Here is a 57671-nt window from a genome sequence, read left to right as displayed (position 1 = left end):
AACTGCTCGGCCGACTGCCAGTGCGTGGTGGCCGTGCGCCCGTCGAGAAGGCCGGCCGCGGCCAGCACGAACGCGCCCGTGCAGATCGACGCGATCCGGGTGCCCGGCCGGATGCGGGCGAGCGCCGCAGCCAGCGCGTCTCCGAGCCTGCCCTCGGTCTCCGTCTCGTCCGGCTCGTGGGTCGCGGGCAGTACCACGGTGCCCGCCCCGTCCAGCACCTCCGGCCCGTGCGCGACGTGGATGGGGAAGTCGGCGTCGGTGCGCACCAGCCCGGCTTCGAGCGCGCACGTGACCACCTCGTAGAGCGGTTCGCCGCGGGCCGAGCGCGCGGCCCCGAACAGCTGGTGCACCAGGCCCAGCTCCAGCGGCATCACGCCGTGCCGGACCAGCACGGCGACGCGGTGACGCGTCATGGCCCGATTCTTGCACATGTTGGCCATCGGGCCACTCGTCGCGACCGTCCCACCCGCCGACCATCGAGGACATGAACGTTTTGTGGGTTGTGGCTCATCCGGACCAGCGCTCGCTGACCGTCGCGCTCAAGGACGAGGGCGTGCGCGGGCTCACCGGCCTCGGCCACGAGGTATCCGTCTCCGACCTCTACGCCATGAAATGGGACCCGGTGGTGGGCGCGGGCGACTTCGGCGACGACACCGGCGAGCGGCTGCTCGTCGGGGAGGCCGCCCAGCGCGCCTACACCGGCGGGACGCTCAGCGCCGACATCGCCGCCGAGCAGGAGAAGCTGCGCTGGGCCGACGCGCTCGTCGTGCAGTTCCCCCTGTGGTGGATGGGCATGCCCGCCATCCTCAAGGGCTGGTTCGACCGGGTCTTCCTCAACGGCTTCGCCTTCGGCGTGAAGGACCCCGTGACCGGCCGGACCCTGCGCTACGGCGACGGCGGGCTGCGCGGCAAGCGGGCGCTGCTGGTCACCACGATCGGTGCGCGGGAGGCGTCGTTCGGCCCGCGCGGCATCCACGGCGAGCTGAACGACGTGCTGTTTCCCATCCAGCACGGCATCTTCTGGTACACGGGCATGGAGGTGCTGCCTCCGCTCGCCGTGTACGGCGCCGACCGCGCCACGCCCGCCGACTTCGCCGTCGCCGCCGAGCGCCTGCGGGCCAGGCTCGCCGGGCTGCCCACCGCAGAGCCGGTGCCGTTCCGCTATCAGGACGGCGGGGACTACGACGACGACCTCGTGCTGCGGCCGAGGTTCGCGCCCGGCCGGGGCGGCATCGGCGTTCACTACGCCTGAACCCCCGCCCGCCCGCGGTGAAGGTGGCCTTCACTGCGGGCGGGAACGCTGCGGACCGGGTCGGTAGGCTGGGGCGCATGGCTCGGCCGAACGACGAGGTCGAAGACCTGTTCCAGGAGTACGCCGACCTCCTCTCCATCACCGGCGGCGACGCGTTCAAGGTGCGTTCGTACGAGAAGGCCGCGCGCGCGATCGGCGGGCACCACGAGGACGTGTCGACGCTCGACGTGAAGGCGCTGCGGGCCATCCCCGGGGTCGGCAGGTCCATCGCCGACAAGGTCGCCGAGTACTTCGCCACCGGCAGCGTGCGCGCCGTCGAGGAGGTGAGGGCGAAGATCCCCGACGGCGTGCGCAGGCTCGTCGCCATCCCCACGCTCGGCCCGAAGAAGGCCGCCGCGCTCTACCACGACCTCGGGATCGCCTCGGTCGACGAGCTCGTCGCCGCGATCCACGCCGAGCGGCTGCGCGGGCTCAAGGGGTTCGGGCCGCGCACCGAGGAGAACATCCTGCGCGGCGTGGAGCTGCTGCGGCAGTCGGGCGGCCGGGTGCTGCTCGACGCCGCGCTCGCGGTCGCCGACGAGATCGTCGCCGTGCTCTCGGCCGTGCCGGGCTGCGAGCGGTGCGAGCACGCCGGGTCGCTGCGCCGGTTCCGGGAGACCATCGGCGACGTCGACATCCTCGCCGCCGCCGCCGACTCGGCGCCCCTGATGCGCGCGTTCCGGGAGCTGCCGCTGGTGGCCGAGGTGATCGTGGCGGGGGAGAAGAAGACCTCCATCCGCACCGCCGAGGGCCTGCAGGTCGACCTGCGCGTGGTGCCGCCGGGCGCCTGGGGCGCGGCACTGCAGTACTTCACCGGTTCGCAGGCGCACAACGTGCGCACCCGCGTGCTGGCTGTGCACGCCGGGCTCAAGCTCTCCGAGTACGGCCTCTTCGACGCCGCCTCCGGCGAGCTGATCGTGTCGGAGACCGAGGACGAGGTCTACGACCGGCTCGGCCTGCCGTGGATCCCGCCCACGCTGCGCGAGGACCGGGGCGAGATCGAGGCCGCCCAGCGCGGCGAGCTGCCGGAGCTGGTGACCGAGGCGCACCTGCTCGGCGACCTGCACACCCACACCGACCTCACCGACGGCGTCGCCTCGCTGGAGGACATGGTGCGGGCGGCAGCCGCGCGCGGCTACGCCTACTACGCGATCACCGACCACGCGCCGGACATGGCCATGCAGCGCATGTCGGACGAGAAGATCCTCGCCCAGCGCGAGCGGGTGCGGGAGCTCGACGGCACGGTCGCGGGGATGCGCCTGCTGCACGGCACCGAGCTGAACATCGGTCCCGACGGCGAGGTGGACTGGCCGGAGTCGTTCCTGCGCGGCTTCGACGTCTGCGTGGCCTCGATCCACTCCCACTTCACGCAGGACCGCGCGACGGTCACGCGGCGGCTGGTGCGGGCGGCCGAGAACCCGTGCGTGCACGTCATCGGCCACCCCACCACGCGCCTCATCGGCAGGCGCGGGCCCGTCGACGTCGACCTCGCCGAGGTGTTCCGGGCGTGCGCCCGCACCGGCACCGCGCTGGAGATCAACTCGGCGCCCGACCGGCTCGACCTGCGGGACGAGGACATCCTCCTCGCCAAGCGGTTCGGGGTGCGGTTCGCGATCAACAGCGACGCTCACGCGGTGCACCACCTCGGGTTCGTGCGCTACGGCGCCGGCACCGCGCAGCGCGGCTGGCTGACGAGGGACGACGTGATCAACACCTGGCCGCTGGAGCGGCTCCGGGCGTTCCTCGGCTCAGCGCAGGCGCAGCAGTAGCTCCTCCAGGGTGCGTTTCTCGGCCGCGTCGAGGTCCGCGAGCAGCTCGTCGTCCACGCCGCGGGCGAGCTTCCGTGTCTCCGCGAGCGTCCGGGCGCCCTCGTCGGTGACCACGACGAGGCGGGTGCGCCGGTCCTCCGGGTGCGGGTCGCGCCGCACGAGTCCCTCCCGCTGCAGGTCGTCGACGAGCGCGACCACCGCGCTCGGGTCGACCCCGAGCACCAACCCCAGCTCGCGCTGGGAGAGGCCGCCGTGCTCGGCCGAGGCCGACAGCACCGTGTAGTGCCTGCTCCGCAGGCCATACGGCTCCAACGCGCGGTTGAGGTTGCGGATCGCCCGGCCGCCCGCGCGCGCGAGCAGGTAGCCGACCCGGCCCGACGGGACGGGCGGAGGTTCCTGCGTCATCTCCTGCTCCCGATCAGTTGACAAAGACAACCGTTGACAACTGTAACGGTTGATGAGTACATCTTTATATCAGGAAACCTGACATCAAGGAGGCGTCAACGATGGACCTGACCGGGAAGGTCGCGATCGTGACCGGCAGTGGTCGCGGGCTCGGTCTCGCCTACGCCAAGGAGCTCGCCACGTCGGGCGCGCGCGTCGTGGTCAACGACGTGGACGCGGCGACCGCCGAGGCCGCCGTCAAGGAGATCACCGAGGCGGGCGGCACGGCCGTGGCCGAGGTCGCCGCCGTCGGCGGCACCGAGGCCGCCGAGGCGCTGGTGTCGCGCGCGGTCTCGGAGTTCGGCAGGCTGGACGTCCTCGTCACGAACGCGGGCGTGCTGCGGGACAAGGTGCTCTGGAAGATGTCGGACGACGACTTCGACACGGTGATCGACGTCCACCTGCGCGGCACCTTCACGTGCGCGCGGGCGGCCGTGCGGCGCATGCGCGAGCAGGGCGAGGGCGGGCGGCTGGTGCTCGTCGGCTCGCCCGCGGGCCAGCGCGGCAACTTCGGCCAGACCAACTACTCCGCCGCCAAGGCCGGCATCGCCGCGTTCGCCAGGACGTGGTCGATGGAACTCGCGCGCGCCGGGATCACCGTCAACGCGGTCATCCCCGTCGCCGCCACCGCCATGACCGAGACGATCCCCGCGCTCAAGGGCTACGTCGACGCGATGCGCGCCGGGGAGCCGATGCCGCGCTTCGCCCGGCAGGCGCTCGCCTTCGGCAGCCCTGAGGACGCCGCGGGGCTCGTCGCGTTCCTCGCCTCCGACGCGGCGAAGGACGTCACCGGCCAGTGCATCGGTATCGGCGGCGACCGGCTCTCGTTGTGGTCACATCCGCAGCAGGTGACCTCGGCCTACGCCGAGGGCGGCTGGAGCGCCGACGCGATCGCGCTGGCGTGGCCCACCACGGTCGGCGCCGAACCGCAGAGCGTCGGCGAGAAACTGCCCGAACCGCCCCAGGAGTGAGCAGGGTGAGCAGCATGGACCACACGAAACTCGACGCGATCGACGTCCACGTGCACGTGGAGACCGACGTGCACGGGCACCTCTCCCTGCCGGACGACTTCCTGGAGGCCTCGGCCAAGTACTTCTCGGCCGACCACCGGGCGCCGACCCTGCCGGAGATCGCCGCGCACTACCGCGAACGCAACCTCGGCGCCGTCGTCTTCACCGTCGACATCGAGGCCGCAACCGGCCACCCGCCGCTGTCGAACGAGGAGATCGCCCGTGCCGCGGCCGAGCACGCGGACGTGCTCATCCCGTTCGCGAGCGTCGACCCGGCGAAGGGCGCGGCGGGCGCGCGGCGGTTCCGCGAGCTGGTGACCGGGCACGGGATGCGCGGCATCAAGTTCCACCCCAGCCTCCAGGACTTCGCGCCCAACGACGGCAGCGCCCACCCGCTGCTGGAGGTGGCGCAGGAGCTCGGTGTGCCCGCGTTGTTCCATACAGGACAGACGGGCATCGGCGCCGGGATGCGCGGCGGGGGAGGGGTGAAGCTCGGGCTGTCGAACCCGATGCTGCTCGACGAGGTGGCCGTGGAGTTCCCCGACCTGACGATCATCATGGCCCACCCCTCGTTCCCGTGGCAGGACGAGGCGCTGGCCGTCGCCACGCACAAGCCGAATGTCTACATCGACCTGTCCGGCTGGTCGCCGAAGTACTTCCCGCCGCAGCTCGTCCGCTACGCCAACAGCCTGCTGCAGGACAAGGTGCTCTTCGGCTCCGACTACCCGCTCATCACGCCGGACCGGTGGCTGGCCGATTTCGGCAAGCTCGACATCAAGCCGCACGTGCGGCCCAAGATTCTCAAGGACAACGCCGTGCGCGCGCTCGGCCTGGAGGAGGCACCATGACCGCGAAGACTCTGCGGGTCACGTTCGACGAGGTCGCCAAGCTGGCGGGCACCGAGCTGGGCGTCAGCGACTGGATCGAGGTCGGCCAGGATCGGATCGACACGTTCGCCGACGCGACCGGCGACCACCAGTGGATCCACGTCGATCAGGAGAAGGCCAAGGACGGTCCGTTCGGCGGCACGATCGCGCACGGGTACCTCACTCTCTCCCTGATCATTCCACTGTGGACAGATCTGCTCGAGGTGGAGGGCGTGACCACGAAGGTCAACTACGGGCTCAACAAGGTCCGCTTCCCCTCGCCCGTGCGCGCGGGCTCGCGCGTGCGGCTCGCCGCGAAGCTCGCCGAGGTCGAGGAGGTGGCCGGCAACGGCCTGCAGCTGACCGTCGACGTCGTGGTGGAGATCGAGAACGGCGACAAGCCCGCGTGCGTGGCCCAGCCGGTGTTCCGCTTCTACGCCTGATCACCCCGCGAGTCGTGCGTCCCCGACCGCGAGTCGTGCGTTCCCGACCGCGAGTCGTGCGTTCCCGACCGCGAGTCGTGCGTTCCCGACAACCCCGGCTCGACGAGGAGTCACCTTGATCTACCGCAGTCCCCTTCCCGATGTGGAGATCCCCGGCGGCACGCTCACCGAGCTGGTGCTCGGCACGGCGGCGCGCCACGGCGGCAAGCCCGCTCTCGTCGACGGCGTGACGGGGGAGACGCTCACCTACGCCGAGCTGGCCGAGGGCGCCTCGGCGGGCGCGGGCGGGCTCGCCGCCCTCGGCGTGGGCCCCGGCGACGTGGTCGGCCTGCTCAGCCACAACCAGCCGCGCTACGCGCTCGCGGTGCACGCCGCGCTCGGCGCGGGCGCGGCGGTGACGCCGATGAACCCGGTGCTCACGGCAGGCGAGATCGGCAAGCAGCTGCGCGCCTCGCGCGCGAAGGTGCTCGTGACGGCGGAGGCCGTCGCGGACAAGGCCGCCGACGTCGCCCGAGAGCACGGCATCGAGCACGTCTACGTCCTCGGCGAGCACGACCGGGCCCGCCCCTTCGCGGAGCTGCTCGCCGCGGGCCACCCCGCACCGCGACCAGACCTCGATCCGGCGACGGCCGTGGCCGTGCTGCCGTTCTCCAGCGGCACCACCGGCGCGGCCAAGGGCGTGCGCCTGACCCACCGCAACCTGGTCGCGAACCTGGTGCAGACGCGGGCGGGCTGGCGGGTCGGGCCGGACGACGTACAGGCCGCCGTGCTGCCGTTCTTCCACATCTACGGCTTCACGATCATCCTGCACTCCGGGCTGCTCGGTGGCGCGACCGTGCTGACCCTGCCCCGGTTCGAGCCCGGCGCCTACCTGGCCGCGCTCGCCGAGCACCACGTCACCCGCGCCTACTTCGCGCCGCCGATGGTGCTGGCGCTGGCGAACGCGCCGGACGTGGAGCGCTACGACCTCTCCGCGCTGCGGTACGCGTTCTGCGGCGCCGCCCCGCTCGACGTGGAGGTCACCGAGCGCGCCGAGCGACGCCTCGGCTGCCGCATCCGCCAGGGCTACGGCATGACCGAGGCGAGCCCCGGCACCCACCAGGTGTACGACGACGCCTTCGCCACCACCCCGGCGGGCAGCGTCGGCAGGCTGTCGCCGAACACCGAGGCCCGGCTCGTGCACCCGGGCACCGACACCGACGTCGCACCCGGCGAGGACGGCGAGCTGCTGGTGCGGGGACCGCAGGTGATGCTCGGCTATCTCGACAACCCCGGGGCCACCGCGAGCACGATCACCGGCGGCTGGCTGCACACCGGCGACATCGCCCGGGTCGACGACCACGGCGTGTTCTGGATCGTCGACCGCCTCAAGGAGCTCATCAAGTACAAGGGCTACCAGGTGGCGCCGGCGGAACTGGAAGCCGTGCTGCTGAGCCATCCCGGCGTGCTCGACGCCGCTGTGATCGGCGTGCCGCACGCGGAGGGCGGCGAGGCGCCGAAGGCGTTCGTCGTGCCACGCCCCGGCGTGGAGGCCGGTGACGTGCTCGCGTGGGTCGCCGAGCGGGTCGCCCCGTACAAGAAGGTGCGCGCGCTCGAGTTCGTCGACAGCATCCCGAAGTCGCCGACGGGCAAGATCCTGCGCCGTGTGCTCAAGGAGCGCGGCTGAGGCTTCTCACCAGCGGATCGCGTGGATCTCCGGCCACCTCTGCACGACCGTCTCGTCGCCGGTGACCTCCAGTTCCCGCAGCGGCGCGCGGTTCCACAGCGAGAGGTACAGGCGTTCCGCAGGGCCGCGCACCGTGGTGTCGGCGTCGTCCCCGGACTCGTCGCGGGTCACCCCCGCGCGTTCGGTGCTGATGCGCACGGTCCAGTGGTCGCCGGTGTCGGTGGCGTGGACGTGCAGCGTGCGCGGCGGGTCGAGGCGCAGCCGCCGCGAGCGCGGGCCGAAGCAGGCGAGCAGCTCGTCGACGCCGTCCGCGGCCAGGCCCGCGTCCACCGGCGTGAGCGCGCCCGCCGCCGACTCCACGTCCACGCGGTGGACGGTCGTCTCGTGGGCCTGGCGGCGGGCCCAGTGCGCCAGCGGCGAGGCGGCCTTGAGGAAGGTCCAGCACTCCAGGTCCACCGGCGCCGCGCGCAACGCGGCGACGAGCGCGGCGTGCCCCTTCCGGAACCACGCCACCAGCTCCGCGTCGCCGGGCAGCTCGGCCACGATGTCCTCGGCGTTGGCGAGCGGGAGCGGCTCGGTGCGGCCGTTCGCGACGAACGTCGCCGCCCAGCGGTGCACGCCACCGGTGTGCCGCAGGACGTCCCGCACGCGCCAGCCGGGGCAGGGCGGCACCTCGGCGTCGAGGCCCGTGCGTTCCGCCGCGCCCGCCAGCCGGGTGCCCGCGTCGTCGAGCGCGCTGATCCACGAGGTCACGTCCATGATCGGCAGTATCCCACCGGGCACCGGCATTCCCGCCTCAGCCGACGGAGGTCACCGTGCTCTCGCGGTGCTCCTGCGGGCTGACGCCGCGGACCCGCTTGAACGCCGTGCTGAGCGCGAAGGCGCTGCCATAGCCCACGCGACGGGCCACCGCGTCGACGGTCGTGTCCGGCTCGCGCAGCAGGTCGGCGGCCAGCGCAAGCCGCCAGCCCGTCAGGTACGCCATGGGCGACTCGCCCACGAGCTCGGTGAAGCGCCGCGCGAGCACCGCCCGCGACACGCCCGTCTTCGCCGCGAGCGTGGCGACCGTCCACGGCAGCGCGGGGTTGTCGTGCAGCAACCGCAGCGCGTGGCCCACCACCGGGTCGCTGTGCGCGTGGTACCAGGAACTTCCCGCCGCGTCCGCGCGGGCGAGATGGGTCCGCAGCGCCGCGATCACGAGCAGGTCCAGCAGCCGGTCGAGCACCACGGTCTGCCCCGGTTCCTCCCTGCCGATCTCGGCCGCCAGCAGCGGGACCAGCGGCGACTCCCACTCCGCGTACGGCAGCACCAGCCGCTGCGGCAGCGCGGCGAGCAGCCGCCTGCTGATCGCCCCCGGCAGCTCGTAGGCGCCGACGAGCAGCGTCGTGTCACCCCCGGTGCCCCAGGTGCGCACGCCGAGCCGCAGCAGCTCGCACAGCTCCTCGCCGTCCGGTGTGGTGCAGCGCTGCCCAGGATGGACGATCACCGTCGGCTCGGTGGCCGGGTCGTCGGCGACCGTGTACGGCTCGGGCCCGCGCACCAGGGCGATGTCGTTCTCGCGGAGCCGCACGGGCTCGCCCTCGCCGGGCACGAGCCACGCCTCGCCCGTCGCCACCGCGACGAGGGTGAGCGGTGCCCGGTCCCGCACGTGGATCGACCACGGCGGGTCGAGCAGCGCCCTCAGCACGAAGGCGCCGTGCGCCCTCGGCCCGTCGAGCAGGCGGCCCAGCGCGTCCATGCCCTCAGACTAGAGGCGGAGAACCTCTCCGGAACACGTCGCACCGATCACGCGTTGATTCCGGCAGACTCGGGGAAGGGGCCGGCACATGGTGAGGATCGGAGCGGTGGTGGCCGCGGGACTGGGCACGCTCGTCACGGCGGGGACGGCGTTCGCGGCGCGAGGGGTGCTGCCCGCGCTCGGCGGCCGTCCGGTGCCGGAGTCGCTGCTGGACTCGCCGCAGTACCGCGACGGCGCTTTCCGCAACACCGCCCCGCCGCGCTGGCTGCCGCCCGGCAGCGGCAAGGCCGCACTGCGCGAGTTCCTCTTCGGCGGGCAGCGGCGGCACCCGGCCGGCACCGTCCCGCTCCTGGCCGCGGACGGCACCACGCCCCCGGACGGGCTGCACCTCACCTGGTTCGGCCACGCCTCGACGCTCGTCGAGCTCGACGGCGTGCGGGTGCTGCTCGACCCGGTGTGGAGCGACCGCGCGTCGCCGTCGCGGCTGCTCGGCCCGCGCCGGCTGCACCCGGTGCCGCGCCGGCTGGAGGAACTGCCGCGGCTCGACGCGATCGTGATCTCCCACGACCATTACGACCACCTCGACATGCCCACGGTCCGCAGGCTCACGGCCCTGCAGGACGCGCCGTTCGTCGTCCCGCTCGGCGTCGGGGCGCACCTGCGGCGCTGGCGGGTGCCCGAGTCGCGCATCGTGGAGCTCGACTGGGGCGGGCGGACCGAGGTGGCGGGCGTGCGCCTGACCGCGACGCCGGCCCAGCACTTCTCCGGGCGGGGCTTCAAGCGCAACAACACGCTGTGGGCGTCGTGGGTGATCGCCGGGCCCCGCCACCGGGTGTTCTACAGCGGCGACACCGGGTACTTCCCCGGGTTCGCCGACATCGGGCGCGAGCACGGCCCGTTCGACGCCACGCTCATCCAGATCGGCGCCTACGCGCCCAGCTGGCCCGACATCCACATGCTGCCCGAGGAAGGCGTTGCCGCCCATGTGGACGTGCGCGGCGGCCTGCTCGTGCCGGTGCACTGGGGCACGTTCAACCTGGCCCCGCACGGCTGGACCGACCCGGTGGACCGGGCGTGGAAGGAGGCCGAGGCACGGGGAGTGACGATGGCGATCCCGCGTCCCGGCGAGCGGATCGACGTCGCCGCCGTGTCGACGGCGGAGGCGTGGTGGCAGACGCTCGCGTGACCACATCCTGATCACTCCGGGTGACCGGGCAGGATGGCGGCGCCGTCCCCCGAAAGGCTGATCGATGATGCGTCGTGCCGCGTGTGCGGTACTGGGCGTGGCGCTCGTGGCAGGTGCCTGCAGCTCCCCGCCCGCCGAACAGGAGCCCGTCCCCTCATCGCCGAAGGCGAGCGCGCCGCCGTCGACGAGCGCGCGGCCGGACTCGTTCAGCGTGGTCGCCACCGGCGACGTGCTCATCCACCCGCCGCTGACCGACCACGCCGCGGCGGAGGCGGGCGGGGGAACCGACGACTTCGACTACGGGCCGCTCCTCGAGGGCGTCCGCCCGCTCGTGTCCGGCGCCGACCTCGCGTTGTGCCACCTGGAGGTGCCGCTCTCCCCGGACGGCGGCCCGTACAGCGGCTACCCGCGGTTCAGCGCGCCGCCCGAGCTGGCTGACGACCTCGCCGACGTCGGCTACGACGGCTGCTCCACCGCCTCCAACCACGTCCTCGACCAGGGTGAGGAGGGTGTCACGCACACGCTCGACGCGCTCGACGAGGCCGGGCTGCGGCACACCGGCTCCGCCCGCACCGAGCGGGAGGCCGCGACCCCGCTCGTCTACGACGTCGGCGGCGTCAAGGTCGGCCACGTCTCGTTCACGTTCGGCTTCAACGGCTTCGAGCTGCCCGGCGGCAAGCCGTGGCTGTCGAACCCGCTCGACGCCGACGCCGTGATCGAGGCCGCCCGCGCCACGCGTGAGGCCGGTGCCGAGGTGGTGCTCGCGAGCCTGCACTGGGGCGAGGAGTACGTCCACGACCCGACACCGGAGCAGCAGGCGCTGGCCGGGCGACTGCTCACCGACGGCTCCGTCGACCTGATCCTCGGCCACCACGCCCACGTCGTGCAGCCCATCGAGCGCATCGGCGACAACTGGGTCGCCTACGGCCACGGCAACTCGGTGGCCCGGCACGAGGAGCCGAGGGGCGTGTCCGAGGAGGGCATCGCGTCGCGGTTCGAGTTCACGCGCGAGGGCGGCGGCTGGCGGGTCACCTCCGCGGAGTACGTGCCGACGCTCCTGGAGCTGGGCCCGCCGATCCGGCTCACCGACCTCACCGCCGCGGCGCCGGACGCGCGCCGCACCGAGGCACTGGAGCGCACCGACGGGATCGTGCTCAGCCGGGGCGGCGCCGAGGACGGGCTGACCCGCCCCGGGCACTGACCCGCTCCACCAGCAGCCCCAGCAGGTGCTCGACGGCGGGCGAGGCGCCGCCCGCGCGCGTGGTCGCGTGCACCTCCCGCGCCAGCCGCGTCGGCCTGGCCACCTCGAGGAACGTCACGCCCTGGGTCGGCGCCGCCGCCAGCTCCGGCACCAGCGCGACACCGAAGTCCGCGGCCACGAGCGTGCGCATCGTGTCGAAGTTGTCCGTGCGGAAGCCGACCTTCGGCTCGAACCCGGCCGCCCGGCACGTCAGCTCCACCACCGCCTGGAAGCCCGCGACCGGCCGCGGAGCGATCCACCGGGCACCCGCGTAGTCGCGCAACCGCACCGGGCTCTCGTCGCCGGGCCGCAGGCTCGGCGGCACGGCGAGCAGCAGCCGCTCGCTGCGCAACGGCGTCTGCCGCAGCCCGCGCAGGTCCGGTTTGGGCAACTGGGCGTACTGGTGTGTCACGGCGAGGTCCACCTCACCCGCGCGTACGGCAGGCACGGCCTCCTCGGGCTCCAGCTCCACGAACGTCAGCTCCACGCCGGGATGGTGCCGCTGGAACGCGCCGAGCGCCGGGACGGTGAACCCGGCCGCCGTGCCGAACGCCGCCACCCGCAGCCTGCCGCCGCGCAACCCGGCCACCGACAGCAGGGCCTGTTCCGCACTGTCCAGTTCGGACAGCACCCGGTCGGCGTGCTCCGCCAGCACCCGGCCCGCCTCGGTCAACCGCACGCTGCGGGCACCCCGTTCGAGCAGCCGCACACCGGTCTGCCGCTCCAGCGCGGCGAGCTGCTGCGACGCCGCCGCGGCCGTGCGGCCGTCCCGCTGCGCCGCACCGGCGATGGAGCCGGTTCTCGCGACGTCGCGCAGCAGCCGGAGTCTGCGGGGGTCGAGCACAACGAAAGCTTACGCTCAGCCGTAGAAGCCCGCCCTGGTAGCGACTCTGCCACCGGGCGCAGGCTGAGCGCATGGCACATCGTCAGGTACGTACCCCGGTCCCGCAGGACGTCGAGCGCGCGTGGGAGATCGTGCGCGCGACGCTGCCGCCGACCCCGCTCGTGAGCCCGCCCGAGGGGCCTGCGCTCAAGCTGGAGACCATGCAGCCGACGGGCTCGTTCAAGGTGCGCGGCGCGCTCACCGCGCTCGCCGGCGTCGGCGAGGACGACCACGTGGTCACCGCATCGGCGGGCAACCACGGGCTCGGCGTCGCGTTCGCCGCGACCCGGCTGGGCAGGCGTGCGACCGTCGTGGTGCCCGGCAACGCCTCACCCGCCAAGGTCGCCGCTCTGCGGGCCTTCGACGTCGAGCTCGTGCGCACCGGCACCTCCTACGCCGACGCGGAGGCGCACGCACTGGAGCTCGCCGCCCGCGGAGCCCGGTACGTGTCGCCCTACAACGACCCCGACGTGATCGCGGGCCAGGGCACGCTCGGCCACGAGCTGGCCGAGCAGACCTCCGGCCCGCTCACGGTCGTCTGCGCCGTCGGCGGCGGCGGGCTCGCCTCCGGCATCGGGCTGTGGGCGGCCACCCGCGACGACGTCCGGCTCGTCGGCGTCGAGTCCGCGGCCGCGCCCTCGATGGCGGCGGCCGTGCGCGCGGGGCACCAGGTGCCGGTCGAGGTCGGCCCCACCCTCGCCGACGGCATCGCCGCGAACCTCGAACCCGGCTCCGTGACGATCGACCTCGTCGCCAAGCACGTCGACGAGCTGCTCACCGTCACCGAAGCGGAACTGCACGCGGCACTGCGGCACCTCGCGAGCGCGTACGGCCTCGTCGCCGAGGGCGCGGGCGCCGCCGCACTGGCCGCGGTGCTGGCCGGGAAGGTCCGCACGGAGAGTCCCGTCGTGGTGGTGGTGTCGGGCCGCAACATCGCGCTTCCCGTACTCGGGGAGGTGCTAACCTCCAGCCACTCGTAGGGGGAAACGGGAGGAATCGGGTGTCGGGGACGTCTCAGGGGGAGGGCGCCCGGCTGCGGCTGCGCCCTCCGCGCAATCAGGTCGACCGCAGGGCCATCGCGTGGTGGCGCACTGGAATCCTCGTGTTCTGGGCGGTTCCCGTGCTGGTGCTCGTGGTGCTCGGCGTTTTCCTGCCGGGCGCGCGGTTCTGGCTGTTCGCGCCCGCGGTGGCGATCACGGTGGTGATCGTGCCGCTCGCGATCGGCATGCCGCTGTGGTGGTACCGCGTGCACCGCTGGGAGGTGACCGACGAGGCCGTCTACACCCGCACCGGCGCGGTGTGGCAGGAGTGGCGCGTGGCGCCGATGTCGCGCATCCAGACCGTGGACACCCAGCGCGGGCCGCTGGAGCAGTACTTCGGGCTCGCGACCGTCACGGTCACCACCGCGTCGGCCAAGGGCGCCGTGACGATTCCTGGTCTGGACCACGAGCTGGCCGCCGACCTCGTGCACCAGCTGACCGAGACCACGCACGCGACCCCCGGTGATGCCACGTGACGGTCACCGAGGTCGCCTGGCAACGGCTCGACCGGCGGACCGTGGCCGTCAACTCCCTCAACGCGGCGGGCGTGTGCGTGGTGGCGGGCGTCCCGACCGGTGTCGGCGTCGGTGGCGCGACCTCCCCCGGCCTGGCGCTGGCGATCATCCTGCCCGCCTCGATTTTGATCATCGGCGTGGTCGCGGGCGCGGACTACCTGCGCTGGCGCAAGACCCGGTACCGCGTGCTGCCCGACCGGGTCGAGCTGCACAAGGGCATCCTCGTGCGCTCGCGCCGGACGCTCTCGCGGGAGCGCGTCCGCAGTGTCGATCTCACCGCGGGATTGCTGCTGCGGTTCTTCGGCCTGGTGAACGTCAAGATCGGCACCGGGGAACAGACCGGGGCCGGGCAGAGCTCGCTGGCGCTGCACCCGGTCGGCAAGGCCGAGGCGGAACGGCTGCGCAGGGACCTGCTCGACCGGGCGCCCTCCGCCGACGGGACCCCGCGCCGCGACGGTGTGCTCGCGAGACTCGACCTCTCCTGGGTCCGCTACGCGCCGATGTCCTTCCTGACGCCCACGCTCGGCGTGGCGGCGTTCGGCGCCGTGCTCCAGGTCGCCGAGTGGTTCGGCCTGCAGGAGGGTGTGATCACCTGGACGCTCGACCGGATGCGGGACCTGCCGCTGGCGGTGGCGATCCTCGTGCTCGTGGCGATCGGCATTCTCGTCGGCGTGGTCGGTGCGACCGGGCTGTTCGTGGAGATGTGGTGGCAGTACCGCCTCGAACGGGAGCCCGGCGGCACCCTGCGGGTGCGCAGGGGGCTGCTCACGTCCCGCTCCATCTCGCTGGAGGAGCGGCGGCTGCGCGGCGTCGAGCTCGTCGAACCGCTCGGCAACCGGCTCGTGGGCGCGGCGCGGGTCGACGCCGTCGCGACGGGTCTGGCGAAACAGAAGGAGAACGAGAAGACCGACCACAAGACCCTGCTGCCCTCGGCGCCGAGGGAGGTGGCGGACCGGGTGGCCGCGGACGTCCTGCGCGAGGAGGTGTCGCCGACCTCGTCGGTCCGGCTGCTGCCGCACCCGGTCGCGGCGCGCGGCAGGCGCATCCGCTGGGGCCTCGCGGGTGTCGCCGCGGTCGTGCTGCCGTTGCTGGTACTGGGCTGGGTCCTGCCGGTGGAGGTGCTGCTGCGCCTGGCGTGGATCTGCGCGGCCGTGCTCGTGCCGGTCGCGGTCGTGCTCGCGATCGACGCCTACCGCAACCTCGGCCACGGCCTCACCGGCGACTACCTCGTCGCGCGCAGCGGCACCGTGCGCCGGGGCACGGTCGCGCTGCAACGGCGCGGCGTGATCGGCTGGACGGCCCGGCAGTCGATCTTCCAGCGTCGCAAGGGCCTGCTGACGCTCACGGCGACCACCGCGGCCGGCGCGGGCGCCTACTCGATCCACGACGTCGGCGAGAGCGAAGGACTGGCGTTCGCCGAGAGGGCCGTGCCCGATCTCTTCGGTCCCTTCCTCGACCGCGGCTAACGTCTGGAGGTATGCGACACGCCTTCGCCGCGGACTTCGACGTCCCGCCCGGTTACCTCAACACGCCCAGCATCGGCATCCCGCCAGCCCACGTGGCCGACGCCGTCGCCGAGACCGTCGCGCGCTGGCGCACCGGTGCCGACGCGCCGCCCGACTTCGACGCGGCCGTGCACACCTCACGCGAGGGGTTCGCGACGCTCACGGGAGTGCCCGCCGACCGGGTCGCCATCGGCGGGAGCGTGTCGCAGGCGATCTCCGTGGTGGCCGCCGGTCTTCCCGACGGGGCCCGGGTGCTCGTGGCCGAGCAGGAGTTCACGAGCGTCACCTTCCCGTTCGCGGCACACGGGCACCGCGGCGTCACCGTGCGGGAGGTTCCTCTCGCCGATCTTCCGTCCACTGTGGATGGACACGATCTCGTCGCCGTGAGCGTGGCGCAGTCGGCGGACGGTGCGCTGGTGGACCTCGCCGCGCTGCGCGACGCCGCCGAATCCGCCGGGGTTCCCGTGCTGCTCGACGTGACCCAGGCGGCGGGCTGGCTGCCGCTGGAGCTGGAATGGGCCGACTGGGTGGTGGGTGGTTCGTACAAATGGCTGCTGGCTCCGCGCGGGGCCGCGTGGCTCGCCGTGCATCCCCGCGTGCTGGAGCGCGGTGTGCCCGTCGCCGCCAACTGGTACGCGGGCGAGGACCCCTGGCAGGCCGTCTACGGGCTGCCGCTGCGCCTCGCCGAGGGGCCGCGCCGCTACGACCTCTCCCCGGCGTGGCTGTCCTTCGCCGGTGCCGCGGTGTCGCTGCCCTACCTCGCCTCGCTCGACCGCAAGGCCGTCCACGCCCACTGCACGGGACTGGCCGACAGCCTCCGCTCCGGACTCGGCCTGCCGCCGGCCGGCAGCGCCATCGTCGCGCTGGCCGTGGAGAACGCGGGCCCGCGCCTGGCCCAGGCGGGCGTGAGGGCGAGCCTGCGAGCGGGCAAGATCCGCGTCGGTTTCCACCTCTACAACACCGCGGGGGACGTCGAGCGGGTGCTGCACGCTCTGGCGTGACGCGCGTCGACTACCGTCCGTTCGCGTGGCTGGACAGCAGCGGTACACCCCGGGAGTGAGTGACACCGCGCCGATGGGCGCGGTCCGGCAGCAGTACCCGCCGCCCCCACCCCAGCAGCAGGCACCGTCTCCGGGCGGGGGAGGACCCAACCGGGTGGTGCAGGGCGCGGGCCTGCTCGCCGTCGCGCTCGTGGCCGGGCTTGTGTGGTGGTTCGTCCGCTCGCCAGGGGAGGAGCCGCCGCCCGCCGAGCCCACGCAGGTCGCCGAGGACCCGCTCACCAGCGGCGAGTTCGACTACACGACTGTCGCCGGTCCCGAGGTGTCGGAGGACTGCGCGGGCAACTCCTACGGCGACGTCGCGGACTGGTTCGACGAGCACCCGTGCTCCCAGGTGTCGCGCGCGCTGTACACCACCGAGAGCGGCGAGGCCCGTGCGCTCGTGTCCGTGGTCGTGGTGACCATGCCGGACGCGGGCGGGGCCCAGCAGCTCAAGGCGATCACCGACACCGACGGCACCGGCAACGTCAACGACCTCGTCCGCGACGAGACCGTGAAGCTACCGGGAGCACCCAACGTCGCGCAGGGCGAGTACGAGTCCCGCTCCGAGGGCACCGAGGTCACGATCGTCGAGGCGGCCTTCTTCGCCGGCCACACCGACGACGAGCTGCTGGCCCGCATCGGCACCGACGCCCTCCGCCTCGCCGACGCCCACGGCTGACCCAGCCCACCCAGGCTCAGCCTCACCCAGCCGCAGTGAAGGCCACCTTCACTGCGTTCAACGCAGTGAAGGTGGCCTTCACTGCAGCGGTGGGGACTCAGGTTCGGCCGGGCAGGGCCACCGCGGCGGGCTGTTCGCCCGCCTCCATCCGCCAGCTCGTGCAGCGGGTCGCGGAGCCGATCAGCGCCTGGGTGGCGAGCCTGCGCAGCGCCGCGTCGTCGGTGCGCTCCAGCACGCCGTGCCACGCCGAGGCCGCGTCGGTCTCGGCCGTGACGACGAGCCTGGTCGCCGACGCCTCGTCGCTCACCGGCCGTGGCGGCAGGTAGGCGGGCTCGGGCGGCCGCGGATCGGCGCCCGCGGCCGTGAGCACCCGCTCGCACGCGTCGCGCCGGTCGCGGTGCGCGGCGGCGCCCGCGTCGAGACCCTTCTCGAAGTCGGCGGGCAGGAACGCGCTCACGAGCCCGTACACCCACACGGCCGCGTGCTCGGCCGCGAGCGCCTGCTGCAGCGCGTCCACCGCCTCGGCGGGCAGCGAGCCGGTCGACGGCCGTTCGACCTCGCCCGGCTGCCCGGCCCCCAGCTCGGGCGCCAGCTGCTGCACGGCGGCGCAGCCCGCCGCGACCGAGCCGGCCAGGCCCGCGCGGTACGCGGGGAGCCCCGGCACCAGCCCGGCGGCCCGCTCGCGTGCCTCGGCGAGGCGCCGCGCCAGCGCCGCGATGTCGGCCACGGTCCGCGACGGCGGGGTGGTCTGCTCGGGCCTCGGCTTGTTGAGCCGGTCGATCTCGGTGCGCAGCGCGCGGGCCTGCGCCGTCCGCGCGGTGGCCACCTGCCTCGCGAGCTCCGCGACGCCCGGGTTCGAGCCGGCGAGCGCGTTCGCCGCGGCGGCGTCGGCCTCGGCCTGCTCGAGCAGGGGCAGCAGCGGGTCGGGGCTGTCGTCGTAGCCGGTGCCGCACGCGGCCGCCGTGGCCGCCACGGGGATCGCCAGGGCGGCCAGCGCCGCGCCGCGCAGGACGGCACGCCGGTTCAGCGGGGCACGGAAGGTCACGGTGAGCCATCCTGCCAGGCGGTGCCTGCTGGTCGGCGAGACCCGGCCCCGGCACGATAAGCTGGACCACCACTTCGAATAGGACAACAGGAGCATCACGGTGCCCAACGAACTCGCCAGCCGGCTGGAGCCCGTCGTGGCCGAGGCCGTCACGGCCGCGGGTTTCGATCTCGACGCGCTCGACGTGCAGCAGGCAGGCAGGCGCAAGCTGGTCAAGGTCGTCGTCGACGGCGACGACGGGGTCGGCCTCGACGAGGTCGCCGAGGTCAGCAGGGCGGTCTCCGCGGTGCTCGACGCCCACGACCACCTGATCGCGGGCGCGTACACCCTCGAGGTCACCTCACCGGGCGTCGACCGCCCCCTCACCGCGAAGCGCCACTGGCGCCGAGCGAAATTCCGGCTCGTCCGCGTCACCCCCACGGAGGGTGCCGAGTTCGTCGGCAGAGTCGGCGAGGCGGGGGAGAGCTCGGCGCGGGTGCTCGTCGGCGGGACCGTCCGCGACGTCCACTACGCCGACGTGGCCAAGGCGGTCATCGAGATCGAGTTCAAGCAACCCCCGGCGGAGGAGCTCAAGCTGCTGGAAGCCGACGCCTGCGGCAAGATCGACGAGAACGCGGGACCGAAGGAGGAGTCGAGGTGAACGTCGACATCGCGGCGCTGCGCGCGATCGAACGCGACAAGGACATCCCCTTCGACACCGTGCTGGAGGCGATCGAGACCGCCCTCCTCACGGCGTACAAGCACACCGAGGGCCACCAGCCCCACGCCAAGATCGACATCGACCGCAAGACGGGCTACGTCCGCGTGCTCGCGCACACCCTCGACGAGAACGGCGAGATCGCCGAGGAATGGGACGACACGCCCGAGGGCTTCGGCCGGATCGCCGCCACCACCGCGCGGCAGGTGATCCTGCAGCGGCTGCGCGACGCCGAGCACGAGAAGACCTACGGCGAGTTCTCCGCCAAGGAGGGCGAGATCGTCGCGGGTGTGATCCAGCGCGACGCGCGCGCCAACGCCAGGGGCATGGTGATCGTCCAGGTCGGCGACACCGAGGGCGTGCTGCCCGCCGCCGAGCAGGTGCCCGGCGAGTCCTACCAGCACGGCAGCCGGATCAAGGCCTACGTCGTCGGGGTCTCGCGCAGCGCGCGGGGCCCGCAGATCACGCTGTCGCGCACGCACCCGAACCTCGTCCGCAAGCTGTTCGCGCTCGAGGTCCCCGAGATCGCCGACGGCACGGTGGAGATCGCGGCGGTGGCGCGCGAGGCGGGGCACCGCTCGAAGATCGCCGTCCGCTCGACCGTCCCCGGCGTCAACGCCAAGGGCGCGTGCATCGGCCCGGTGGGCGCTCGTGTGCGCAACGTCATGAGCGAGCTCGGTGGTGAGAAGATCGACATCATCGACCACTCCGACGACCCGGCCCGCTTCGTGGGGAATGCGCTGTCGCCCGCGAAGGTTGTGTCGGTCAAGGTGGTCGACGAGCGCGCCAAGACGGCGCGGGTCATCGTCCCCGACTTCCAGTTGTCCCTGGCCATCGGCAAGGAAGGGCAGAACGCGCGCCTCGCCGCGCGGCTGACCGGATGGCGGATCGACATCCGCAGCGACGCGGCTCCGGAGGCCGGCGCCGGCCAGCGGCCGGTCACGCCGGACGAGTCGCCACACGCGGCGGCAACCGGTTCGGCTGAGTGACAGGCCACGGGCTAAACTGGGAAGTGGTGCAGCGCCCGCGGTCGGATTCCGCACGCCAGGGTTACGGAGCGACACCGGTCCGTACCTGTGTGGGGTGTCGACGGCGGGCGTTGATCAGCGAGCTGCTGCGCGTGGTCGCGGTGGACGGGGCACTGGTCGTCGACGAACGTCGGCGGCTCCCGGGGCGCGGTGCATGGTTGCATCCCGGACCGGAGTGCCTCTCCAAAGCCGAACGGCGGCGGGCGTTCCCCAGGGCGCTCAGGGTCCAGGGGTCGCTCGACGCCGAGGGCGTGTGGCAACACCTGGAGCGGTTCGCGCAGAGTGAGGACACGGGACCTTCCCGGGTCCGAGTCGGAACAAGGAAGCAGGTCGACCCGTCATGAGTCAGCCGTGAAGCTGAAGCCATGAACGCGCGACGATAGGACGAGGTCTGCGGGTACGCGCCTGTCAGACCTCATCAGTTGAGGAGAGCAGTGGCAGGCAAGGCCCGCGTGCATGAGCTCGCGAAAGAGCTCGGTGTCACGAGCAAGGAAGTACTCGCCAAGCTGAAGGAGCAGGGCGAGTTCGTGAAGTCCGCGTCGTCCACCGTCGAGGCGCCCGTCGCCCGTCGGCTGCGCGACGCGTTCGCCGCCAAGGAAGGCAGGGGCGGCCGCGGTGGGCGGTCGTCCGCTCCCGGTGGAAACGGCTCCGCGCCCACCGCGAAGCCGTCCGCGCCGCAGTCGCAGCAGCAGGCGCGCCCCGGCCCCCCGGCCCCGAAGCCGGGTCCCAAGCCGGGCCCGAAGCCTCCGGCCCCGCGCCCGGCCGAGCAGGCCCCGGCGGCGAAGGCGGCTCCGCCCAAGCAGGAGCAGTCCCAGCAACAGCAGCAGCCCTCCGGTGGCTCGGTCGTTCCGCCGAAGCCGCAGGGCCCCAAGCCCGGTCCGAAGCCCGGCCCGAGGCCGCCCAGGGTGGGCAACAACCCGTTCGGCGTCGGCTCCGGTTCGCCGGCTCCGCGCCCGGCTCCGCCGCGTCCCGGTGGAGGCCAGCAGGGTGAGCGTGGCCCGCGTCCGGGCGGCGACCGCCCGGCGGGCGGCCCGCGTGGCGGTGCTCCCGGTGGCAACCGGCCGAGCCCGGGCAACATGCCGCCGCGCCCGAACCCCGGCATGATGCCGACCCGTCCCGCCCGTCCCGCGGGCGGTCCCGGTGGCCGTGGTGGCCCCGGTGGCCGTGGCGGACCCGGCGGTGGCGCCGGTGCCGGCCGTGGCGGGCCCCGCGGCGGTGGCGGCGGTGGCGGCGGCTTCCGTGGCGGTGGCGGCGGTGGCGGCGGCTTCCGCGGCGGCCCCGGTGGCGCTCCCGCCGGCGGCGGTGGCGGCGGCTTCCGCGGCGGCCCCGGTGGCCGTGGCGGTCCCGGTGGCCGCGGTGGCGCGGCCGGTGCGTTCGGCCGTCCCGGTGGTCCCTCGCGCAAGGGCCGCAAGTCGAAGCGGCAGAAGCGCCAGGAGTACATGGAGAACATGCAGGCGCCGAGCGTCGGCGGCGTCCGCCTGCCCAAGGGCAACGGCGAGACGATCCGGCTGCCGCGGGGTGCCTCGCTGACCGACTTCGCGGAGAAGATCGACGCCAACCCGGCCTCGCTGGTGCAGGTGCTGTTCCACCTCGGCGAGATGGTCACCGCGACCCAGTCCGTCTCCGAGGACGTGCTCGAGCTGCTCGGCACGGAGATGAACTACAACGTCCAGGTGGTCAGCCCCGAGGAGGAGGACCGCGAGCTGCTCGAGGCCTTCGACATCACCTACGGCGAGGACGCCGGTGACGAGGAGGACCTGCAGATCCGGCCGCCGGTCGTGACCGTCATGGGTCACGTCGACCACGGTAAGACCCGCCTGCTGGACACGATCCGGAAGACGAAGGTCCACGAGGGCGAGGCCGGTGGCATCACCCAGCACATCGGTGCCTACCAGGTGGAGACCGAGCTGGAGGGCGACCCCCGGCTCATCACCTTCATCGACACCCCTGGTCACGAGGCGTTCACCGCCATGCGTGCCCGTGGTGCGCAGGCCACCGACATCGCGGTGATCGTGGTCGCCGCCGACGACGGCGTCATGCCGCAGACGGTGGAGGCCATCAACCACGCACAGGCCGCCAAGGCGCCGATCGTGGTCGCGGTCAACAAGATCGACAAGGAGGGTGCGAACCCTCAGAAGATCCGGCAGCAGCTCACCGAGTACAACCTCGTCGCCGAGGAGTACGGCGGCGACACGATGTTCGTCGACATCTCGGCTCGCGAGAACATCAACATCGACGGGCTGCTCGAGGCGATCCTGCTGACGGCGGACGCGGCGCTGGACCTCCGGGCCAATCCGGACATGGAGGCCCAGGGTGTCGCGATCGAGGCACACCTCGACCGCGGGCGCGGTCCGGTGGCGACGGTGCTGGTCCAGCGCGGCACGCTGCGCATGGGCGACTCCGTGGTCGCGGGCGACGCCTACGGCCGCGTGCGCCGCATGGTCGACGAGTACAACCGCGACGTCACCGAGGCGACGCCGTCGCGTCCGGTGCAGGTCATCGGCTTCACGTCGGTGCCGCGCGCGGGTGACACGTTCCTCGTGGTGGAGGAGGACCGGGTGGCCCGGCAGATCGCCGAGCGCCGCCAGGCCCGCATCCGCAACGCGGAGAACGCGGCCAAGCGCAAGCGCGTCAGCCTGGAGGACCTGGACTCCGCGCTGAAGGAGACCAACACCCTCAACCTGATCATCAAGGGTGACAACTCGGGTACCGTCGAGGCCCTCGAGGCGTCGCTCATGCAGATCGACGTGGGCGACGAGGTCGAGCTCAACGTGGTCCACCGCGGCGTCGGTGGCGTCACCGAGAGCGACATCGACCTGGCGACGGCCTCCGACGCGATCGTCCTCGGGTTCAACGTGCGGGCACAGGGCAAGGCGACCGAGCGGGCCACCCGCGAGGGCGTCGACGTCCGGTACTACACGGTGATCTACCAGGCGATCGAGGAGATCGAGCAGGCCCTCAAGGGCATGCTCAAGCCGGAGTACGAGGAGGTCGAGCTCGGCAGGGCAGAGGTCCGCGAGGTCTTCAAATCCTCCAAGCACGGCACGATCGCCGGTTGCCTCGTCGTCTCGGGCCAGATCAGGCGCAACGCCAAGGCGCGCCTGCTCCGCGACAACGTCGTGGTCGCCCAGGACCTGCCGGTCAACTCGCTGCGCCGGTTCAAGGACGACGTGGTGGAGGTCCGCGAGGGCTACGAGTGCGGTCTGACGCTCGGCAAGTTCTCGGACATCAAGGTCGACGACGTGATCGAGACCTACGAGCAGCGCGAGAAGCCGCGCGAGTGACGTAGACGGGCCGGCTGGGCGGGGGCGGAAGTCCCCGCCCAGCGGTCTCTCGTGCGAAGGGTGACGACCGGTGTTCGTGGGCTCCCTCGAACTTGATGTGCTGCTCGGCGACGTCCGGTCGCTGAAGCAGAAGCGGTCCGCCGTGCGGCCGCTGCTCGCCGACGTGCGCAAGCGCTTCGACGTGTCCGTGGCCGAGGCGGGTCACCTCGATCTCCACCGGCGTGCGCTGGTCGGGGTGGCCGTCGTGGCTGCGGACGGCGAGCATGTGAGAGACGTGCTCGACGCGTGTGAACGCTTCGTCGCGGCACGGCCCGAGCTGGAGTTGCTGTCGGCCCGCCGCCGGCTGCTCGGCCCGGATGACGACTAGTGGCTGGTTTGCGAAACGAGTAAGGGGGTGCGTCGTGGCCGATCAGGCTCGCGCACGGAGGCTGGCCAAGCGGATCGCGCAGATCGTCGCGTCCGCGCTCGAGCACGAGGTCAAGGACCCTCGGCTCGGCAACGTGACCGTCACCGACGCCAAGATCACCGGTGACCTGAGGGACGCCACCGTCTACTACACGGTGCTCGGCGAGAACCTGGACTCCGCGCCGGACTTCGCCGGTGCCGCGGCGGCGCTGGAGTCCGCCCGCGGTGTCCTGCGGACCAAGGTCGGGCAGGGCACCGGTGTGCGCTACACGCCGACCCTGACGTTCGTCCCCGACAACGTGCCCGCCGACGCCCGGCACATCGACGAGCTGCTGGCCAGGGCGCGGGAGGCCGATGCCGAGGTCGCGCGCCAGGCGACCGGCGCGAAGCACGCGGGCGAGGCCGACCCCTACCGTGCCCCCCGCGAGGAGAACCCCGACGACGAGTAGCGAGCCCCGCCTCGCTCCCGGGCCGCCGCGCAGTGAAGGTGGCCTTCACTGCGGGCGCGTGAGGCATCACGGCTGCCCGCTTCTCGCCCGTGCCGACGGCGGCGAAGTTGGTCGCGTCGTCACGTCTCGTTCCGCGGATGATCGTTTCCGCGTTGCCCCGCCCTGGCTGGATGGTCCGGTTCGGCCACGGCAGAGGGAGAGACATGGCAGAGAGATCGGACTTCGACCGTCGGCGCTTCCTGGCACTCGCGGGCGGCGGCACGCTCGCCACGGCGCTCGCCGTGGCCGGGTCGTCCCCGGGACCGGTATGGGCGGCCCCGCGGTTCCGGGAAGACCCGTTCGCGCTGGGCGTGGCCTCGGGTGAGCCCACGTCGTCGGGCATCGTGCTGTGGACCCGGCTCGCACCCGACCCGGTGGCGGAGGACGGCACGGGCGGGATGCCCGGCAAGGCCGTCAACGTCGCGTGGCAGATCGCCGAGGACCCGCGCTTCCGCCACGTGGTGCGTGCCGGGACCGAGCAGGCGTCGCCGGAGCTCGCGCACTCGGTGCACGTCGAGGTCGAGGGGCTGCGCCCGGACCGCGAGTACTGGTACCGCTTCCGCGCGGGTTCCGAGCTGAGCCCGGTCGGACGCACGCGGACCGCGCCGTGGGGCGGCGCCGCGCTGTCGTCGCTCGCCTTCGGCGTGGTGAGCTGCCAGAGCTACCCGGACGGCTACTACACGGCCTACCGGCACCTGGCGGAGGAAGACCTGGACCTGGTGCTGCACCTCGGCGACTACATCTACGAGGGCGGCGGCCAGGGCGGCATCGGCCGGGGTCACCTGCCCGCGGCCGAGACGTTCTCGCTCACCGACTACCGGATCCGCTACGGGCAGTACAAGAGCGACGCGGACCTCAAGGCGGCGCACGCGGCGGCCCCCTGGCTCGTGGTGCTCGATGACCACGAGGTGGAGAACAACTGGGCCGACGACATCTCGCAGGCCGACACCGAGCCGGACCAGGATCCCGCGGTGTTCCTGCGGCGCAGGGCCGCGGCGTTCCAGGCCTATTACGAGAACCAGCCGCTGCGCCGCGTCCAGCGCCCGCACGGGCCGGACATGCGCCTCTACCGCCGGGTGTCCTACGGCAGGCTCGCCGAGTTCACGATGGTCGACACCCGCCAGTACCGCGACGACCAGGCGTGCGGTGACGGCCTGCGCAGCGGCTGCACCGACCGGCTCGACCCCGCGCGCACGATGCTCGGCGAGGAGCAGGAGGCGTGGGTGCTGCGCGGCCTCGAACGCTCCCGCGCGACGTGGAACGTCCTGGGCAACCAGGTGTTCATGATGCAGGCCGACCATCTCGACGGCGCGGAGCAGGGCTTCGGCATGGACACCTGGGACGGCTACGCGGCGGCCCGCCGCAACCTCCTCGACGGGGTGCGGCGCCGGAAGGTCGACAACTTCGTCGTGCTCACCGGCGACGCCCACCGCAGTGTCGCCGCCGACCTGAAGGTCGACTTCGACGACCCGGATGCTCCGGCCGTGGGCACGGAGTTCCTCGGCACGTCGGTCAGTTCCGGTGGCAACGGCCAGGACATGGACACCCTCGGCCGCACCTGGTTGCGGGAGAACCCGCACATGCGGTTCCACAACGCCCAGCGCGGGTACATGCGCTGCGAGCTGAGCCCGCGGCACCTGCGCACCGACTACCGCGTGCTCGACCAGGTGACCACGCCCGGCTCGCCGGTGACCACGCGCGCGAGCGTCTACGTGGAGGCCGGCAGGCCCGGCGTCGCCCACGTGGAGGACTGACCATCGCCCCCAAGGGCACTTCGGTCGCGTCCAACGCAACCACAGTGCCCTTGGGTGCGGTGGGGGCGTCAGGTGTGCCAGGCGTCCAGCAGGTCTACCCCGACGTCGCCGCCCGGCGCGGGCACGAACCCGAGCGCGCCGACCCGGACGCGCTCGCCGGCGCTACCGGGGCCTCCGCACCCGCCGCGACCGGGCCGAGGAGACCATCCCGGCGACCTGACGGGCTACTTCGTCGCCACGAGGACGTCGCGCACGATGGCCTGGTCCACGCGATGGGCCAGGCCCTCGTACGGGCCGCCCTCGCGGACCGTGAGCCCCGCCTTGGCGAGGATCGCCGCCAGTTCGGCACGCGTGATCACGTGCGTGTTCCACGAGATGCCCAGCGCGCCACCGGTGCGCAGCACCCTGGTCCAGACCGGCACGGCGGCGGCGAGCAGGTCCCTCGGGCTCCGTGCCAGGCCCGCGTCCTGGGTCCGGCTGCCGTGCTGCACGCCGTAGGGAGCGTCGGTGACCACCACGTCGGCCGAGCCGCGGCGCAGCAGCTCGTCAGTGTGCAGGGTGTCGCAGTTGAGGTAGGTGAGCGTGCGCGTGTCGCCCGCCTTGTACTCCTCCTTGGTGGCGGCGTAGGAGATGTCGAGCCGCCTGCCGAGGCGGACCTTGTTGCGGCGCAAGGAGGTCGCGTCGGCGGTGTGCTTGATCCGCTTGGTGCGCAGCCAGGTCTTGATGAACTGCTGGTAGGCGTCGAAGTCCTTGCCGTCGACGTCCAGACCGGTGGCGTCGTAGCCGTACATCATCGCCTGGTTGAGCGTCGTTCCCCTGCCGCACAAGGGATCCAGCACGTGCAGGTGCCCGTCGAGCAGTGCGCGCGGCCGGTCCGTGGCCAGTACCGTGAGGTTCAGCAGCAGCTTGGTGAACAGCTCGTTGGTCTTGCCCGTGTACTTCTGGATCGTCAGCAGGTCGGAGTCGAACCGGTCGCGAGGGGCCAGCGTCAGCGGCCGCAGCAGCTCGCCCTCGACCTCGAACAGCACGTAGGCCGACGACAGGTTCGACAGCGCCGCGACGTCGCCTCCCGTCAGCGTGGAGGAGGCGGTGAACGTGACGTACTCGGCGCCACCGATCGTGCGCACGCCGACGTCGGCCACGTCCGCCGAGAGCACCGTCTCGCCGAACACCGTCAGCTCGGCGCACAGCAGCCGGCTCGACGTCTCGGTGTAGACGCGGTTGGCCGAAGGGAGGATGAGGATCGCGTACTCGGGCATCGCGCACGAGCGTAACCGAGAGTGTCGGAGGGCCTGGCTACGCTCGGGTGGTGGTCAACGCCCTCGACGAACGCGTCCCCGCTCGCAAGGTCTTCGGGCTCGCCGTCCCCGCGCTCGGGGTGCTGGCGGCCGAGCCGCTGTACGTGCTCGTGGACACGGCCGTCGTCGGGCATCTCGGCGCGCTGCCGCTGGCCGGGCTCGCGCTCGGCGGGGTGCTCCTGTCGCTGGTTTCCACGCAGCTGACGTTCCTGTCCTACGGCACCACCGCGCGCACGGCGCGGCTGCACGGGGCGGGGCGTCGCGCCGAGGCCGTCGAGGAGGGTGTGCAGGCGACATGGCTCGCGCTCGCGGTCGGGTTCGTGATCCTCGGGCTCGGCCAGCTGCTGGCCGAGCCCGTCGCGCGCGCCATGTCGGGCGACGAGGCGATCACCGCCGAGGCCGTGTCGTGGCTGCGGATCGCGCTCTGCGGCACGCCGATGATCCTCGTGACGATGGCGGGCAACGGCTGGATGCGCGGCGTGCAGGACGCCGTGCGGCCGCTGCGCTACGTCCTCGCGGGCAACGGCCTCTCCGCCGTGCTGTGCCCCGTGCTCGTCTACCCCGTCGGCATGGGCCTCGAGGGCTCCGCCGTCGCGAACGTCGTGGCGCAGACCGTCTCCGGCGCACTGTTCCTCGGCGCGCTGGCGCGGGAGCGGGCCAGGCTGCGCCCCCACCCGTCGGTGATGTGGGCGCAGCTCAAGCTCGGCCGTGACCTCGTGCTGCGCAGCCTCGGCTTCCAGGCGTGCTTCCTGTCCGCGGCCACGGTCGCGGCCCGCACGTCCACCGAGGCCGTCGGTGCCCACCAGGTCGTGCTGCAGCTGTGGACCTTCCTGTCGCTCGTGCTCGACTCGGTGGCGATCGCCGCGCAGTCGCTCGTCGGCGCCGCGCTCGGCGCGGGCTCAGGGCGCAAGGCACGGGGCGTCGCCGCGCAGATCACGCTGTACGGGCTGATCCTGGGCTGTGCGCTGTGCGTGGTCTTCGCGGCGCTGTCGCAGGTCCTGCCGCACGCGTTCACGTCCGATCCCGGCGTGCTCGGTGAGATGCCCGGTGCGTGGTGGTTCTTCGTGGCACTGCAACCGGTCGCCGGCGTGGTGTTCGCGCTCGACGGCGTCCTGCTCGGCGCTGGCGACGCCGCGTTCCTGCGCAACGCCACGCTCGCCAGCGCGATCCTCGGTTTCCTCCCGCTGATCTGGGCCTCGCTCGGCTTCGGCTGGGGGCTCGTCGGCATCTGGTCGGGCCTGTCGCTGTTCATGCTGCTGCGGTTGGTGTTCGTGCTCGTGCGCTGGCGCTCGGGCAGCTGGGCCGTCGAGGGCGCGGTGCGCGTGTGAGTGTGGGCAATCGCACGGCCGAAGACGGTATGAACGAGCATTGGTTAGCCGATACAAGTAACCGGGACGGCACCCGTCCCTTTCGCCTGTCCGTGATCACGAACACCAAGGGGGTTTCTTGCCGTCCCGGAGCCCGGCGGCCGCGCGAGCCAGCGCGCGGTCGTGGCTGATCTGGTTGACCGCCGCTTTCGTCTACATCCTCGCCGTTTTCCACCGCACCTCGCTCGGGGTCGCGGGACTCGAGGCCGCCGACCGGTTCGGGGTCGGCGCCGCCGCGCTCGGCACCTTCACCGTCCTGCAGGTCGGCGTGTACGCCGCCATGCAGATCCCGACCGGCGTCCTCGTCGACCGGTTCGGACCGCGCGCCATGCTCACGGCCGCGCTGCTGTTCCTCGGCTCCGGGCAGGTACTGCTCGCCGTCGCCCACACCTACGCGCTCGGCCTGCTCGCGCGCGGCGTGCTCGGTGTCGGCGACGCGCTCACGTTCGTCTCGGTGCTCCGCCTCGCCGCCAACCACTTCCCTGCCCGCCAGTACATGCTCGTCACGGCGTTCACGGGCGCGCTGGGCTTCGTGGGCAACCTCGCCGCGACGCTGCCGCTGACGCTGCTGCTCGCCGGCCCGGGCTGGCTGCCGACGTTCCTCGTCGCCGGGCTCGGGACCGCGCTGTTCGTCGCCGTCGTGCAGTGGCGCGTCCACGACACCCCGGTCGCGCGCACCACCGAGTCCGAGGCGGTGTCGATGCGCGAGGTCGGCGCGCAGGTCCTCACGGCGCTGCGCGTTCCCGGTACCCGGCTCGGCTTCTGGACGCATTTCTCCACGATGTTCAGCCAGAACGTGCTCGTGCTGCTGTGGGGCGTGCCGTTCCTGGTGCAGGGCCAGGGCTACGCGGCGACCACGGCGAGCTCGCTGCTGGTGGTGTTCGTCGCCGGTTCGATGATCGGCGGGCCGCTGGTGGGCGGGTTCATCGGCCGCAGACCCGAGGCCCGCATGCCGATCGTGCTCGGCTTCCTCGCCACGACCGCGGCCACGTGGGCGGTGCTGCTGAGCTGGCCCGGCCGGATCCCGCTCGCCGTGCTCGTGCCCGCGTTCGCCCTGCTCTCCTTCGGCGGCCCGGTCTCCACGATCGGCTTCGCTCTGGCGAGGGACTACAACCCGCTGCCGCGCGTGGGCACGGCGACCGGCGTGGTCAACGTCGGCGGCTTCGTCGCCACCACCATCACCGCGCTGCTCATCGGCGTGCTGCTGGAGGCGACAGGCGGGAACTTCCGGATCGCGCTGCTGTCGGTGGTCGCGGTGCTCGCGCTGGGCACGTGGCGCATGGTCGTGTGGTACCTGCGGGCGCGGGCGGCCGTCTTCGCGGCGCAGGAGCGCGGCGAGCCGGTGCCCGTGCGGCTGCGCAGGCGGCCGTGGGACGTGCGCGCGCCGGGGCGGGAGCGGGTGGCCGCCCCGGCATGAGGTGACGGCGTTTCGTTACAGTGTGCGGCCGTGCCCAAACCGCCTCCTCCGCCTCCCGGCCTGCTGATCGTCGACAAGCCCAGCGGCATGACGTCACACGACGTGGTCGCCAGGGCCCGCCGCATCATGGGCACCCGCAAGGTCGGCCACGCCGGCACGCTCGACCCGATGGCGACGGGGGTGCTCGTGCTCGGCATCGAGCGAGCGACGAAGCTGCTCGGGCACCTGGCGCTGGATCGCAAGACCTACCTCGCCACGCTCGCGCTCGGCGCCTCGACCACCACCGACGACGTCGAGGGCGAGCGGCTCTCCGAGGCCACGCCCGAGCAGGTCGCGGGCGTCACCGACGAGGCGATCGCGGCCGGGATCGCCGGCCTCACCGGCGAGCTCCAGCAGGTGCCCAGCACGGTGAGCGCGGTCAAGGTCGACGGCAAGCGCGCCTACGCGCGGGCGCGCGCGGGGGAGGACGTGAACCTTCCTCCCCGGCCCGTCACCGTGTACCGCTTCGACCTGCTCGCCACGCGCAGGGAGCCCGGCCGCGTCGAGCTCGACGTGATGATCGACTGCTCGTCCGGCACCTACGTGCGGGCGCTCGCGCGCGACCTCGGTGCGGGGCTCGGCGTCGGCGGGCACCTCGCGGCGCTGCGCCGCACCACCGTCGGGCCGTTCACGCTCGCGGCCGCGCGCACGCTGGACGCGCTCGAGGCCGAGCCCGGCCTGTCGCTGAGCCTGGACGAGGCCGTCGCCGCGGCGTTCCCCCGGCGCGACGTCGACGCCGCCACCGCGAGGGCCGTCCGGCACGGGCAGTCCATCCCGGCGGCCGGGATCGCCGGGACCTACGGCGTATTCGACCCCGGCGGCCACGTGCTCGCGCTCGCCGCCGACGCGCGCGACGTCACCCGCCCGGTCGTCGTGCTGGCCCCGGCATAGGGTGGGCACCGTGCAGCGTTGGCGGGGTTTGACGGACTTGCCCGGTGGCTGGGGACGGTGCGTCGTCACGATCGGGGTCTTCGACGGGGTGCACCGGGGGCACCAGGCATTGATCAGCAGGACGGTGGAGGCCGCCCGGCAACGGGACGTGCCGAGCGTGGTGCTCACGTTCGACCCGCACCCGTCCGAGGTGCTCCGGCCCGGCAGCCACCCGGCGCAGCTGACCACGTTGCGGCGCAAGGCCGAGCTGGTCGAGGACCTGGGCGTCGACGTCTTCGCCGTGCTGCCGTTCACGCCCGAGCTGTCGCGGCTGACCGCCGACGAGTTCGTGCACGAGATCCTCGTCGACAAGCTGCACGCCGCGGCCGTGATCGTGGGGGAGAACTTCACGTTCGGGCACAAGGCCGCGGGCAACGTCGAGACCCTGCGCACGCTCGGCAGGCGGTTCGGCTTCGTCGCCCACGGCGCACAGCTGCAGGGCCAGACGCTGCCCGGCGACGGGAACGACGACGGCGAGATCACGTTCTCCTCCACCTACGTGCGCTCGTGCATCGACGCGGGCGACGTGGCCGCCGCTGCCGAGGCGCTCGGCAGACCCCACCGGCTCGAGGGCATCGTCGTGCGCGGCGACGGGCGGGGGCACGACCTCGGCTACCCCACGGCGAACCTGTCGGCGCCGCGCTTCGCCGCGATCCCCGCCGACGGGGTGTACGCGTGCTGGTTCGTCCGCTCCACCAAGCCGGACGAGCGGCTGCCCGGCGCCGTGTCGGTAGGCACGAACCCGACGTTCTCGGGGCGGGAACGCACCGTCGAGGCCTTCGTGCTCGACGTCGACGAGGACTTCTACGGCCAGCACGTGGCGCTCGACTTCGTCGCCCGCCTGCGCGGGCAGGTCCGGTTCGACACCGTCGACGGGCTCGTCGCGCAGATCAGCGACGACGTGGCACGCACGAGGGAGCTGCTCGGCATCGCCTGAGCGGCTACCCGGCCGGGTGCAAAAGCGAACGGCTGGTCCATTCCGTCCCGGCTGCCGGACCCGGCCTGGCAAGATGCTTTCACGAACCGCCGACGGGGTCTGCACAGAAGTGCCGAGGGGAGCAGGCTGACAGTGGAGGACCACAAGATCGTCCAGCGCAACATCGCGTTGCAGCGTGAGTGGTACGGGGAACCGCTCGGTGACCGCGTGCGCAGGCTGGTGGTCGCCTTCGACGTGTCGCAGGCCTACCTCGCGGAGGTGCTGGGCATCAGCGCCCCCATGCTGAGCCAGGTGATGAGCGGGCGCCGCGCGAAGATCGGCAACCCCGTGGTGCTGTCCCGCCTCATCATGCTGGAACGGAAGGTGCTGACCCCCGACGTCGCGGCGGGCAGCAAGGAGGCCATCCGGGCCGCGCTCGAGGACGTTAAGACCGCACGGCCCACCGTGAGCAGGGACAACTTTCCGGTGGGCGCGGTTCCCGACGACCAGCCCGTGCTCGCCGCGCTGCGCGAGGTCGCCGAGGACGAGAACCTCCTCGACGCCGCGGAGCTGCTCGACGCCGACTTCCCCGCGATCGCCGACCTGCTACGCAGGGCGGGCAAGTCGGGGTGAGCGAGCCCGGCGTCGCGCGCCTGTTCAGCGCGCTGGTACCGCCGGAGGAGGTCGTGGCCTCGCTACGGGCGGAGCTCGCCCGGCACCCGGAGGGACCCTCCTCCCGCAGGCTGCGCTGGGCTGCGCCGGAGAACTGGCACGTCACGCTCGGCTTCTACGGCCGCGACGACATCGCGGCCAGGACGGGCTGGCTGCGGCGACGGCTGGCCGGCCACGCGGCCCCGGTGCTGCGGCTGGAAGCCGGGGGCACGTTCCGCGGGGTACTCTGGATAGGGGTACGGGGGAGCGGCCTCGGCCAGCTGGCCGAGGCGGCCAGGTCCGATGAGCGGGTTCCGGCCGAACACGCCTTCCACGGTCACCTCACGCTGGCCAGGGGGCACGCACCGGCGGCTCTGGCGGTGTGGGCGCGGCTGCTCGCGGAGTACCGGAGTCCGGAGTGGATCGCGGACGAGGCCGTGCTGATGCGCAGCGACCCCGGCGAACGAGGTCCCGCCTACACCACGGTCGTGCGGTTCCCGCTCGGCCGACCGGTCGCCGGAGAACCCTCCTGATACCCTCGACAGTTGAGTCCGGCTGCGGTCCGTGGCGGCCGGGACCGTCCTTACCTACACGGCACATAACCAAGGAGTAATGCGAGTGGCTCTGTCCACCGAGGAGAAGAAGCAGATCCTGTCCGAGTACGGCGTGCACGACTCCGACACGGGATCGCCCGAGGCCCAGGTGGCCCTGCTCACCAAGCGGATCATCGGCCTCACCGAGCACCTCAAGGTGCACAAGCACGACCACCACTCCCGTCGCGGCCTGTTGCTGCTGGTCGGCCGTCGTCGCCGGCTGCTCAACTACGTGATGAAGGTGGACGTCGAGCGGTACCGGTCGCTGATCCAGCGACTCGGCCTCCGCCGCTGACGAGCTCCGAGGGGGAGTGACCCGCCGGGTCGCTCCCCCTCGGTACAAGAAGAGCAAGAGAACTACAGGACGGACGCAGCGCGCGCGAGGACGCCCCAGCCGGTCCTCGGTAGTGGCTCCCGGGACATCCCGAGGGCTTCGATCGATGACCGGCCTCGTACCTCGAGCGTCGCCCCCGACGGGTGGGGGCTGGACGCCGTCCGAGAGGTAACACGAGGAGTAAGTCACCCATGACAGAAGCAAGCGGCATCACCGTGCACGAATCGGAAGCCGTGATCGACAACGGCCGGTTCGGCAAGCGCACGGTCCGCTTCGAGACCGGCAGGCTGGCCAAGCAGGCCGCCGGCTCGGTCGTCGCCTACTTGGACGACGAGACCATGCTGCTCTCGGCCACCACGGCCTCGAAGCAGCCGAAGGAGCACTTCGACTTCTTCCCGCTGACCGTGGACGTCGAGGAGCGCATGTACGCCGCGGGCCGCATCCCCGGCGCGTTCTTCCGCAGGGAGGGCCGCCCCTCCACCGACGCGATCCTGACGTGCCGCCTGATCGACCGGCCGCTGCGCCCGTCGTTCGCGGACGGGCTGCGCAACGAGATCCAGATCGTCATCACGGTGCAGAGCCTGCACCCCGATGACCCCTACGACGTCCTCGCGATCAACGCCGCGTCCGCGTCGACCCAGATCGGCGGCCTGCCGTTCTCGGGTCCGATCGGCGGCGTGCGCGTCGCGCTGATCGAGGGCCAGTGGGTCGCGTTCCCGACCTGGGCGCAGCTGGAGAAGGCCACCTTCAACATGGTGGTCGCGGGCCGGATCGTCGGTGACGACGTGGCCATCATGATGGTCGAGGCCGAGGGCACCGAGAACACGCTCGACCTGATCGGCGAGGGCGCCACCGCGCCGACCGAGCAGGTCGTGGGCGAGGGCCTGGCCGCGGCCAAGCCGTTCATCCGCGTGCTGTGCGAGGCGCAGCAGCGGCTCGCCGAGGCGGCCGCCAAGCCGACCGGCGACTTCCCGCTGTTCCCTGCCTACCAGCAGGACGCCTACGACGCCGTCGCCGCCGTGGCGACCGAGGACCTCACCAAGGCGCTGGCCATCGCGGGCAAGCAGGACCGCGACAACGCCACCGACGAGGTCAAGGCCGCCGTGCTGGAGAAGGTCGGCATCGGCGAGGGCGAGGCCTTCGAGGGCCGCGAGAAGGAGGTCGGTGCCGCGTTCCGCGCGCTGACCAAGAAGCTGATCCGCCAGCGCATCCTGCGCGACAAGGTGCGCATCGACGGCCGCGGCATCACCGACATCCGACAGCTGGCCGCCGAGGTCGCCGTGATCCCGAGGGCGCACGGCTCGGCCCTGTTCGAGCGCGGCGAGACCCAGATCCTGGGCGTCACCACGCTGAACATGCTCCGCATGGAGCAGCAGCTGGACACGCTGTCGCCCGAGACGACCAAGCGCTACCTGCACCACTACAACTTCCCGCCGTTCTCCACCGGCGAGACGGGCCGCGTCGGCACGCCGAAGCGGCGCGAGATCGGGCACGGCATGCTCGCCGAGCGTGCGCTCGTGCCGGTGCTGCCGAAGCGGGACGAGTTCCCGTACGCGATCCGGCAGGTGTCGGAGGCGCTGGGCTCCAACGGCTCCACGTCGATGGGCTCGGTCTGCGCGTCCACGATGAGCCTGTTCAACGCCGGTGTGCCGCTCAAGGCGCCGGTCGCGGGCATCGCGATGGGCCTGGTGTCCGACGAGGTGGACGGCGAGACGCGGTATGTCGCGCTGACCGACATCCTCGGCGCCGAGGACGCCTTCGGTGACATGGACTTCAAGGTCGCCGGCACCAAGGACTTCATCACGGCCCTGCAGCTCGACACGAAGCTCGACGGTATCCCGTCCGACGTGCTGGCCGGTGCGCTCAACCAGGCGAAGGACGCGCGGCTGACGATCCTCGAGGTCATGGCCGAGGCGATCGCCGAGCCGGACGAGATGAGCCCGTACGCGCCGCGCGTCACCAGCGTGAAGATCCCGGTCGACAAGATCGGCGAGGTCATCGGCCCGAAGGGCAAGATGATCAACTCGATCACCGAGGAGACCGGCGCCGACATCTCCATCGAGGACGACGGCACGATCTACGTCGGCGCCGCCGACGGCCCGTCCGCGACCGCCGCGATCGACAAGATCAACGCGATCGCCAACCCCCAGCTGCCGAAGGTCGGCGAGCGCTTCCTCGGCACGGTCGTCAAGACGGCCGCGTTCGGCGCGTTCGTCTCGCTGCTGCCGGGCAAGGACGGGCTCGTGCACATCTCCAAGCTGGGCAACGGCAAGCGGATCGCCAAGGTCGAGGACGTCGTGAACGTCGGCGACAAGCTCCGGGTGGAGATCGCCGACATCGACAACCGCGGCAAGATCAGCCTCGTGCTCGTCAAGGACGAGGAGGAGCAGGCCGGGGGCGACAAGCCGGCCGAGGCCGAGAAGGCCGAGGAGAAGGCCGACGACACGGCCGCCAAGTAAAGCCAGCGCGGTAACAGAACAACTGTGACGAACGGCCCGTTTCCCGGTTGAGCACGGGAAACGGGCCGTTCCTCGACGCGAGCAAAGGTTTCATGGCACCAAGGATTCCCGGGCACGAGCAGCCCGTGGGCAGCACCCGCACCCTCGAGTCCGCTTCGGACGGTGCGGGCGGTTCGCTGGTGAAGCGCACCGTGCTGCCGGGCGGGCTGCGGGTCGTCACTGAAAGCGTCCCGGGCGTGCGCTCGGCGACCGTCGGGCTGTGGGTCGGCATCGGCTCGCGGGACGAGCGGCCCGACGTCGCCGGTGCCGCGCACTACCTGGAACACCTGCTGTTCAAGGGAACCGCCTCCCGGGACGCCACCCAGATCGCCGAGGAGATCGACGCGGTGGGTGGCGAGTTCAACGCCTTCACCGCGAAGGAGCACACCTGCTACTACGCGCAGGTGCTCGACGAGGACCTGCCGCTGGCCGTCGACCTGGTGACCGACGTGGTGTTCGGCGCGCGCTGCGCGGACTCCGATGTGGACACCGAGCGCAGCGTGGTGCTCGAGGAGATCGCCATGCGCGACGACGACCCCGAGGACCTGCTGCACGACACGTTCGTGGAGACGATCCTCGACGGGCACGCGCTCGGCCGCTCCGTGCTCGGCACCGAGGCCTCGATCACGGGTATGTCACCCGTCGCGCTGCGCGGCTTCTACCAGCGCCGCTACCGGCTGCCGAAGATGGTGCTCGCGGTGGCGGGCAACGTCGAGCACGGCCGGGTGCTGCGCCTGGTGCGCAAGACGCTGCGCGACCGGCTGTCCGGCCCGGGCACCCCCGCGGCGCCACGCAAGGGCAGGGCCCGCGTGCGCACGTCACGCAAGCTGGTGCTGCGCCCCGATGACACCGAGCAGGCTCACGTCATGCTGGGCCTGCCCGCGCTGAGCAGGCACGACGAGCGCCGCTTCACTCTGTCGGTGCTCAACGCCGCGTTGGGCGGCGGCATGAGCTCCCGGCTGTTCCAGGAGATCAGGGAACGGCGCGGGCTGGCCTACCAGGTGTACTCGTCGGTGGCGAGCTACGCCGACACCGGCCATCTCGCCGTCTACGCCGGGTGCCAGCCGGAGCGGCTGGGCGAGGTCACCGCCGTGACCCGCCAGGTGCTCGCCGAGGTCGCCGAGGACGGGCTGAGCGAGGCCGAGGTGGCCCGGGCGAAGGGCCAGCTGCGGGGCGGCCTCGTGCTCGGCATGGAGGACACGGCCTCCCGCATGACCAGGCTCGGCAAGAACGAGCTCAACTACGGCCACTACCTGAGCGTGACCGACACGGTGGCGCGCATCGACGCGGTGACCGCCGAGGACGTCGCCGCGCTCGCCCGCGCGCTGCTGCGCACGCCCGGTGGCCCCACGACCGCCGTCGTCGTCGGACCGTACGCTCACGACGACGACCTGCCGAAGGAACTGCACGAGGTGATCGCATGAGTGAGGAACTGATCCGGGTCGGCGTGCTGGGCGCCAGGGGCCGCATGGGCGCGCAGGCCGTCAAGGCCGTCGAGGGTGCCGCCGACCTGGAGCTGGTCGCGGCCGTCGACGCCGGGGACGACCTCGCCGCGCTCGTGGACGCCAAGGCCCAGGTGGTCGTGGACTTCACGCACCCGGACGCGGTGATGGACAACCTGCGCTTCGCGATCGACTCGGACATCCACGCGGTCGTCGGCACCACCGGCTTCGACCACGAGCGGCTGGAGACGGTCACCGGCTGGCTCGGCGCCAAGCCGGATCTCGGCGTGCTGATCGCGCCGAACTTCGCCCTCGGCGCGGTGCTGGCGATGCGGTTCGCCCAGCAGGCCGCCCGCTTCTACGCCTCCGCCGAGGTCATCGAGCTGCACCACAACCGCAAGGCCGACGCCCCGTCCGGCACGGCCGCGCACACGGCGCAGCTGATCTCGCAGGCCAGGGCCGACGCCGGGCTGGCACCGGGCAGCGACGCCACCACCTCGGAGCGGCCTGGTGCGCGCGGCGCGGACGTCGACGACGTCCGCGTGCACTCGGTGCGCCTGCCCGGCCTCGTCGCGCACGAGGAGATCCTGTTCGGCGCCGAGGGGGAGACCCTGACGATCCGGCACGACTCGATGGACCGCGTGTCGTTCATGCCCGGCGTGCTGCTGGGTGTCCGCGCGGTCCGCTCCCGGCCGGGGCTGACCGTCGGCCTCGAGCACGTGCTGGACCTGTGAGCGCACGGTGAGGGCCCGCAACGTCGCCATCGCGCTCACGCTCGCGGTGGCCGTGTACCTCGTGCTGCTCGCCGGCCGCGCGGTCGCACTGCTGCGCACGGGGGAGACGGTGCCGGTGCTGCTCGGCGTGGCGGTGCTTGTCCTGCCGCTGCTGGGCGTGTGGATGCTGGTCACCACGTGGCGCTCGGGCAACCAGGTGCAGCGGCTCGCGCGCAGGCTCGACGCCGAGGGCGGCCTGCCCGACGTCTCGGACCTGCCGAGGAGGCCGTCGGGCCGCGTCGACCGCCAGGCGGCCGACGCCTGGTTCGACGAGCGGCGGGCCGAACTGGAGGCCGAGCCCGAGGACTGGCGGCGCTGGTACCGGCTCGCCCACGCCTACGACGTCGCGGGCGACCGCCGCCGCGCCCGCGCCACCATGCGCAAGGCGATCGAACTCGAGGCCGCCGACCGAACCTAGGCGACCCCGCCGACGTTGCCGCTGCCCAGCGTTGCAGTGAAGGCCACCTTCACTGCGTTCAACGCAGTGAAGGTGGCCTTCACTGCGGGAAGGTGGCCCACGCGATCAGATGAGGTTCGCGAACACCGCGGGTGACGCGGCCAGCACGCTGAACCTGACGAACCGGCCGAGCAGCCCTGCGCCCACGAACATCGCCATCCGCATCCGCACGAGACCGGCGAGCACGCTCGTCGCCATGAACGGCGGGAGACCGATGATCGCGCTGATGCCGTAGGTGCCGTTCATCCAGTGCGGATGACGGTGGCAGCGCTCGCGCAGCGCCTCCAGCCACGCCCGCAGCCGCTTGGTGCGCAGGTGCCAGCGGTAGCGGCGCGCCGATGGCGGGCGTTCGCGGTGGAGCCTGCGGTGCAGGACGTCGGGGAGGCGGATGGACCCGCGCGCGGCGAGGAAGTACAGCAGCTTCCCCGCGATCTGGCCGATCGCCACGGCGGCGCCGACCGCGAGCCACGGGATGCCGTTCTCACTGGTCATGAGCCCGATGACGAAGACCTCGATGCTGATGACCGGGACCACGGCGGAGCCGAAAGCGACTCCGAGCGTGACAGCCAGCCAGGCAAGCACCAAGAGCCTCCAGGAAAAGTGATCGGTTCACGGTAGCGCGAACGTGTGTCGCTCGAGTGAGTTTTGCTTGATCTTCAAGGAGTTCGTGCCCCGGACGCTCACGTGATCGTCAGTGTCCGGAAACCTTGGGCTGGCAACCTAGCGCAGTGGCCACGCCCTCCTCTCGGCACCCCTTCGCCTCCCGGATCGCGCAGCGCTTCGCCGTGTTCTGCTCCGCGGTGACGTCCCGGTTGCCCTTCGGCCTCTCCCGGATCGTGCCGCCGACGTTCCTCGGCTTCGCGCTGATCAACAGCGGCACGTTCGGGGTGGACCTGCTTCTGCTCACGCTCCTGCACGGCGGGCTGAACCTGCCCATCGCCCTGTCGGTGAGCGTGGCCTACGCGATCGCGTTCGGGCTGGCGTTCGTGCTCAACCGTACCTTCAACTTCCGCTCGCACGCCCCTGTCGGGCGCCAGGCTGTGCTGTACGCCATCGCCGTGGTGGTCAACTACGTCGCGTTCATCCTCGGCGTGGGTGCCGGGCTCACCGCCCTCGGTCTCGACTACCACCTCGCGAGGTTGGTCGCGGGCGGCTGCGAGGGCGTGTTCATGTACACCGTGCTGCGCTGGGTGATCTTCCGCGAGCCCCGTGGCTCAGTCGTGCAGCCGGAGGTCGAGAGAGCCGGTGAGGCGCAGCTCGCGCACGGTGCGCTCGCCGGTGTCGAGGGTGCGGACGGTGCCGTCGGGATGCCAGCCCGCGCCGCGGAAGAACGCCAGTGACGCCGGGTCGGACTGCGCGGCCCAGGTGACGCCGCGCTCGGCTCCGCGCTCCCGCAACCCGGCCGCCGCGGCGGCCAGCAGGCGGCCGCCGTGGCCCCGGCGGCCCCAGCGTGGCTCGACGAGGACCGTGGAGATCAGTCCGGTGCGGGCGGCGTCGGCGGGCAGTGTGCCGTCCGCGGCGGCGATCTCCTCCTCGGGCGCCTGGCCCGCGGCGCAGAAGCCGACCGCGAACTCGCCCTCGAGCGCGAGGTAGACGTCGCTGCCGGGATGTTCGATCGCCTCCCGCCAGTGCCGGGCCAGCTCGTCCGCGTCGAGCGTGTCGAGCGCGGCGGGCCCGAGGAGTTCCGCGTACGCCGCACGCCACGTGACCTGCTGGATGCGGGCGATCTCGGCGGCGTCGGCGACGGTGGCGAGGTGAACCGCGGCGGTGCTCATACGCGCACGCTAGCGGCTCGCACGGAAAGTGTCGGAGGGTCCTGGCAGCATGGCTGACCGTGAGGACCATGAGCTTGCCCGTGGCACGACGCACCGCGCTGGCCGCGCAGGGATTCGCCGACCCGCGCCCGTCGGGGCCGCCCACGCGACGGCACCTCCAGCGGGTGCTGTCCCGTGTGCAGCTGATCCAGCTCGACTCGGTTAACGTCGCGGTCAGGGCCCACTACGCGCCGCTGTTCGCGCGGCTCGGAGCGTACGACCCGGCGCTCATCGACGAGGCGGCGTGGTCCCACAGCGCGCGCAGGCCGAGGCTGCTCGTGGAGTACTGGGCTCACGAGGCGAGCCTGGTGCCGGTGGGCGACTGGCCGCTGCTGCACTCCGGCGCGAAGCGGCAGGGCTGGTGGCGCCACTACCGCGGGCTCGCCGAACGCTCGCCGTCGCTGGTCGAGGACGTGCTCGCCGTGGTCAAGGAGCTGGGCCCGGTGGGCGCGGGCGCGATCGAGAAGGAGGTCGCGGGCGAGTCGCGCCGGGCGCCGGGCGCGTGGTGGGACCGCTCCGAGGTGAAGAAGATCTGCGAATGGCTCTTCGGGATGGGCCAGCTCACCACGGGGACGCGGCGTGGATTCGAGCGGCTCTACGACCTCACCGAGCGGGTGGTCCCGCCGGACGTGCTGGCGCACCGGGTGGACGCGGCGCAGGGCGCGCGGCAGCTCGTCGAGCGGTCGGCGCGGGCGCTGGGCGTGGCGACCGAGACCGACCTGCGGGACTACTACCGGCTCGGCCCCGAGGTGAGCAGGCGGGCAGTCGCGGAGCTCGTCGACGAGGGCACGCTGGAGCCGGTGCGGGTAGAGTCGTGGCGGCAGCAGGCGTACCGGCACGCCGCCGCGAAGGCGCCCAGGACGGTCACCGGCCGGGCCCTGCTGTGCCCGTTCGACCCGCTGATCTGGGAGCGGGCGCGCACCGAGCGGCTGTTCGGCTTCCGGTACCGCATCGAGATCTACGTCCCCGAGCCGCAGCGCGTCCACGGCTACTACGTGTTCCCGTTCCTGCTCGACGGCGAGCTCGTCGCGCGTGTGGACCTCAAGGCCGACCGGGCGGCCGGGGTGCTGCGGGTGCCGGGCGCGTTCGCGGAGCCGGGTGCCGACCACGCGCGGGTCGCCGCCGAGCTGGCCGCCGAGCTCTCGCTGATGGCCGGCTGGCTGGGGCTCGGCGGCGTCGAGGTGGGGGAGCGAGGTGCTCTCGCGACGACACTGGGGAAGCTCACGCGCTGACGGCCTGCCGGCCGCGCTGCCGCAGTGACAGCGCGGTGGCCGTGGCGGCGAGGACGGCACCGGCGGCGACCGCGGTCATGCCCGCGGTGAAACCGGCCGCCCCGCTCGTCCACAGCATGGCGCCGAGCGCCGGCCCGAGTGCGAAGCCGAGGGTGCGCAGCAGCGCGCTGATGCCGCTTGCGGTGCCCATCAGCTCGGGTGGTGTGCAGGCCAGCACAGTGGCCGCGTTGGGGCCCGCGAACAGGCCGTTGCCGACGCCGACCAGCGCCAGCCGCCACGCCAGGTCGAGGGTGCCCGTGCCCGCGTCGGTGAACAGCAGGCTGACCGTGCCCGCCACCACCACGACCGTGCCGGCGAGGGCGACGGGCCTGCTGCCGAGCCGGTCGGCGAGCACTCCGGCGATGGGGGAGCACACCGCCATGCCCGCGGAGAGGGCGAGCAGCAACATGCCGATCCGGGCGGGTGAGGCGTGCCGTACCTCGGCCAGGAAGTAGGGCACGAGGAAGTTCAGCGCGCCGACGCCGGTGAGCACCAGCGGCAGGGCGAGGAACGGCAGACGCAGCGTGCGCCGCGTCAGCAGCGCGCGCACGGGGCGTGACTCCGGCAGCCGGGCGTACGCGGCGAGCGCCCCGAGCGTGACGGCACCGAGCAGGGCGGGCAGCAGGCCACCCGCCGAGCGGCCGAGCAGGTCGAGCGTCAGGAACAGGGTGGTTCCGGCGAGGCCGAGTACGAGGGTCTCGCGGGCGAACCGCAGATCCGGCCTCGGCAGGCCCTCGCGGCCGGGCAGGCGGGCGGGGATCGTCCGCGTGCCTGCCCACACGGCGGCCAGCACGATCGGCACGTTCACCAGGAACACCGAGCGCCAGCCGTAGGTGTCGGCGAGCAGGCCGCCCAGGGCGGGGCCCGCGACGCCGCTGAGCGGGATGAGTGTGAGCACGATGCTCATCGCGCGTGCCCGGTGCTCCGGGCGCACCGACGCGGCCACGATCGGCATCGCGACCACGTTGACGAGGCTGCCGAACACGCCCTGCACGGCGCGGCCGAGCAGCAGCACGCCCATCGTCGGGGCCGCGGCGACGAGCACGCTGGCCGCGCCGAAGCCGGAGACCGCCAGCACGAACGCGGGCAGCGGCCCCGCGCGGTCGAGCCAGCGCCCGGCCGGGACGCTCAGCGCGAAGAGTGGAAGGGAGTAGGCGAGCAGTACCCACTGGGTGAGCGCGGGCCCGGCGCCCAGGTCGGCACCCAGCGCGGGCAGTGCGACGGCGACGACGGTCATGTCGAGCGCCACGAGCACCACACCGAGCGAGACGGCGGCGACGGCGCTCCAGCGGGTGCGGTCCTCGGTGGTGGGTGTTCCGGTCATGAACCTAGCGTCGGACTAAGGTACCGGCCCGCGCATGAGGCACGAGCCCTATTCCGGCGGGCCGAGCAGACCGTGCCGGTGGGCGGTGGCCGCGGCCTCGACGCGGTTGGCGACGCCGAGCTTGCCGAGGATGTTCGACACGTGCACGCTCGCGGTCTTCGGGGAGATGAACAGCCGCTCGCCGATCTCGCGGTTGCTCAGGCCCTCGGCGACGAGTCGCAGGATGTCGAGCTCGCGGGCGGTCAGCCCGAACCGGGGCCGCTCGGCGTCGTCCTCGCCGGGCAGGGCGATCCGGGCTCGCCTGGCCAGCGCCGTCACGGCCTCGTGCAGGGGACGGGCGCCGAGGGCCGCGGTCAGCTCGGCGGCCCTGCGGAGCGGGAGCACGGCCGCGTCGCGCCCGGTACCCGTGGCCAGCCGGGCCCCGGCGAGGCCCAGCAGTGCCGTCGCCAGGTGGAGCGGGTGGCCGAGCGGTTCCCACGCCGCCACCGCGGTCTCCCACAGTGCCTCGTCGGGCCGCTGCCGGGCCCGTGCCGCCTCGGCCTCGAACGTGCGTGCCTCGGCCGCCTGGACCGGTCCGGCGATGCGGGTGCCCGCCGCCTGGTCGATCAGCGCGCCGAGGAGCGTGAGGTCTCCGGCTGCGCCCGCCGCCCGCGCGCCGACCACCAGCAGCGGCCACGTGAAGCGCGACGACACGGCGAGGTGGGGAAACTCCAGCGCTGGCAGGATGATCCTCGCAGCCTCGGCGGGCTCGCCGCGGGCGAGTGCCAGCTCGGCCTCGAGGCGGGGTACGAGCAACAGGGTCGGCGGCGGGGCTGACCCGGTGTTGTGCGCCCTGGCCCGCGCCGCGAGCCGGGCCGCGGTGTCGAGCTCGCCCCGGTGGAGCGCGAGATAGGCCTTGTAGGCCAGCAGGTGCGTGTGGATGGTGCCCTGCTGGGTCAGCTCCATCGCGTGCTCGAGCGACTCGGCCGCCTCGGCCCAGCGCCCGGCCAGCAGCAGGGTGCCGATCAGGTCGACGGCGTGGTCCGGGCCCGCCGACCGGGCGAGCCCGGCCTCGTGCGCGGCGGCGAGCCCTCGGCGGGCGATCTCCTCGGACTCGGCGAGCCTGCCGTAGGCCTGGAGCAGGTGCGCCTCGAACCGCAGAGACCGCAGGCGGACCCCGTCCGCGCCCGCGCTCTCCGCCAGCGCGCGGGCCTTGGCCAGCAGCGGCAGCTGGGCGTCGAGGTCGCCGATCCGCGCGGCGAGCACCGCGAGCGTGATCAGTGCGGAGGCCTCCGTGGCGTCGTCGCCCGCGGCGTGGGCCTCGTCCCGCGCGAGTTCGGCCGCGCGCCGTGCCTCGTCGGGCAGTGGCACCACGAGCAGGTGCTCGGCGAGCGAATTGAGCAGGGCACCCCGCGCCGGGTGCCGGGCCGGGAGGAGGCGGACCGCGGCGTGGTGGTCGTCGAGCGCGCCACCGGTGCCGAGCCGTCCCCGCAGGCGGGCGCGCTGGTCGAGCAGCAGTGCCACGCGGGCGCCCTGCCTGCCGCGGTCCAGCTCGGCCAATGCGACAGTGGCGAGCCGCTCGCCGCGTTCGGGCTCCCCGGCCAGCGCGGCGGCGCGGGCGGCGTGCTCCAGCACGGCGGCGTGGTCGTGGCCGATGCGCTCGGCGCCGTCCGGGACATCCGGCCACAGCTCGAGGACGCGGTCGAGCAGGCGCAGCTCCTCCGCGTGGGCCAGCGACCGCCGTGCGGAGCCAGCCGCCTCCCACGCCGCGGCGAGCGCGCCGGGCGCGTCACCCGCGGCGGAGAGGTGGTGGGCTAGCCGTGACTGCGCGCCCGGCACCCCGGCCAGCACCGCGGCGTAGCGGGCGTGCAGCGCGACCCGTTCGCCCGGCAGCAGGCTCGCGTGGACGGCGTCGCGGATCAAGGCGTGCCGGAACACGTAGTCGTCGCCGTCGACGAGCAGCGTGCCTGCCTCGACCGCGGAGCGGACCGCGCCGGTGACGTCGCCGTCGTGCACGGCGGCCAGCACGGAGTGCGGCACCCTGGCCCCGCCGACGGCGGCCGCTCTGACCACGTCCCGCCCGGCCTTCGGCAGCTGCTCGACACCGGCGAGCAGCAGGTCCTCCAGCGAAGCCGGGACCGTGATCTCCGGGCCGCCGTCCACCAGCGCCTCGACGAAGAGCGGATTGCCGTCGCTGCGCGCGATGATCTCCCGCAGCACCTCCGGGTCGGGCTCGTGGCCGAGGATCCCGCGGACCTGGGCGACCACGGCGGCCTTGGACAGCCGCGGCAGCTCCAGCCGCTCCACCCACGGCACGCGGCCGAGCTCCGCGAGCAGCGCGCGCACCGGCCGGGCGCGGCCGGGCTCGTCGGAGCGGTGGGTGACGAGCAAGAGCGTTCCGGGCGCGGCGCGCTGGTTGCGCACCAGGAAGTCGAGGAGGTCGCGGCTGGAGCGGTCGGCCCAGTGGACGTCCTCGAGCACGAGTACGACGGGCCGCGCGCCCGCGAGGCGGGCGAGCAGCGCGAGCAGCCCTTCGAACAGGCGCAGGCGAGCGTCGTCGCCCGCGCGCGGGGCGGGGGTGAGCAGCAGCGGGGCGAGCGTGTCCCGCTCGGTGCCGGTGAGCTCGCCGGGCAGCCCGCGGAGCGCGGCGACGAACGGCGCGAACGGGAGGCCGCCGCCCGAGACGTCGGGGCAGCCGCCGGACAGGACGAGCGCGTCGCTGGTTCGTAGGAACTCCTCGATCAGGCGGGACTTGCCGACACCGGCCTCGCCCCCGACGAGGACCGTGGCCGGGTCACCCGCCGTCGCGAGGGCGAACGCGGCTGCGAGCCGTGCGGACTCCTCGCGGCGGCCCGCGAAGACGGGGCTCACGACCTGACTGCTCATGACCACGCCGAGCGTAGCCCCGCCGAGGCGCGGTGACGGCTCCTTTCGCGCCCCCGCCGCAGGGGAGCAAGGGAGCTTTACTCCCGGAAAACGGGAGTAAAGCTCCCTTGCTCCCTCTTCACCCCCTGCCGGTCAGCTGGTGGCCTTGGTGATCAGGGCGTCGCCGGAGCCGGTGCGGGCGCGGATCGTTAGCGGCACCGCACCCTCCGGCGGGGCGTCGGCCACGTCGAGCTCGCTCGACACCCGGCCCGCGCCCGAGGACAGGTCGATCTCGGCCGCCACCCCGCCGCGGACCCCGATGCGCACGTCGCCCGAGCCCGTGATCGCCTCGATCGAGCCCGCCGCCGCGTCGGCGACGGACAGGTCGCCGCTGCTGGTCCGGATCAGCACCTCGCCGGCGACCTCGCCGAGCCACACGTCGCCCGTCCCGGTCGCCAGCGTCGCGGGGCCGGGCAGCGACGCCGCCTCGACGTCACCGCTGCCCGAGCGCAGCTGAAGTCCCGCAGGCACCGGCCCGAGCTTCACCGAGCCGCTGCCGGTGCGCACGGTCGCCGCGCCCTCGGCGCCCTCCAGGTCCACCGATCCCGAGCCGGTGGAGACGTCCGCCCGTCCCGCCGTGCCGGTCACGGTCACGTTCGCCGTTCCCGTGCGGATATTGAGGTGCGAGCCCTTCGGCGCGTGCACGGTGACGGCGAGCGGGGTGTTGCGCAGCGGCAGCGGCTTCGGGCCCTTCACCACGAGCCTGCCGCCGGACTTCTCGATGCGGCTCTGCTCCACCGCGTCGCTCGGCGACGCGCTGAAGTCCGCGCCGAACGGGCCGCCGAACTGGCCGCCGAAGCGTTCCCCGACCCAGCTCAGCAGACTGGACACGCCTTCGGTCCACGGCGCCTGCGCGGACGGGTCGTGCCGGATCTCGACGAGGACGTCCCCGTCTCCGAGACGCACGTCCACGCGGCCCACGGTCACGTCGATGTCCAGCTCCAGCGGGCCCTCGGCGTCGAACGTCTGGCTGCGCACCAGCTCCTCGGGCGTTTCCTGCGGTTGCTCGGTCATGGTCATCCCTCCACCCAGCCGTGCAGGTGGGACCGGTTACCGCCGCCGCGGTGCTTCGGCCCGCCCCACTGCTGGTGCTGGTGGGCGCCCTGCAGGGCGCCCTGTACGGCCTGCGAGACGAACGTGTTGAGCGAGACCCCCTGCGCCGCGGCCGCCTGCTCTGCCTGCGACTTGATCTGCTCGAACAGCCGCAGCGTGATGCGGCTGATGTCCCCGGTGTCGGCTGAGGGCGGCGGAGGTGGTGGCGGGGGAGTCGGAGCGCCGGGGCCACGGGGCGCGTCCGGCGCGGTGCCGGTGACGACCACGCGCACGTCGCGGCCGTCGAGCCGGACCTCCACCACCTGGTCCGGCAGGTTGGCGGTGACCTCGGCGGCGAGGTCGGCCAGTGCGTTCATCAGCGTCAGCCTCGCGGCGGGCTCCAGCGCCGCCGCCAGCACGGCGGCCGCGCGCTGCGTCTGCTCGTCGCCTGCGGAGGCCGAGGTGCTCAGGTCCTCCCGGAGGCGGTTGAGGTACGGCGTCAAATCCATGACACCACTATGACGTCAATTCTGACATCACGCAACCGTCATCGTGGTGTCTCGCGATGCCGGCCGGAATCGTCACGGGTGGGAGATACGCTGCCCGCAGTCGCAGAAGGCGGAGGGAGTCGGACGTGGCCGAGACGGTGTCACCCACGGTGAGGTTGATCGCGAAGACGGAGTTCTTCCCGCCGGAGGACGTGCCGTGGTCGACGGACGCGGACGGCGGGCAGGCGCTCGCCGAGTTCGCGGGCAGGGCGTGCTACCAGTCGTGGAAGAAGCCCAATCCGAAGACCGCGACCAACGCCGGGTACATCGACCACATCATCGAGGTCGGTCACCTCTCGGTGCTGGAGCACGGTTCGGTGAGCTTCTACATCACCGGGATCTCGCGCTCGCTCACCCACGAGCTGATCCGGCACCGGCACTTCTCCTACTCCCAGCTGTCGCAGCGCTACGTGCCCGAGCGCGACGCGGCCTTCGTCGAGCCCGACGTGATCGCCCAGGACCCCGAGCTGCACGAGAAGTTCGTCGCCGCGGCACAGGCGAGTGTGGACGCCTACACCGAGCTGCTGGCCGGGCTCGAGCAGAAGTTCGCCGACGCGCCCAGCGCGACGCTACGCCGCAAGCAGGCGCGCCAGGCGGCCCGTTCGGTGCTGCCCAACGCCACCGAGACGCGCATCGTCGTCACCGGCAACTACCGCGCCTGGCGGCATTTCATCGCCATGCGCGCCACCGAGCACGCCGACATCGAGATCCGCGCGCTCGCCGTGGAATGCCTGCGGCAGCTGCAGAAGGTGGCCGAGAACGTCTTCGCCGACTTCACGATCTCGACCCTCCCGGACGGTACCGAGGTCGCCTCGAGCCCGAAGGTCCTCGAGGGCTGACGGATGCGCCGTCTCGTCATCGACGTCCGGCCCGGTGAATACGCCATCGCCCGGCTGGACGCCACGGCGGCGTTGCCGCCCCCGCTGCTCGACCCCGTCGACGGCGAACTGGTCTCGCTCACCCGCACGGCCACCGAACTGTCGGTGGTGTGCCCGGCCGCGGTCGCACCGCGGGACGCCGACGTGGAGGGGGACTGGCGGCTGCTGTCCGTGCGGGGCCCGCTCGCGTTCACGCTCACCGGCATCATCGCGGCGCTCTCCAGCGAGCTCGCCGCCGCAGGCGTCGCGCTGTTCAGCCTGTCCACATTCGACACCGACCACGTCCTGGTCAAGGCCGCCGACCTCGGGCGCGCCGTGATCGCGCTCAAGGCCGCGGGGCACGAGGTTCACGGAGTCTGAGACCTCGTGATCGGCTGCCAGCTAACATCTGGGCGCACACGACGAGGGGACACACGCGGTGACCGACGAGCAGCTCCGGCAGACCCAGACCACGCAGGCGACCGCGGTGCCGCGGGTCATCGCCGGCCGGTACCGCCTGCTGAGTGAGCTCGGCCGTGGCGGGATGGGCGTCGTGCACCGCGCCGAGGACACCGTGATCGGCAGGCACGTCGCCATCAAGGAGCTGCGCCTGCCCGACGGAGCCGAGGACGCGGGCGTCTTCCAGGAACGCGTGCTGCGCGAGGTGCGCACCGGTGGCAAGCTCAACGACCCCGCCGTGGTCACCGTGTACGACGTGATCGCCGAGGGCGACTCCACGTTCATCGTCATGGAGCTCGTCGAGGCGCCCACGCTGTCGGACGTGATCAGGACCCAGGGACCGCTGCCTCCGCACCACGTGGCCGCGATCGGCGACCAGGTGCTCTCGGCGCTGCAGGCCGCGCACAGCGCCGGGATCGTCCACCGCGACGTCAAGCCCGGCAACATCATGGTCGCCGCCAACGGGCGCGTGAAGCTCACCGACTTCGGCATCGCACAGGCCGTCGACGACCCCCGGCTCACCACGAGCGGCATGCTCGTCGGCTCGCCCGCCTTCATGGCGCCGGAGCGGGTCGCGGGCCGTGAGGCGCTGCCCGCCTCGGACCTGTGGTCGCTCGGCGCGTCGCTGTTCTTCGCCGTGGAGGGCTCACTTCCCTTCGAACGCTCGACCACGGCCGCGACCCTGCACGCGATCATGCACGAGGTGCCGTTCCTGACCCACGCGCAGGGACCACTCGCGTCGGCGATCATGGGCATGCTGATCTCCACCCCCGAGGCCCGCATCACCGCCGAGCAGGCGCGCGGGCTGCTCGGCATGGCCGCGCAGCAGCCCGGCTACGCGCCGTCGACCCCGCCGGGAGGGCAGCACACCGCGCTCTACCCGAACGGCGGCCAGCCGCCGACCATGATGGGCCCGCCGACGGCCTTCGCCCACCAGCAGCCCCCGGTGCGGAAGGGCAAACGCAAGGCCCTGCTCATCGGCGGGGCGGTCGCCGCCGTCGCCCTGCTGGCAGGCGGCTTCTTCCTCGGCAAGCCGGTGTGGAGCCCGTCGGTCGACGAGGCGATGGCAACGACCCTGACCTACGGCGAGGGCGGGGACATGGGCAGCTACTACTTCGACGGCAGTTCGTACTGGTGCGTGAACACCCCGCTCGGCGCCGGCCGCTCCATCAGCAGCCAGAACTGGGTCGACTGCGAGGAAGAGCAGCACGACGCCCAGCTGTACGAGGGCTCGTATCCCGTGGGCCTCTCCGACGAGGAGGGTGCGGAGCTCGCCGACTATCCCGGGCCCGAGCGGCTCAACGCGTTCGCCGAGGCCAAGTGCTCGGTGGCCTTCTATTCCAACCGCATCCGGCCGGAGTACCGGCCCGCCCTCAAGTACCAGGCGGTGGTGCCGTCGAAGGCCGAGTGGGAGAAGGCGCCGGAGGACAGCACCAGCGACCCGGTGCGCTACATCTACTGCTTCGTCGTCAGTGCGAACGGTGGCAGGCTCGACGGCTACCAGACCAACCAGGTCAACTAGACCCGGAGAACTTCCCGTCCCGGACGGGTGAGACGGGCGATCCTCCGCCCGCCGGTGCGATCCGCACGGCAGCCCGCTCGATCGGCGCGGTCGGCGCACTCAGCTGGGGTCAGACGAGGTACCGTCAGCAGCATGTCGATCGCACCGTCCACCCCGCCGACCGCCGCGCCGGGCAGACCCTTCGGCCGGGTGCTCACCGCCATGGTCACCCCGTTCGACGCCGAGGGTGCCCTCGACCTGAAGCGGGCGCAGGAGCTCGCCGTGCACCTGCTCGAGCTGGGTAACGACGGGCTCGTCCTCAACGGCACCACGGGCGAGAGCCCCACCACGACCGACGCCGAGAAGGCCGACCTGATCCGTGCGGTCGTGGAGGCCATCGGCGACCGCGCCAGCGTGATCGCCGGCGCCGGGACCTACAACACCGCGCACAGCATCGAGCTGGCCCAGGCCGCCGAGAAGGCCGGCGCCCACGGCGTGCTCGTGGTGACCCCGTACTACTCGCGCCCGACCCAGGCCGGGCTGTACGCGCACTTCACGGCGGTCGCCGACGCGACCGAGCTGCCGATGATGCTCTACGACATTCCGCCGCGCTCGATCGTGCCCATCGAGGTCGACACGCTGCGCAGGCTCGCCGAGCACCCGCGCATCGTGGCCGTCAAGGATGCCAAGGGCGACCTGCTCGCCGGCAGCGAGGTCATCGCCAACACGCACCTCGCCTACTACTCCGGTGACGACGCGCTGAACCTGCCGTGGCTGTCCGTGGGCGCTGCGGGCGTGGTGAGCGTGATCGGCCACGTCGTGGCGGGCCGCATCCGCGCGATGATCGAGGCGTACGAGGACGGCGACACGTCCACCGCCCGCACCAACCACCGGGGCATGCTCGCCGTGTACCGGGCGTTCTCGCGGGTCGGCGGCGTGGTGTTCAGCAAGACGGCCCTGCGGCTGCGCGGCTACGACGTCGGCGAGCCGAGGCTGCCGATCGTGCCCGCCGTCGAGGAGCAGATCCAGGCGATCGCCGCCGACCTCACCGCGGCCGGTGTCCCGCTGGAGGCACACCCGACGAGCGACTGGGCCGGCTCGCGTGTCGCGCAGGCCGACTCCGCCGCCGCGTACGTCGCACCTACCACACACACGAGCGTTGGGACCATTCATCGGTGACCGAACTGGTACCTGGACCCGGACCGAACAACGCACCACCACCGCTGCCTGAGGGTGGCCTGCGCGTCGTCGCGCTGGGCGGCATCGGCGAGGTCGGGCGCAACATGACCGTCTTCGAGTACGACGGCAGGCTCCTCGTCGTGGACTGCGGCGTCCTCTTCCCGGAGGACGCCCAGCCCGGCGTCGACCTGATCCTGCCCGACTTCAGGGCGATCGAGAACCGGCTCGACGACATCGACGCGCTCGTGCTCACCCACGGCCACGAGGACCACATCGGCGCCGTGCCGTTCCTGCTGCGCCTGCGTCCCGACCTGCCGGTGTACGGCTCGCGGTTCACGCTCGCGCTGCTGGCCGCCAAGTGCAAGGAGCACAAGCAGCGCCCGCAGCTGGTCGAGGTGACCGAGAGTGAGCGGCGCACCGTGGGGCCGTTCGACCTGGAGTTCTTCGCGGTCAACCACTCCATCCCCGACGCGCTCGCGGTCGCCATCCGCACACCGGCCGGGCTGGTGCTGCACACCGGCGACATCAAGCTCGACCAGCTGCCCCTCGACGGGAGGCTCACCGACCTCGCCGGGTTCTCGCGCCTCGGCGACGAGGGCGTGGACCTGCTGTGCGTCGACTCGACCAACGCCGAGGTGCCCGGGTTCGTGACGCCCGAGCGCGACATCGGCCCCGTGCTCGACGACGTGATCGCGCGGGTGCGCCAGCGCGTGATCGTCGCGTGCTTCGCCAGCCACGTGCACCGTGTTCAGCAGGTGCTCGACGCCGCCGTGCGGCACGGAAGGCGGGTCGCGTTCGTCGGCAGGTCGATGGTCCGCAACATGGACATCGCGGCGGAGCTGGGGCTGCTGAACATCCCCGAGGGGCTGCTGATCAGCCTCGACGAGGCCGTGAACCTGCCCGAGACGAAGGTGCTGTTCGTGTCGACGGGCTCGCAGGGCGAGCCGCTGTCGGCGCTGTCGCGCATGGCGCGGGGCGAGCACCGGCAGATCTCCATCCGCTCCGGCGACACGGTGGTGCTGGCCAGCTCGCTGATCCCCGGCAACGAGAACGCCGTGTTCGGCGTGATCAACGGGCTCGTGCGGCTCGGCGCCGACGTCGTGCACCAGGGCAACGCCAAGGTGCACGTGTCGGGGCACGCCTCGGCTGGCGAGCTGCTGTTCCTCTACAACGCCATCCGGCCGAGTAACGTCATGCCGGTACACGGCGAATGGCGGCACCTGCGTGCGAACGGAGCGCTCGCGGTGCGCACGGGCGTCGCCCCGGAGAACGTGGTGCTGGCCGAGGACGGCGTGGTCGTGGACCTCGTCGACGGCAAGGCCACCACCACGGGGCGCGTCGAGGTCGGCTACGTGTACGTCGACGGGCTGTCCGTCGGCGACGTCGGCGAGTCGACGCTGTCCGACCGGCTCATCCTCGGCGAGGGCGGCTTCATCGCGATCAACGTTGCCGTGGACTCGGCGACGGGCCGCGCGGTGAGCCCGCCGACCGTGTCAGGGCGCGGCTTCTCCGACGACCCGAAGGCGCTCGACGCCGCGGTGTCGCTGGTGGAGATGGAACTCTCGCGCACGGAGATCGAGGGCATCACCGACACCCACCGCATCGCGCAGGCGGTGCGCAGGGTCGTCGGCCGCTGGGTGGCCGAGACCTACCGGCGGAGGCCGATGATCGTGCCCACCGTCATCTCCGTCTGACCGCGAGCAGCGCCAGCGCCACGGTCGCGAGCTGCACCAGCAGGGCGCGGCGGGCACGGCGCTGCTCGGCACGCGTCGGACGGTTCATGGTGACCTCCCCAGTCGGTCGTCGTTCCTGCCTGGCCTTGGAAGTCTCGCGGGCGGGGCCGGTTCCGCGCCTCCCCCGGCGGCCTAGCTCTCGAGAGGGAGCGGCTCGCCCGCCGTGGGCTGTTGCTTGCCCGGCGAGGTGAGCTGCACCAGCAGCGCGCCGCCGAGCAGCACGCCCGCGCCGAGCAGCTGGATCCACGTGAGCGCCTCGTCCAGCAGCAGCCACGCCGCGGCGGTGGCCACGAGCGGCTCCACGAGCGCCAGCACGCTCGCCGCGGCGACCGGGAGATGCCGCAGCGCCGAGGTGCCCGCGAGGTAGGCCAGCACCGTCGACAGCAGGGCCACCGCCACCAGCAGCGCCCACACGGGAGGCCGCCACGGGCCCAGCTCCGCCGGGCTCGTCAACACCGAGGCCGGCAGCGTCCACGGCGGCGACACCACACACACCGCGACGGCGCCGACGACCATGCCCCACGTGACCATGCCGAGCGGGTGGTGGTTGCTCACACCGCGCTCGCCGAGCAGGAAGTAGGCCGCCGAGCACACGGCGGCGCCCACGCCCGCGAGCAGCCCGATCGTGTCGAGCCGCAGGCCACCGTCGATGCCGGCCACCATCGCCAGGCCGACGAGGGCGAGCGCGATGCCGATCCACATCGGCCACGGCAGCCGCACCCTGCGCACGAAACGCACCCACAGCGCGACCAGCACGGGGGAGCTGAACTCCAGCAGGATCGCGACGCCGATGGGAATGCGAGCCGCGGAGATGAAGTAGAACAGCTGGACGCCGGCGACCCCGAGCAGCCCGTACCCGAGCAGCACCCGCCACTGGCCCTTCGGCACGCGCAGCAGGCTCGGCCGCACCAGCGCCACCCCCGCGAGCAGGACCAGCGCGGAGAGCCCGATGCGGGCGGCCGCCACCTGCTCGGGCGAGAGACCCGCGAGCATCGCGGGCTTGCCGATCACCCCGGAACTGCCGAAGGACAGCGAGGCCAGCAGTAGCAGCGCGGTCCCGCGGCCACGGTGGGCCACGAACGAGGGGGAGCGTGCGGAGACGTCGGCGGACACACCCGGACTCTAGGGCCCGGAACCGACAGTTCTCGCCCGATTTACGGGGTCGGTGACGGCCGCCACGGGCTGCGCGTGTCGGTGGGCCGCGTGGGGTCGAAGAACCGCGGGACGTCCGGCTCGTCGCGGCGCAGGGGCACGAGGCCGTCGGTGATGGCCCGCATGATCGCCGCGTGGGCCTTCACGGCGTCCCCGGCCCTGCTCGCCGAGAACTCCGAGAGGTCCACGGGCGCGCCGAAATGGACCTTGAACGTCGGCCTGCGCAGCGGCGAGGTGAGGCCGGACCGCAGGTACGGCGCGAGGTCCGGGATGCCGTCGACCCGTTCGGTGCCCCAGTACACGGCTTCGTGCGCCCCCCATTGGCTGATCGGGACCACGGGCACCCCCGCGGCGAGCGCGAGCCGGGCGGCCCCGGTCTTGCCGCGCTCCGGCCACAGGCCGCGATCGCGGCTGATGCGGCCTTCGGGGTAGACGATGATCGGCGCGCGCGTGGTGCGCATGGCCTCGACGGCGTGCCCGAACTGCTCGAGCGCCGACGCCGAGCCCCGGTCCACGCGCAGGTGACCGCTGGCCTTGAGCGCGGGGCCCAGCACCGGCGCGTCCAGCAGCCCGCCCGCGAGCAGGAACCGGGGCGCGATGCCGATGCGCCTGCACGCGGCCATGAGCACGAACGCGTCGAAGGTGCCGATGTGGTTCGCCGCCATGAGCAGCGGCCTGCCGCGCAGGGAGCGGGGCACGGCACCGGTCACGCGCAGCTTGCCGGCCAGCCGGACCACGCGCTGGTCGATGGCGAGCATGGCCCGCCAGATCGCCGGCGTCTCGCCGTCGCGCTCGGGGCGTGTCGTCGTGTTCTCCTCGGGGTCCAGCGCCACCATGGGGTGAAGGATGTCACGGGTGTGACAGGTGGTCGCGAGCGCCTCTCGCCCGAAATGTTTCGCGGGTGGCGTGAGTGGCGCATGTGATTGCCGTGGCGTGGCGGTTACCGTAGAGACATGGCGAGCGGGTCGGTGACAAAGGGGAGAAGCACCGCACGTGGCGGCAGCAAAGGCAAGGCGTCCGCGAAGGGCGCGAGCCGGTCGCGGCCGTCGTCCTCGTCGCGCTCGTCGCGCCCCTCCGTCCGCAAGCCGCCACCCCGCAGGAGCAGGGGCTCCTCCGGTGGTGCCTTCGCGAAGACCGTCCGGGGCGGCTGGAACCTCCTCGCCAAGGGCGTCGGCGGCCTCGCCCGCGCGGTCGGCCGTACGCGGGAGCTGGAACCCGAGCACCGCAGGGACGGCCTCGCGCTCGGCCTGATCGCGCTCGGTCTCATCACCGCGGTCGGCGTCTTCTGGCGGGCGGCCGGGCCCATCGGCGAATGGGTCACCGTCGGCATGCGCAGCATCTTCGGCGCCGGTGCCGTCGCGGTACCGCTCGCGCTCGTCGTGGCCGCCGTGGCGCTGATGCGTTCCGAGGCCAAACCGGAGACCCGGCCGAGGATGGTCGTCGGCACGCTCCTGGTGACCCTGTCGATCCTCGGGCTGCTGCACCTGTTCAACGCCCGGCCGCAGGAGCACGCCGACCAGATGTACGCGGGCGGCTGGCTCGGCTGGTTCTCTGGCGACCTGCTGGCCCGCGGCGTGACGATCTGGGTGGCCGTGCCGCTGCTGATCCTCACACTCGCGTTCGGCGTGCTCGTGTTCACCGCGACCCCCGTCCGCGAGATCCCGCGCCGCCTGCGCGAGTGGGGCGTCGACCCCGCCGACCTCGAGGACGAGGAGGAAGGGCAGTCCCGGCACGATCCGGTGGCCGAGGCCGACCCCACGTCGGTGCGGCTGCGCAAGCCCTCACGGCGCCGCCAGGCGAGCGCGGACACGAGTGCCGAGGACCCGAGCCTGTTCGACGACCTCGCCGCCGCGCCCGTCCCGGAACCCGCGCCGAAGCCCAAGCCCGCCGAGGTGCCCGAACGCAAGCCACGGAGCAAGCCCGAGCAGACCGCGCTCACCGTGACCCGCACCGTCGAGGGCGACTACACGCTGCCCTCGCCGGAGCTGCTGACGCTCGGCGATGCTCCGAAGGCCCGCAGCAAGGCCAACGACGCCATGATCGAAGCGATCACCGGCGTACTCGAACAGTTCAATGTGGACGCTCAGGTCACGGGGTTCACCCGTGGCCCCACGGTGACGCGTTACGAGGTGGAACTCGGCCCAGGCGTCAAGGTCGAGAAGATCACCGCGCTCACCAAGAACATCGCCTACGCCGTCGCGACCGACAACGTGCGCCTGCTCGCGCCGATCCCCGGCAAGTCGGCCGTCGGCATCGAGGTGCCCAACTCCGACCGCGAGATGGTGCGCCTCGGCGACGTGCTCCGTTCGGCCAAGGCCGCCAAGGACGATCACCCGATGGTGATCGGGCTCGGCAAGGACATCGAGGGCCACTTCGTCACCGCGAACCTGACGAAGATGCCGCACCTGCTCGTGGCGGGCTCCACCGGTTCCGGTAAGTCGAGCTTCGTCAACTCCATGCTCGTGTCGTTGCTCGCGCGCGCGACGCCGGACGAGTGCCGGATGATCCTCATCGACCCGAAGATGGTGGAGCTGACGCCGTACGAGGGCATCCCGCACCTCATCACGCCCATCATCACGCAGCCGAAGAAGGCCGCCGCCGCGCTGGCCTGGCTCGTGGAGGAGATGGAGCAGCGCTACCAGGACATGCAGGCCAACCGGGTGCGCCACATCGACGACTTCAACAAGAAGGTGCGCTCCGGCGAGATCACCGCGCCACCTGGCAGCGAGCGCGAGTACCGGCCCTACCCGTACATCATGGCGATCGTCGACGAGCTCGCCGACCTCATGATGACCGCGCCACGCGACGTCGAGGACGCGATCGTGCGCATCACCCAGAAGGCGCGTGCCGCCGGGATCCACCTGGTGCTCGCCACGCAGCGGCCGTCGGTGGACGTCGTCACCGGCCTCATCAAGACCAACGTGCCGTCGCGGCTGGCGTTCGCCACGTCGTCACTCACCGACTCGCGCGTGATCCTCGACCAGCCAGGCGCCGAAAAGCTCATCGGCATGGGCGACGCGCTGTACCTGCCGATGGGTGCGGGCAAGCCGACGCGCGTGCAGGGCTCGTTCGTCAGCGACGAGGAGATCGCGGCGATCGTCAACTTCACGAAGGAGCAGGCGGAGCCCGAGTACACCGACGGCGTCACCGCGGCGAAGGCGGGCGA

At 72.7% G+C, this 57671-nt stretch carries 53 protein-coding genes and 1 pseudogene (2 of these 54 running past the window's edge); 39 read left to right on the top strand and 15 right to left on the bottom strand.

Annotated features, from left to right (window positions below):
* A protein-coding gene (locus tag BA062_RS19845; RefSeq protein WP_110338851.1) for a GlxA family transcriptional regulator crosses the window boundary here: on the bottom strand, positions 1-440 show its beginning. The gene continues 556 nt to the left of window position 1, outside the view; the window shows 440 of its 996 coding nt (coding positions 1-440); the start codon lies at positions 438-440; its stop codon lies beyond the left edge, outside the window.
* Between the two features lie 44 nt (positions 441-484).
* On the opposite strand from BA062_RS19845, the gene BA062_RS19840 reads away from it, so the two are divergent.
* Positions 485-1252: an NAD(P)H-dependent oxidoreductase gene (locus tag BA062_RS19840; protein WP_110338849.1), complete on the top strand. Its 768-nt coding sequence runs from the start codon at positions 485-487 to the stop codon at positions 1250-1252.
* A 77-nt stretch (positions 1253-1329) separates the two neighbouring features.
* Complete coding sequence (gene polX / locus BA062_RS19835; protein ID WP_110338847.1) at positions 1330-3060, top strand: DNA polymerase/3'-5' exonuclease PolX; 1731 nt, start codon at positions 1330-1332, stop codon at positions 3058-3060.
* On the opposite strand, the gene BA062_RS19830 is transcribed toward polX, so the two are convergent.
* Positions 3040-3465 carry a MarR family winged helix-turn-helix transcriptional regulator gene (locus tag BA062_RS19830; protein ID WP_110338845.1) on the bottom strand — a complete coding sequence of 142 codons (426 nt, stop codon included), beginning with the start codon at positions 3463-3465 and terminating at the stop codon, positions 3040-3042. The two genes, polX and BA062_RS19830, sit on opposite strands and share 21 nt — an antisense overlap.
* Before the next feature lie 101 nt (positions 3466-3566).
* On the opposite strand from BA062_RS19830, the gene BA062_RS19825 reads away from it, so the two are divergent.
* From BA062_RS19825 to BA062_RS19810, 4 genes are all read left to right on the top strand, one after another.
* A complete protein-coding gene (locus tag BA062_RS19825) occupies positions 3567-4475 on the top strand; it encodes an SDR family NAD(P)-dependent oxidoreductase (RefSeq protein WP_110338843.1) in 909 nt (302 codons plus the stop codon).
* A gap of 14 nt (positions 4476-4489) precedes the next feature.
* Entirely contained in the window at positions 4490-5362 is an 873-nt protein-coding gene (locus BA062_RS19820; protein ID WP_110338841.1) for an amidohydrolase family protein, read from the top strand.
* Positions 5359-5823, top strand: a complete 465-nt coding sequence (locus BA062_RS19815) for a MaoC family dehydratase (RefSeq protein ID WP_110338839.1) — start codon at positions 5359-5361, stop codon at positions 5821-5823. Before BA062_RS19820 ends, BA062_RS19815 begins: the two co-directional genes overlap by 4 nt.
* 115 nt (positions 5824-5938) lie before the next feature.
* Positions 5939-7489 (top strand): AMP-binding protein, encoded by a 1551-nt coding sequence (locus BA062_RS19810; protein ID WP_110338837.1) that lies wholly within the window; start codon positions 5939-5941, stop codon positions 7487-7489.
* 6 nt (positions 7490-7495) lie between these two features.
* On the opposite strand, the gene BA062_RS19805 is transcribed toward BA062_RS19810, so the two are convergent.
* Positions 7496-8248, bottom strand: a complete 753-nt coding sequence (locus tag BA062_RS19805; protein ID WP_110339092.1) for a maleylpyruvate isomerase family mycothiol-dependent enzyme — start codon at positions 8246-8248, stop codon at positions 7496-7498.
* A 37-nt stretch (positions 8249-8285) separates the two neighbouring features.
* Positions 8286-9227: an AraC family transcriptional regulator gene (locus BA062_RS19800; RefSeq protein WP_110338835.1), complete on the bottom strand. Its 942-nt coding sequence runs from the start codon at positions 9225-9227 to the stop codon at positions 8286-8288.
* 88 nt (positions 9228-9315) lie between these two features.
* Here BA062_RS19800 and BA062_RS19795 point away from each other — a divergent pair, with 88 nt between their 5' ends.
* Together BA062_RS19795 and BA062_RS19790 are read left to right on the top strand one after the other, a co-directional pair.
* Positions 9316-10413 carry an MBL fold metallo-hydrolase gene (locus BA062_RS19795; protein ID WP_110338833.1) on the top strand — a complete coding sequence of 366 codons (1098 nt, stop codon included), beginning with the start codon at positions 9316-9318 and terminating at the stop codon, positions 10411-10413.
* 64 nt (positions 10414-10477) lie between these two features.
* The gene (locus BA062_RS19790; protein WP_110338831.1) at positions 10478-11614 is read left to right on the top strand and encodes a CapA family protein; all 1137 of its coding nucleotides are present in this window, start codon (positions 10478-10480) and stop codon (positions 11612-11614) included.
* On the opposite strand, the gene BA062_RS19785 is transcribed toward BA062_RS19790, so the two are convergent.
* Positions 11568-12497 carry a LysR substrate-binding domain-containing protein gene (locus BA062_RS19785; protein ID WP_110338829.1) on the bottom strand — a complete coding sequence of 310 codons (930 nt, stop codon included), beginning with the start codon at positions 12495-12497 and terminating at the stop codon, positions 11568-11570. The two genes, BA062_RS19790 and BA062_RS19785, sit on opposite strands and share 47 nt — an antisense overlap.
* 71 nt (positions 12498-12568) lie before the next feature.
* On the opposite strand from BA062_RS19785, the gene BA062_RS19780 reads away from it, so the two are divergent.
* The 5 genes from BA062_RS19780 to BA062_RS19760 are packed head-to-tail and all read left to right on the top strand — an operon-like array spanning position 12569 to position 17315.
* Complete coding sequence (locus tag BA062_RS19780) at positions 12569-13516, top strand: threonine ammonia-lyase (RefSeq protein WP_110338827.1); 948 nt, start codon at positions 12569-12571, stop codon at positions 13514-13516.
* Positions 13517-13536: 20 nt separating this feature from the next.
* Positions 13537-14052, top strand: a complete 516-nt coding sequence (locus BA062_RS19775; protein WP_245959908.1) for a PH domain-containing protein — start codon at positions 13537-13539, stop codon at positions 14050-14052.
* Positions 14049-15557: a PH domain-containing protein gene (locus tag BA062_RS19770; RefSeq protein ID WP_110338825.1), complete on the top strand. Its 1509-nt coding sequence runs from the start codon at positions 14049-14051 to the stop codon at positions 15555-15557. Before BA062_RS19775 ends, BA062_RS19770 begins: the two co-directional genes overlap by 4 nt.
* A gap of 11 nt (positions 15558-15568) precedes the next feature.
* Positions 15569-16597, top strand: a complete 1029-nt coding sequence (locus BA062_RS19765; RefSeq protein ID WP_110338823.1) for an aminotransferase class V-fold PLP-dependent enzyme — start codon at positions 15569-15571, stop codon at positions 16595-16597.
* A 55-nt stretch (positions 16598-16652) separates the two neighbouring features.
* A complete protein-coding gene (locus BA062_RS19760) occupies positions 16653-17315 on the top strand; it encodes a hypothetical protein (RefSeq protein WP_245959907.1) in 663 nt (220 codons plus the stop codon).
* A 97-nt stretch (positions 17316-17412) separates the two neighbouring features.
* Here the strand turns inward: BA062_RS19760 and BA062_RS19755 are convergent, their stop codons facing one another.
* The gene (locus BA062_RS19755; RefSeq protein WP_245959906.1) at positions 17413-18360 is read right to left on the bottom strand and encodes a ferritin-like domain-containing protein; all 948 of its coding nucleotides are present in this window, start codon (positions 18358-18360) and stop codon (positions 17413-17415) included.
* 100 nt (positions 18361-18460) lie between these two features.
* On the opposite strand from BA062_RS19755, the gene rimP reads away from it, so the two are divergent.
* The 7 genes from rimP (at position 18461) to BA062_RS19720 (ending at position 26016) form a co-directional block, all read left to right on the top strand.
* Positions 18461-19000, top strand: coding sequence for a ribosome maturation factor RimP (gene rimP / locus BA062_RS19750; RefSeq protein WP_110338819.1), 540 nt, complete (start codon positions 18461-18463; stop codon positions 18998-19000).
* The gene (gene nusA, locus BA062_RS19745; protein WP_110338817.1) at positions 18997-20046 is read left to right on the top strand and encodes a transcription termination factor NusA; all 1050 of its coding nucleotides are present in this window, start codon (positions 18997-18999) and stop codon (positions 20044-20046) included. Before rimP ends, nusA begins: the two co-directional genes overlap by 4 nt.
* On the top strand, positions 20043-20429 hold the full coding sequence (locus tag BA062_RS19740; RefSeq protein ID WP_425452934.1) for a YlxR family protein: 387 nt from the start codon (positions 20043-20045) through the stop codon (positions 20427-20429). Before nusA ends, BA062_RS19740 begins: the two co-directional genes overlap by 4 nt.
* Before the next feature lie 90 nt (positions 20430-20519).
* A complete protein-coding gene (gene infB, locus BA062_RS19735; protein WP_110338815.1) occupies positions 20520-23369 on the top strand; it encodes a translation initiation factor IF-2 in 2850 nt (949 codons plus the stop codon).
* A gap of 70 nt (positions 23370-23439) precedes the next feature.
* Complete coding sequence (locus tag BA062_RS19730; RefSeq protein ID WP_110338813.1) at positions 23440-23736, top strand: DUF503 domain-containing protein; 297 nt, start codon at positions 23440-23442, stop codon at positions 23734-23736.
* Positions 23737-23770: 34 nt separating this feature from the next.
* On the top strand, positions 23771-24223 hold the full coding sequence (gene rbfA, locus BA062_RS19725) for a 30S ribosome-binding factor RbfA (protein WP_110338811.1): 453 nt from the start codon (positions 23771-23773) through the stop codon (positions 24221-24223).
* 203 nt (positions 24224-24426) lie between these two features.
* Positions 24427-26016 carry an alkaline phosphatase D family protein gene (locus BA062_RS19720; RefSeq protein WP_110338809.1) on the top strand — a complete coding sequence of 530 codons (1590 nt, stop codon included), beginning with the start codon at positions 24427-24429 and terminating at the stop codon, positions 26014-26016.
* Between the two features lie 224 nt (positions 26017-26240).
* On the opposite strand, the gene BA062_RS19715 is transcribed toward BA062_RS19720, so the two are convergent.
* Positions 26241-27275, bottom strand: coding sequence for a TRM11 family SAM-dependent methyltransferase (locus BA062_RS19715; RefSeq protein WP_110338807.1), 1035 nt, complete (start codon positions 27273-27275; stop codon positions 26241-26243).
* A gap of 50 nt (positions 27276-27325) precedes the next feature.
* Between BA062_RS19715 and BA062_RS19710 the strand changes: the two genes are divergently transcribed.
* From BA062_RS19710 to BA062_RS19660, 11 genes are all read left to right on the top strand, one after another.
* Positions 27326-28642 carry an MATE family efflux transporter gene (locus tag BA062_RS19710; protein ID WP_110339084.1) on the top strand — a complete coding sequence of 439 codons (1317 nt, stop codon included), beginning with the start codon at positions 27326-27328 and terminating at the stop codon, positions 28640-28642.
* 118 nt (positions 28643-28760) lie between these two features.
* Positions 28761-30098: an MFS transporter gene (locus BA062_RS19705; RefSeq protein ID WP_110338805.1), complete on the top strand. Its 1338-nt coding sequence runs from the start codon at positions 28761-28763 to the stop codon at positions 30096-30098.
* A gap of 30 nt (positions 30099-30128) precedes the next feature.
* Complete coding sequence (truB, locus tag BA062_RS19700) at positions 30129-31028, top strand: tRNA pseudouridine(55) synthase TruB (RefSeq protein WP_281271647.1); 900 nt, start codon at positions 30129-30131, stop codon at positions 31026-31028.
* 10 nt (positions 31029-31038) lie between these two features.
* Complete coding sequence (locus tag BA062_RS19695; RefSeq protein ID WP_110339082.1) at positions 31039-32004, top strand: bifunctional riboflavin kinase/FAD synthetase; 966 nt, start codon at positions 31039-31041, stop codon at positions 32002-32004.
* Between the two features lie 132 nt (positions 32005-32136).
* A complete protein-coding gene (locus tag BA062_RS19690) occupies positions 32137-32616 on the top strand; it encodes a helix-turn-helix domain-containing protein (protein ID WP_110338803.1) in 480 nt (159 codons plus the stop codon).
* Positions 32613-33167, top strand: coding sequence for an RNA 2',3'-cyclic phosphodiesterase (gene thpR, locus BA062_RS19685; protein WP_110338801.1), 555 nt, complete (start codon positions 32613-32615; stop codon positions 33165-33167). The genes BA062_RS19690 and thpR overlap by 4 nt, the downstream gene beginning before the upstream one ends.
* Positions 33168-33252: 85 nt before the next feature.
* A complete protein-coding gene (gene rpsO / locus BA062_RS19680; RefSeq protein ID WP_110338799.1) occupies positions 33253-33522 on the top strand; it encodes a 30S ribosomal protein S15 in 270 nt (89 codons plus the stop codon).
* A 230-nt stretch (positions 33523-33752) separates the two neighbouring features.
* Positions 33753-36020 (top strand): polyribonucleotide nucleotidyltransferase, encoded by a 2268-nt coding sequence (locus tag BA062_RS19675; protein WP_110338797.1) that lies wholly within the window; start codon positions 33753-33755, stop codon positions 36018-36020.
* Positions 36021-36112: 92 nt separating this feature from the next.
* Positions 36113-37483 (top strand): M16 family metallopeptidase, encoded by a 1371-nt coding sequence (locus BA062_RS19670; RefSeq protein WP_110339078.1) that lies wholly within the window; start codon positions 36113-36115, stop codon positions 37481-37483.
* The gene (gene dapB, locus BA062_RS19665; protein ID WP_110338795.1) at positions 37480-38235 is read left to right on the top strand and encodes a 4-hydroxy-tetrahydrodipicolinate reductase; all 756 of its coding nucleotides are present in this window, start codon (positions 37480-37482) and stop codon (positions 38233-38235) included. Before BA062_RS19670 ends, dapB begins: the two co-directional genes overlap by 4 nt.
* A gap of 7 nt (positions 38236-38242) precedes the next feature.
* On the top strand, positions 38243-38692 hold the full coding sequence (locus tag BA062_RS19660) for a hypothetical protein (RefSeq protein ID WP_110338793.1): 450 nt from the start codon (positions 38243-38245) through the stop codon (positions 38690-38692).
* Positions 38693-38797: 105 nt separating this feature from the next.
* On the opposite strand, the gene BA062_RS19655 is transcribed toward BA062_RS19660, so the two are convergent.
* Complete coding sequence (locus BA062_RS19655) at positions 38798-39313, bottom strand: YqaA family protein (RefSeq protein WP_110339076.1); 516 nt, start codon at positions 39311-39313, stop codon at positions 38798-38800.
* A 146-nt stretch (positions 39314-39459) separates the two neighbouring features.
* Here BA062_RS19655 and BA062_RS40545 point away from each other — a divergent pair.
* Positions 39460-39918: pseudogene (locus BA062_RS40545) on the top strand (GtrA family protein); the annotation flags it as partial.
* A 27-nt stretch (positions 39919-39945) separates the two neighbouring features.
* On the opposite strand, the gene BA062_RS19645 reads toward BA062_RS40545, so the two are convergent.
* Positions 39946-40506, bottom strand: coding sequence for a GNAT family N-acetyltransferase (locus BA062_RS19645; protein WP_110338791.1), 561 nt, complete (start codon positions 40504-40506; stop codon positions 39946-39948).
* Between the two features lie 68 nt (positions 40507-40574).
* On the opposite strand from BA062_RS19645, the gene BA062_RS19640 reads away from it, so the two are divergent.
* On the top strand, positions 40575-41777 hold the full coding sequence (locus tag BA062_RS19640; protein WP_425452933.1) for a winged helix-turn-helix domain-containing protein: 1203 nt from the start codon (positions 40575-40577) through the stop codon (positions 41775-41777).
* Here BA062_RS19640 and BA062_RS19635 read toward each other — a convergent pair.
* The 4 genes from BA062_RS19635 to BA062_RS19620 form a co-directional block, all read right to left on the bottom strand.
* The gene (locus BA062_RS19635; RefSeq protein WP_110338787.1) at positions 41767-43140 is read right to left on the bottom strand and encodes an MFS transporter; all 1374 of its coding nucleotides are present in this window, start codon (positions 43138-43140) and stop codon (positions 41767-41769) included. The two genes, BA062_RS19640 and BA062_RS19635, sit on opposite strands and share 11 nt — an antisense overlap.
* A 48-nt stretch (positions 43141-43188) precedes the next feature.
* The gene (locus BA062_RS19630; protein ID WP_146240051.1) at positions 43189-46005 is read right to left on the bottom strand and encodes a helix-turn-helix transcriptional regulator; all 2817 of its coding nucleotides are present in this window, start codon (positions 46003-46005) and stop codon (positions 43189-43191) included.
* Between the two features lie 132 nt (positions 46006-46137).
* On the bottom strand, positions 46138-47058 hold the full coding sequence (locus tag BA062_RS19625) for a DUF4097 family beta strand repeat-containing protein (protein ID WP_110338783.1): 921 nt from the start codon (positions 47056-47058) through the stop codon (positions 46138-46140).
* A 2-nt stretch (positions 47059-47060) separates the two neighbouring features.
* Complete coding sequence (locus tag BA062_RS19620) at positions 47061-47585, bottom strand: toxin-antitoxin system HicB family antitoxin (RefSeq protein ID WP_110338781.1); 525 nt, start codon at positions 47583-47585, stop codon at positions 47061-47063.
* A gap of 125 nt (positions 47586-47710) precedes the next feature.
* On the opposite strand from BA062_RS19620, the gene thyX reads away from it, so the two are divergent.
* From thyX to BA062_RS19595, 5 genes are all read left to right on the top strand, one after another.
* Entirely contained in the window at positions 47711-48463 is a 753-nt protein-coding gene (thyX, locus tag BA062_RS19615; protein WP_110338779.1) for an FAD-dependent thymidylate synthase, read from the top strand.
* Between the two features lie 3 nt (positions 48464-48466).
* Entirely contained in the window at positions 48467-48862 is a 396-nt protein-coding gene (locus BA062_RS19610; RefSeq protein ID WP_110338777.1) for an ACT domain-containing protein, read from the top strand.
* A gap of 58 nt (positions 48863-48920) precedes the next feature.
* A complete protein-coding gene (locus tag BA062_RS19605; RefSeq protein ID WP_110338775.1) occupies positions 48921-50462 on the top strand; it encodes a serine/threonine-protein kinase in 1542 nt (513 codons plus the stop codon).
* Between the two features lie 132 nt (positions 50463-50594).
* Positions 50595-51620, top strand: coding sequence for a 4-hydroxy-tetrahydrodipicolinate synthase (gene dapA / locus BA062_RS19600; protein WP_110338773.1), 1026 nt, complete (start codon positions 50595-50597; stop codon positions 51618-51620).
* Positions 51617-53314: a ribonuclease J gene (locus BA062_RS19595; RefSeq protein WP_110338771.1), complete on the top strand. Its 1698-nt coding sequence runs from the start codon at positions 51617-51619 to the stop codon at positions 53312-53314. Before dapA ends, BA062_RS19595 begins: the two co-directional genes overlap by 4 nt.
* Before the next feature lie 171 nt (positions 53315-53485).
* Here the strand turns inward: BA062_RS19595 and BA062_RS19590 are convergent, their stop codons facing one another.
* Both BA062_RS19590 and BA062_RS19585 read right to left on the bottom strand, forming a co-directional pair.
* Positions 53486-54466: an EamA family transporter gene (locus tag BA062_RS19590; RefSeq protein ID WP_110338769.1), complete on the bottom strand. Its 981-nt coding sequence runs from the start codon at positions 54464-54466 to the stop codon at positions 53486-53488.
* Between the two features lie 41 nt (positions 54467-54507).
* Positions 54508-55341 carry a lysophospholipid acyltransferase family protein gene (locus BA062_RS19585; protein ID WP_110338767.1) on the bottom strand — a complete coding sequence of 278 codons (834 nt, stop codon included), beginning with the start codon at positions 55339-55341 and terminating at the stop codon, positions 54508-54510.
* A 117-nt stretch (positions 55342-55458) separates the two neighbouring features.
* Between BA062_RS19585 and BA062_RS19580 the strand changes: the two genes are divergently transcribed.
* Positions 55459-57671 carry the 5' portion of a DNA translocase FtsK gene (locus BA062_RS19580; protein ID WP_110338765.1) on the top strand. 292 nt of this gene lie beyond the right edge of the window, so only the first 2213 of its 2505 coding nucleotides appear in the window; it begins with the start codon at positions 55459-55461; the stop codon falls past the right edge of the window.

Origin of the sequence: Prauserella flavalba (genome assembly GCF_003202235.1) — a bacterium.
Classification (GTDB): domain Bacteria; phylum Actinomycetota; class Actinomycetes; order Mycobacteriales; family Pseudonocardiaceae; genus Prauserella_A; species Prauserella_A flavalba.
Note: the sequence above shows the minus strand (reverse complement) of the source record. Positions and strands in the feature narration are given on the sequence as shown.

Bases quoted from the DNA above. Each gene is read 5' to 3' on its own strand.
- BA062_RS19840 (WP_110338849.1), top strand. From the start codon at position 485: ATGAACGTTTTGTGGGTTGTGGCTCATCCGGACCAGCGCTCGCTGACC.
- polX (WP_110338847.1), top strand. From the start codon at position 1,330: ATGGCTCGGCCGAACGACGAGGTCGAAGACCTGTTCCAGGAGTACGCC.
- BA062_RS19830 (WP_110338845.1), bottom strand. From the start codon at position 3,465: ATGACGCAGGAACCTCCGCCCGTCCCGTCGGGCCGGGTCGGCTACCTG.
- BA062_RS19825 (WP_110338843.1), top strand. From the start codon at position 3,567: ATGGACCTGACCGGGAAGGTCGCGATCGTGACCGGCAGTGGTCGCGGG.
- BA062_RS19820 (WP_110338841.1), top strand. From the start codon at position 4,490: ATGGACCACACGAAACTCGACGCGATCGACGTCCACGTGCACGTGGAG.
- BA062_RS19815 (WP_110338839.1), top strand. From the start codon at position 5,359: ATGACCGCGAAGACTCTGCGGGTCACGTTCGACGAGGTCGCCAAGCTG.
- BA062_RS19805 (WP_110339092.1), bottom strand. From the start codon at position 8,248: ATGGACGTGACCTCGTGGATCAGCGCGCTCGACGACGCGGGCACCCGG.
- BA062_RS19800 (WP_110338835.1), bottom strand. From the start codon at position 9,227: ATGGACGCGCTGGGCCGCCTGCTCGACGGGCCGAGGGCGCACGGCGCC.
- BA062_RS19795 (WP_110338833.1), top strand. From the start codon at position 9,316: ATGGTGAGGATCGGAGCGGTGGTGGCCGCGGGACTGGGCACGCTCGTC.
- BA062_RS19790 (WP_110338831.1), top strand. From the start codon at position 10,478: ATGATGCGTCGTGCCGCGTGTGCGGTACTGGGCGTGGCGCTCGTGGCA.
- BA062_RS19780 (WP_110338827.1), top strand. From the start codon at position 12,569: ATGGCACATCGTCAGGTACGTACCCCGGTCCCGCAGGACGTCGAGCGC.
- BA062_RS19765 (WP_110338823.1), top strand. From the start codon at position 15,569: ATGCGACACGCCTTCGCCGCGGACTTCGACGTCCCGCCCGGTTACCTC.
- BA062_RS19720 (WP_110338809.1), top strand. From the start codon at position 24,427: ATGGCAGAGAGATCGGACTTCGACCGTCGGCGCTTCCTGGCACTCGCG.
- BA062_RS19715 (WP_110338807.1), bottom strand. From the start codon at position 27,275: ATGCCCGAGTACGCGATCCTCATCCTCCCTTCGGCCAACCGCGTCTAC.
- BA062_RS19675 (WP_110338797.1), top strand. From the start codon at position 33,753: ATGACAGAAGCAAGCGGCATCACCGTGCACGAATCGGAAGCCGTGATC.
- BA062_RS19670 (WP_110339078.1), top strand. From the start codon at position 36,113: ATGGCACCAAGGATTCCCGGGCACGAGCAGCCCGTGGGCAGCACCCGC.
- dapB (WP_110338795.1), top strand. From the start codon at position 37,480: ATGAGTGAGGAACTGATCCGGGTCGGCGTGCTGGGCGCCAGGGGCCGC.
- BA062_RS19645 (WP_110338791.1), bottom strand. From the start codon at position 40,506: ATGAGCACCGCCGCGGTTCACCTCGCCACCGTCGCCGACGCCGCCGAG.
- BA062_RS19640 (WP_425452933.1), top strand. From the start codon at position 40,575: ATGAGCTTGCCCGTGGCACGACGCACCGCGCTGGCCGCGCAGGGATTC.
- BA062_RS19635 (WP_110338787.1), bottom strand. From the start codon at position 43,140: ATGACCGGAACACCCACCACCGAGGACCGCACCCGCTGGAGCGCCGTC.
- BA062_RS19630 (WP_146240051.1), bottom strand. From the start codon at position 46,005: ATGAGCAGTCAGGTCGTGAGCCCCGTCTTCGCGGGCCGCCGCGAGGAG.
- BA062_RS19625 (WP_110338783.1), bottom strand. From the start codon at position 47,058: ATGACCGAGCAACCGCAGGAAACGCCCGAGGAGCTGGTGCGCAGCCAG.
- BA062_RS19620 (WP_110338781.1), bottom strand. From the start codon at position 47,585: ATGGATTTGACGCCGTACCTCAACCGCCTCCGGGAGGACCTGAGCACC.
- BA062_RS19610 (WP_110338777.1), top strand. From the start codon at position 48,467: ATGCGCCGTCTCGTCATCGACGTCCGGCCCGGTGAATACGCCATCGCC.
- dapA (WP_110338773.1), top strand. From the start codon at position 50,595: ATGTCGATCGCACCGTCCACCCCGCCGACCGCCGCGCCGGGCAGACCC.
- BA062_RS19585 (WP_110338767.1), bottom strand. From the start codon at position 55,341: ATGGTGGCGCTGGACCCCGAGGAGAACACGACGACACGCCCCGAGCGC.